General features: G+C 36.5%; 52 protein-coding genes (2 of these 52 running past the window's edge). 21 read left to right on the top strand and 31 right to left on the bottom strand.

Translation table 11 applies throughout. From position 1 onward, the window contains the following. Together OZP12_RS01515 and OZP12_RS01510 are read right to left on the bottom strand one after the other, a co-directional pair. Nucleotides 1-1,197, bottom strand: the 5' portion of a protein-coding gene (locus OZP12_RS01515) for a SulP family inorganic anion transporter (RefSeq protein ID WP_281227293.1). 474 nt of this gene lie to the left of the window's left edge; only the first 1,197 of its 1,671 coding nucleotides appear in the window; it begins with the start codon at nt 1,195-1,197; its stop codon lies off the left edge, out of view. A gap of 104 nt (nt 1,198-1,301) precedes the next feature. Continuing rightward, entirely contained in the window at nt 1,302-2,273 is a 972-nt protein-coding gene (locus OZP12_RS01510; RefSeq protein WP_281227292.1) for a polyphosphate kinase 2 family protein, read from the bottom strand. Nucleotides 2,274-2,559: 286 nt separating this feature from the next. On the opposite strand from OZP12_RS01510, the gene OZP12_RS01505 reads away from it, so the two are divergent. From OZP12_RS01505 to OZP12_RS01495, 3 genes are read left to right on the top strand one after another with little or no spacing between them, the layout of a single operon-like run. Continuing rightward, on the top strand, nt 2,560-3,708 hold the full coding sequence (locus OZP12_RS01505) for an efflux RND transporter periplasmic adaptor subunit (protein ID WP_281227291.1): 1,149 nt from the start codon (nt 2,560-2,562) through the stop codon (nt 3,706-3,708). 33 nt (nt 3,709-3,741) lie between these two features. Further along, nucleotides 3,742-6,915 (top strand): efflux RND transporter permease subunit, encoded by a 3,174-nt coding sequence (locus OZP12_RS01500; protein ID WP_281227290.1) that lies wholly within the window; start codon nt 3,742-3,744, stop codon nt 6,913-6,915. Then, nucleotides 6,905-8,272, top strand: a complete 1,368-nt coding sequence (locus tag OZP12_RS01495; RefSeq protein ID WP_281227289.1) for an efflux transporter outer membrane subunit — start codon at nt 6,905-6,907, stop codon at nt 8,270-8,272. Before OZP12_RS01500 ends, OZP12_RS01495 begins: the two co-directional genes overlap by 11 nt. Before the next feature lie 72 nt (nt 8,273-8,344). Here the strand turns inward: OZP12_RS01495 and OZP12_RS01490 are convergent, their stop codons facing one another. The 3 genes from OZP12_RS01490 to OZP12_RS01480 form a co-directional block, all read right to left on the bottom strand. After that, nucleotides 8,345-8,755 carry a BrxA/BrxB family bacilliredoxin gene (locus tag OZP12_RS01490; protein WP_281227288.1) on the bottom strand — a complete coding sequence of 137 codons (411 nt, stop codon included), beginning with the start codon at nt 8,753-8,755 and terminating at the stop codon, nt 8,345-8,347. Nucleotides 8,756-8,885: 130 nt separating this feature from the next. Further along, complete coding sequence (locus OZP12_RS01485; protein ID WP_281227287.1) at nt 8,886-9,350, bottom strand: thioredoxin family protein; 465 nt, start codon at nt 9,348-9,350, stop codon at nt 8,886-8,888. Nucleotides 9,351-9,450: 100 nt separating this feature from the next. Next, nucleotides 9,451-11,727 carry a TonB-dependent receptor gene (locus OZP12_RS01480; RefSeq protein WP_281227286.1) on the bottom strand — a complete coding sequence of 759 codons (2,277 nt, stop codon included), beginning with the start codon at nt 11,725-11,727 and terminating at the stop codon, nt 9,451-9,453. Nucleotides 11,728-11,819: 92 nt separating this feature from the next. Here OZP12_RS01480 and OZP12_RS01475 point away from each other — a divergent pair, with 92 nt between their 5' ends. The 3 genes from OZP12_RS01475 (at nt 11,820) to OZP12_RS01465 (ending at nt 15,726) form a co-directional block, all read left to right on the top strand. Further along, nucleotides 11,820-13,697, top strand: coding sequence for an Nramp family divalent metal transporter (locus OZP12_RS01475; RefSeq protein ID WP_281227285.1), 1,878 nt, complete (start codon nt 11,820-11,822; stop codon nt 13,695-13,697). Nucleotides 13,698-13,786: 89 nt separating this feature from the next. Next, nucleotides 13,787-14,440 (top strand): metal-dependent transcriptional regulator, encoded by a 654-nt coding sequence (locus OZP12_RS01470; protein ID WP_281227284.1) that lies wholly within the window; start codon nt 13,787-13,789, stop codon nt 14,438-14,440. Between the two features lie 194 nt (nt 14,441-14,634). Beyond that, a complete protein-coding gene (locus tag OZP12_RS01465) occupies nt 14,635-15,726 on the top strand; it encodes a hypothetical protein (RefSeq protein WP_281227283.1) in 1,092 nt (363 codons plus the stop codon). Nucleotides 15,727-16,014: 288 nt separating this feature from the next. Here the strand turns inward: OZP12_RS01465 and OZP12_RS01460 are convergent, their stop codons facing one another. From OZP12_RS01460 to OZP12_RS01435, 6 genes are all read right to left on the bottom strand, one after another. Next, nucleotides 16,015-16,509, bottom strand: coding sequence for a YybH family protein (locus OZP12_RS01460; RefSeq protein ID WP_281227282.1), 495 nt, complete (start codon nt 16,507-16,509; stop codon nt 16,015-16,017). A gap of 345 nt (nt 16,510-16,854) precedes the next feature. Further along, nucleotides 16,855-16,977, bottom strand: a complete 123-nt coding sequence (locus tag OZP12_RS01455; RefSeq protein ID WP_281227281.1) for a FeoB-associated Cys-rich membrane protein — start codon at nt 16,975-16,977, stop codon at nt 16,855-16,857. Between the two features lie 6 nt (nt 16,978-16,983). Beyond that, the gene (gene feoB, locus OZP12_RS01450; protein ID WP_281227280.1) at nt 16,984-19,083 is read right to left on the bottom strand and encodes a ferrous iron transport protein B; all 2,100 of its coding nucleotides are present in this window, start codon (nt 19,081-19,083) and stop codon (nt 16,984-16,986) included. 2 nt (nt 19,084-19,085) lie between these two features. Next, a complete protein-coding gene (locus tag OZP12_RS01445; protein WP_281227279.1) occupies nt 19,086-19,322 on the bottom strand; it encodes a FeoA family protein in 237 nt (78 codons plus the stop codon). A gap of 71 nt (nt 19,323-19,393) precedes the next feature. Next, nucleotides 19,394-20,071, bottom strand: a complete 678-nt coding sequence (locus tag OZP12_RS01440; protein ID WP_281227278.1) for an SCO family protein — start codon at nt 20,069-20,071, stop codon at nt 19,394-19,396. Between the two features lie 110 nt (nt 20,072-20,181). Then, nucleotides 20,182-21,129, bottom strand: coding sequence for a DMT family transporter (locus OZP12_RS01435; protein ID WP_281227277.1), 948 nt, complete (start codon nt 21,127-21,129; stop codon nt 20,182-20,184). Nucleotides 21,130-21,527: 398 nt separating this feature from the next. Between OZP12_RS01435 and OZP12_RS01430 the strand changes: the two genes are divergently transcribed. After that, entirely contained in the window at nt 21,528-23,864 is a 2,337-nt protein-coding gene (locus tag OZP12_RS01430) for a CHASE domain-containing protein (RefSeq protein WP_281227276.1), read from the top strand. A gap of 7 nt (nt 23,865-23,871) precedes the next feature. Here the strand turns inward: OZP12_RS01430 and OZP12_RS01425 are convergent, their stop codons facing one another. From OZP12_RS01425 to OZP12_RS01415, 3 genes are read right to left on the bottom strand one after another with little or no spacing between them, the layout of a single operon-like run. After that, entirely contained in the window at nt 23,872-24,735 is an 864-nt protein-coding gene (locus tag OZP12_RS01425) for an SDR family oxidoreductase (RefSeq protein ID WP_281227275.1), read from the bottom strand. Nucleotides 24,736-24,749: 14 nt separating this feature from the next. After that, entirely contained in the window at nt 24,750-25,199 is a 450-nt protein-coding gene (locus OZP12_RS01420; protein ID WP_281227274.1) for a GNAT family N-acetyltransferase, read from the bottom strand. Then, complete coding sequence (locus tag OZP12_RS01415; protein WP_281227273.1) at nt 25,196-26,086, bottom strand: LysR family transcriptional regulator; 891 nt, start codon at nt 26,084-26,086, stop codon at nt 25,196-25,198. The genes OZP12_RS01420 and OZP12_RS01415 overlap by 4 nt, the downstream gene beginning before the upstream one ends. Before the next feature lie 146 nt (nt 26,087-26,232). Between OZP12_RS01415 and OZP12_RS01410 the strand changes: the two genes are divergently transcribed. Next, entirely contained in the window at nt 26,233-26,628 is a 396-nt protein-coding gene (locus OZP12_RS01410; protein WP_281227272.1) for a rhodanese-like domain-containing protein, read from the top strand. Nucleotides 26,629-26,689: 61 nt separating this feature from the next. On the opposite strand, the gene OZP12_RS01405 is transcribed toward OZP12_RS01410, so the two are convergent. From OZP12_RS01405 to OZP12_RS01355, 11 genes are all read right to left on the bottom strand, one after another. Further along, on the bottom strand, nt 26,690-29,083 hold the full coding sequence (locus OZP12_RS01405) for a M20/M25/M40 family metallo-hydrolase (protein WP_281227271.1): 2,394 nt from the start codon (nt 29,081-29,083) through the stop codon (nt 26,690-26,692). Between the two features lie 22 nt (nt 29,084-29,105). Further along, nucleotides 29,106-29,459, bottom strand: coding sequence for a hypothetical protein (locus OZP12_RS01400; protein WP_281227270.1), 354 nt, complete (start codon nt 29,457-29,459; stop codon nt 29,106-29,108). 333 nt (nt 29,460-29,792) lie between these two features. Next, nucleotides 29,793-30,437, bottom strand: coding sequence for a hypothetical protein (locus OZP12_RS01395; protein WP_281227269.1), 645 nt, complete (start codon nt 30,435-30,437; stop codon nt 29,793-29,795). 140 nt (nt 30,438-30,577) lie between these two features. Beyond that, a complete protein-coding gene (locus OZP12_RS01390; protein WP_281227268.1) occupies nt 30,578-30,967 on the bottom strand; it encodes a hypothetical protein in 390 nt (129 codons plus the stop codon). A gap of 36 nt (nt 30,968-31,003) precedes the next feature. After that, nucleotides 31,004-31,765, bottom strand: a complete 762-nt coding sequence (locus OZP12_RS01385; protein ID WP_281227267.1) for a class I SAM-dependent methyltransferase — start codon at nt 31,763-31,765, stop codon at nt 31,004-31,006. Nucleotides 31,766-31,975: 210 nt separating this feature from the next. After that, entirely contained in the window at nt 31,976-32,476 is a 501-nt protein-coding gene (locus OZP12_RS01380) for an SRPBCC family protein (protein WP_281227266.1), read from the bottom strand. Then, nucleotides 32,473-32,793 (bottom strand): ArsR/SmtB family transcription factor, encoded by a 321-nt coding sequence (locus tag OZP12_RS01375; RefSeq protein ID WP_281227265.1) that lies wholly within the window; start codon nt 32,791-32,793, stop codon nt 32,473-32,475. The genes OZP12_RS01380 and OZP12_RS01375 overlap by 4 nt, the downstream gene beginning before the upstream one ends. 111 nt (nt 32,794-32,904) lie before the next feature. Further along, nucleotides 32,905-33,234, bottom strand: a complete 330-nt coding sequence (locus OZP12_RS01370; protein ID WP_281227264.1) for a HepT-like ribonuclease domain-containing protein — start codon at nt 33,232-33,234, stop codon at nt 32,905-32,907. 12 nt (nt 33,235-33,246) lie between these two features. Beyond that, a complete protein-coding gene (locus tag OZP12_RS01365; protein ID WP_281227263.1) occupies nt 33,247-33,546 on the bottom strand; it encodes a nucleotidyltransferase family protein in 300 nt (99 codons plus the stop codon). Nucleotides 33,547-33,587: 41 nt separating this feature from the next. Next, on the bottom strand, nt 33,588-33,983 hold the full coding sequence (locus OZP12_RS01360; RefSeq protein ID WP_281227262.1) for a VOC family protein: 396 nt from the start codon (nt 33,981-33,983) through the stop codon (nt 33,588-33,590). 52 nt (nt 33,984-34,035) lie between these two features. Further along, nucleotides 34,036-34,389, bottom strand: coding sequence for a hypothetical protein (locus OZP12_RS01355; RefSeq protein WP_281227261.1), 354 nt, complete (start codon nt 34,387-34,389; stop codon nt 34,036-34,038). A 235-nt stretch (nt 34,390-34,624) separates the two neighbouring features. On the opposite strand from OZP12_RS01355, the gene OZP12_RS01350 reads away from it, so the two are divergent. After that, nucleotides 34,625-34,948, top strand: a complete 324-nt coding sequence (locus OZP12_RS01350; RefSeq protein ID WP_281227260.1) for a single-stranded DNA-binding protein — start codon at nt 34,625-34,627, stop codon at nt 34,946-34,948. Between the two features lie 646 nt (nt 34,949-35,594). Here the strand turns inward: OZP12_RS01350 and OZP12_RS01345 are convergent. Next, nucleotides 35,595-36,110: a ferritin gene (locus OZP12_RS01345; protein ID WP_281227259.1), complete on the bottom strand. Its 516-nt coding sequence runs from the start codon at nt 36,108-36,110 to the stop codon at nt 35,595-35,597. A gap of 223 nt (nt 36,111-36,333) precedes the next feature. Here OZP12_RS01345 and serS point away from each other — a divergent pair, with 223 nt between their 5' ends. The 6 genes from serS to proC all read left to right on the top strand — a co-directional run bounded on the left by serS (nt 36,334) and on the right by proC (nt 42,970). Further along, entirely contained in the window at nt 36,334-37,605 is a 1,272-nt protein-coding gene (gene serS / locus OZP12_RS01340) for a serine--tRNA ligase (protein ID WP_281227258.1), read from the top strand. Nucleotides 37,606-37,677: 72 nt separating this feature from the next. Then, nucleotides 37,678-39,456 carry a tetratricopeptide repeat protein gene (locus OZP12_RS01335; protein WP_281227257.1) on the top strand — a complete coding sequence of 593 codons (1,779 nt, stop codon included), beginning with the start codon at nt 37,678-37,680 and terminating at the stop codon, nt 39,454-39,456. Nucleotides 39,457-39,559: 103 nt separating this feature from the next. Next, nucleotides 39,560-39,871, top strand: coding sequence for a DUF4286 family protein (locus OZP12_RS01330; RefSeq protein WP_281227256.1), 312 nt, complete (start codon nt 39,560-39,562; stop codon nt 39,869-39,871). Nucleotides 39,872-39,977: 106 nt separating this feature from the next. After that, nucleotides 39,978-40,757 carry a 16S rRNA (adenine(1518)-N(6)/adenine(1519)-N(6))-dimethyltransferase RsmA gene (gene rsmA, locus OZP12_RS01325; protein ID WP_281227255.1) on the top strand — a complete coding sequence of 260 codons (780 nt, stop codon included), beginning with the start codon at nt 39,978-39,980 and terminating at the stop codon, nt 40,755-40,757. Continuing rightward, nucleotides 40,747-42,153 carry a magnesium transporter gene (gene mgtE, locus OZP12_RS01320; protein ID WP_281227254.1) on the top strand — a complete coding sequence of 469 codons (1,407 nt, stop codon included), beginning with the start codon at nt 40,747-40,749 and terminating at the stop codon, nt 42,151-42,153. Before rsmA ends, mgtE begins: the two co-directional genes overlap by 11 nt. A 40-nt stretch (nt 42,154-42,193) precedes the next feature. Further along, entirely contained in the window at nt 42,194-42,970 is a 777-nt protein-coding gene (gene proC, locus OZP12_RS01315) for a pyrroline-5-carboxylate reductase (RefSeq protein ID WP_281227253.1), read from the top strand. A gap of 175 nt (nt 42,971-43,145) precedes the next feature. Here the strand turns inward: proC and OZP12_RS01310 are convergent, their stop codons facing one another. Further along, nucleotides 43,146-44,090, bottom strand: a complete 945-nt coding sequence (locus tag OZP12_RS01310; protein ID WP_281227252.1) for a polysaccharide deacetylase family protein — start codon at nt 44,088-44,090, stop codon at nt 43,146-43,148. A gap of 13 nt (nt 44,091-44,103) precedes the next feature. Further along, nucleotides 44,104-44,496: a DoxX family protein gene (locus OZP12_RS01305; RefSeq protein ID WP_281227251.1), complete on the bottom strand. Its 393-nt coding sequence runs from the start codon at nt 44,494-44,496 to the stop codon at nt 44,104-44,106. A gap of 95 nt (nt 44,497-44,591) precedes the next feature. Between OZP12_RS01305 and OZP12_RS01300 the strand changes: the two genes are divergently transcribed. After that, nucleotides 44,592-45,419, top strand: coding sequence for an AraC family transcriptional regulator (locus OZP12_RS01300; RefSeq protein ID WP_281227250.1), 828 nt, complete (start codon nt 44,592-44,594; stop codon nt 45,417-45,419). A 189-nt stretch (nt 45,420-45,608) separates the two neighbouring features. Here the strand turns inward: OZP12_RS01300 and OZP12_RS01295 are convergent, their stop codons facing one another. The 3 genes from OZP12_RS01295 to OZP12_RS01285 all read right to left on the bottom strand — a co-directional run bounded on the left by OZP12_RS01295 (nt 45,609) and on the right by OZP12_RS01285 (nt 47,706). After that, nucleotides 45,609-46,118 (bottom strand): acyl-CoA thioesterase, encoded by a 510-nt coding sequence (locus OZP12_RS01295; RefSeq protein WP_281227249.1) that lies wholly within the window; start codon nt 46,116-46,118, stop codon nt 45,609-45,611. Between the two features lie 68 nt (nt 46,119-46,186). Beyond that, nucleotides 46,187-46,570, bottom strand: a complete 384-nt coding sequence (locus OZP12_RS01290; RefSeq protein ID WP_281227248.1) for a DoxX family protein — start codon at nt 46,568-46,570, stop codon at nt 46,187-46,189. A gap of 5 nt (nt 46,571-46,575) precedes the next feature. Further along, a complete protein-coding gene (locus OZP12_RS01285; RefSeq protein WP_281227247.1) occupies nt 46,576-47,706 on the bottom strand; it encodes a DNA polymerase III subunit in 1,131 nt (376 codons plus the stop codon). Between the two features lie 403 nt (nt 47,707-48,109). Here OZP12_RS01285 and OZP12_RS01280 point away from each other — a divergent pair, with 403 nt between their 5' ends. The 5 genes from OZP12_RS01280 to OZP12_RS01260 form a co-directional block, all read left to right on the top strand. After that, nucleotides 48,110-48,556: a hypothetical protein gene (locus OZP12_RS01280; RefSeq protein WP_281227246.1), complete on the top strand. Its 447-nt coding sequence runs from the start codon at nt 48,110-48,112 to the stop codon at nt 48,554-48,556. Nucleotides 48,557-48,669: 113 nt separating this feature from the next. Next, complete coding sequence (locus OZP12_RS01275) at nt 48,670-49,956, top strand: hypothetical protein (protein ID WP_281227245.1); 1,287 nt, start codon at nt 48,670-48,672, stop codon at nt 49,954-49,956. A gap of 232 nt (nt 49,957-50,188) precedes the next feature. After that, nucleotides 50,189-51,694: a T9SS type B sorting domain-containing protein gene (locus OZP12_RS01270; RefSeq protein ID WP_281227244.1), complete on the top strand. Its 1,506-nt coding sequence runs from the start codon at nt 50,189-50,191 to the stop codon at nt 51,692-51,694. Between the two features lies 1 nt (nt 51,695). After that, a complete protein-coding gene (locus OZP12_RS01265; protein ID WP_281227243.1) occupies nt 51,696-55,274 on the top strand; it encodes a PorP/SprF family type IX secretion system membrane protein in 3,579 nt (1,192 codons plus the stop codon). 277 nt (nt 55,275-55,551) lie between these two features. Beyond that, on the top strand, nt 55,552-57,671 hold the beginning of the coding sequence (locus tag OZP12_RS01260; RefSeq protein WP_281227242.1) for a T9SS type B sorting domain-containing protein. It continues 19,732 nt past the right edge of the window; only the first 2,120 of its 21,852 coding nucleotides appear in the window; its start codon is at nt 55,552-55,554; its stop codon lies off the right edge, out of view.

The raw sequence follows: 57,671 nt of genomic DNA, 5'->3' as shown, positions 1-57,671 counted from the left end.
ACCTGTCAATATTCCCCAAATAAGTACGCCCACAAGCGCGATCATGGCAACGCCAAATTCTTGTTTGTTTATTTTATACAAGTGTTTGAGTTCTTTTATATCAAAAAGCCCTCTTATTGCTACCAGAACGATGGATGCCAAAATCACTGTCGGTAAATTTTGAAGAAATCCGGTTAAAAACAATAGACAAATCGCAATTGCGCCCGAAGCAAAAACCAATGACATGGGGGTTTTGGCTCCAGCCGTATCATTCACTGCAGACTGTGACAATCCACCTGCAACGGGATAGCCTTGTCCAATTGCAACGGCGGCATTGGCAACTCCAAGAGCCAATAATTCTTGACGTGGATCTATCACGTATCCGTTTTTTTGTGCCAAAGTCCTTGCTGCCGAAACACTTTCGATATAAGATAACAGAAAACAGGCCATGGCGAGGGGTAATACACCATCAACATCCTTAATCCGAAGTGAGGGTAAATGAAATTCAGGTAAACCTGTTGGTATTGTTCCTACGGTACTGAATCCATCATGTCCCAAAGGTGTAATCGAAATGAGTATTATTGATAAAACGACTATCAAAATAGCAACAGGACGTCCGGGAGCCACTTTTTCGCCAACAATTAATATGATTATGGCAGTAATACCAAAAATAAAAACTGCAGTATTCATGTCAGGAAGCTGTTGAAAAATAGTCATGATGCGTTCCAGAAAATTGTCGCCTCCGCCTTTTATGCCAAATAATTTGGGCAATTGTGTCAAACCAATCGTTAGACAGGCTCCTGCTTTGAATCCGACCAAAACAGTTTCGCTGATAAAATTGATGATACCGCTCAAACGCAATAGATAAGCGAGGATAGCCATTCCTGCAAATACCAAAGCAGTGAGCGAGGCAATGTCGGCCCAGCGTTGAGCATCGCCGTTGGCTAAATTGGCAATAGTGGTACCTACCAACAAAGAAATTGCCGATGTTGGTCCAATGGCGAGTTGCCTGCTTGTTCCCAATAAAGCATAAAAGATTCCGCCAATGAGGTAACCATAAATTCCGTATTGCGGAGGTAGTCCTGCAAGTGTGGCATAGGCCAAAGAGACCGGAATACCGTAAGCGGCCAGTGTAATACCGGCTGTAAAGTCGCTTTTGAGGGTTTTTGTTTTGTATTTTTTAATCCAGTCGGCTGAGGGTAAAAGTTTAGGAGCCATAATAGTGATTAGCTTTTTTAAAGTAATCAGTAATTAGTGATTAGCTTCTTTTGAAATATTTCTAAATAAGCTAATTACCAATTACTAGTCACTAATTACTAAAATTAATCTTTTTCGTCAAGCAAAGCTTGTTTAACGGCTTGTAATTCCGCGATTTTTTCGGCGCTCACTTTTGGGTATTCTAAATCCATTTCTTCCAATGCCGTGATAATTGCCGATGCTATTGCAATACGGGCATAGGATTTATTATCGGCAGGAATCACGTACCAAGGGGATTTTTTGGTCGAGGTGTTTTTAATTAAATCCTGATAGGCATCCATGTAGTCGTCCCAGTAGCCTCTTTCTTTGGCGTCGGCGGCACTGAATTTCCAGTTTTTGTCCGGATCGTCAACACGTTCTATGAAACGTTTCTTTTGTTCTTTTTTGGAAACATTAAGGAAAAATTTGAGAACTATGGTTCCGTTTCGGTTCAGGTATTTTTCGAAGTTTCGAATATCCTGAAAACGCTCTTCCCAAATGTCTTTGGTAATCAGTTTTTGGGGAATCTTCTGTCCTTTCAGAATTTGCTCATGTACGCGCACTACCAGTACTTCTTCATAATAGGAACGGTTGAATATTCCGATGCGTCCCCGTTCTGGCAAATGTTTTTGGCATCGCCATAAAAAATCATGGTCCAAATCTTCGGAACTCGGTGCCTTGAAAGAAGAAACTTGGCATCCTTGTGGATTTACCCCAGACATCACATGTTTGATGGTCCCATCTTTGCCAGCAGCATCCATAGCCTGAAAAATAAGCAGCAGTGACCATTTGTCTTGGGCGTATAATACATCTTGCATGGCAGCCAAGGCATCGACACCCATTTGTAGGGTTTGGTTTACCAATGGTTTTCCTTCTTCGCCCAAATTGAAACTCGCTTTGGTTTCGCAATCTTTAAGCTTGAAATCGTCTCCATCACCAACACAATATTGTTTTGAAAATTTTTTGGCTCTTTGTATCAGTTCTTTTTTGCTTAAAGTAGTAAGGTCAATTAGTTTTTCCTCAAATTCATTGAGCTCTTTTTTATTTGACTTAGACATAATCTTGAAGTTTGGTGTTAGTAAATAGTGATGCAGGTTAAAAACAATTAAGGCTTTCTTACAATTGAGTGATTTTAGAATCCAACCTACTAATTTAGCAAAAAAACAAAAGCAGTATTTTTTTATTAAAAAAATAATTGAAGAATTTGTTGGGTAAACTAAAAATAATCGTAAATAGTTGATTTTTTTGGTAGTTGCAGTGAATTATTCGTTTGTTTTTTGTAATTTCCTACCATTTAAAAGTTTAAATCAGTATTTTATTTCTATTAACTTTAATAATAATTTTATGAATACGTTGAAAAAGATTAAAATATTATTTTTCGTTTTAGTCCTCCCCCCATTTTTTTTCTCTTGTAAGAAGGAAGTAGCACCGGAAGCCAAGCCATTGGAGATTTCGGTAGTAAAAGTCCTCCAGCAGGATGTACGTCTTGAATCGGAATTTACCGGACAGACTTTTGGACAGTCGGATATTGAGATTAACCCTAGGGTTGACGGGGTTATCGAAAGCCTCAATTTCAAGGAAGGTAGTTTGGTAACCAAAGGACAATTATTATATACGATTGATCCGTTGCCGTTTCAGGAAAAAGTACATGAATCGGAGGCAAATTTGGCAGAAATGCAGGCTAGATTAGCCAAAACCAAATCAGATTACGACATGATGGTGCCATTGGCTAAGATGAATGCTGTCAGCCAGAGAGAATTAATTGCAGCAAAATCGGCGTACAGCGCAGCTACCGCTTCCATAAAGGCGGCTACTGCCAATTTAGAAAATTCAAAAATAGAATTAGGTTATTGCAGAGTTGTTGCCCCAATTTCGGGATTGATCGGAATATCAAAAGTTAGGGTAGGGGATTATGTTCGTCCAGGTGCTGCTTCTGTTTTAAATACAGTTTCGGATTTAGGCGATGTTAGGGTTCGTTTTACAATAAGTGAACAGGAGTATCTTCGTATTTTCAGGGAAATAACCAAGAAAGATTCTAACCTAAAAGGCGAGGGAAAATCAATTTCCTTGATATTGTCTGACGGATCTGAATATTCGGAAAAAGGGAAAATCAGTTTTGCAGACAGACAAATAGATCCTTCAACAGGTGCCGTGACTTTGGAGGCCGCATTTGCCAATCCTGACCGATTAATCAGACCGGGACAATTTGTGAAGGTTCATGTTGTAACCGATGTACGTAAATCTGCATTGGTTATCCCAAAACGTTCGGTTATCGAAATGCAAGGGTTTTATCAGGTTTATGTCTTAGGCAATGACAATAAAGTAGATATTAAAATGATACAAATTGGTCCGTCATACAAAGATTCTTATATAGTTACTGATGGATTAACAGCTAATGATAAAGTGGCTCTTGGTGGAACTTCCCTGTTGAAAAGCGGAAATGTAGTAACTCCAAAAATTACCGATTGGACCCCAGGAAAAGCAGAAAATTAATCAGAGCTAACTAAATAATTTAGAAATATTATTATGGGAGAATTTTTCGTTAGAAGACCAATTGTGGCTATGGTAATCAGTATCATCATTGTGATACTTGGGTTACTAGCACTACAAAAAACACCAGTATCTCAGTATCCGGATATCAATCCGCCGGTTGTAAAAATTACTACCTCATTTACAGGAGCTAATGCTTTAAACGTTGAGCAAGCTGTTGCCACTCCAATTGAGCAAAAGGTTAACGGTGTTGAGCAAATGCTTTACATAAAATCTACAAATACATCTGATGGGGCTTGTACAATTGAAGTGACTTTTGATGTAGGAACCAATTTGGATAACGCCAACATGCTTACCCAAAACCGTCAGGCGCAGTCGGCTCCGTTTATGCCTTCGAGTGTAAAACAACAAGGTGTGGTGGTTAAAAAATCATTATCGTTCCCGATGATGTTGTTTACGCTGACTTCCACAAATCCTAAATACGATTCGAAATTCCTGAATAACTACGCCAACATCAACATTGTGGATCAATTGGCACGTATTAAAGGGGTTGGAGAGGTTTCTCTTTTCGGGGGAAGTGATTATTCCATGAGGGTTTGGCTGAAAGCCGATATGATGAGCAAACTTGGTATTACTGTTGATGATGTAAAAAATGCCTTGAATGCACAAAACATGATTAGTCCCGGAGGGAAATTTGGCGCTGAGCCTACTCCACCAGGAACCGATTTTACTTATGGAGTTACGCTTCAAGACCGTTTGGTTACCGAAAAAGAGTTTGGTAACATTGTGGTTAAAAGTAAGTCAGATGGTGCACAAGTATTGTTAAGCGACATCGCCAGAATCGAATTAGGGACTGAGAATTATAGTTCAAATGCCCGTAGAAACGGTAATGCTACAGCAGCAATTACAGTATTCCAAATGCCGGGAAGTAACGCTTTGGAAGTGGCCACTCTTGCCAAAGAGGCTATGAAAAAAATGTCCGAAAAGTTTCCAAAGGATGTTGTTTATCAGGAATCATTGGATACAACGCTTGCAATTACAGCGGGTGTTAATGATATCGTTCACACGCTTTTTGAAGCGGTTATATTGGTAATCTTGGTGGTATTTATTTTCCTCCAAAATTGGCGTGCGACTTTGATTCCATTGATTACGGTGCCAGTATCCTTAATCGGAACCATTGCGGTTTTTCCAATGTTGGGCTTTTCGATAAATACTCTGTCTTTATTGGGATTGGTACTTGCAATTGGTATTGTTGTGGATGACGCGATTGTGGTGGTAGAAGCCGTAATACATCATATTGAGCATGGTAAATCTCCAAAAGATGCAACTATTCAGGCGATGAAGGAAGTTTCGGGACCGGTAATTGCCATTGCGCTTATTTTGATTGCGGTGTTTGTTCCTGTTGCGATGACACCGGGTATCACGGGTCGTTTTTATCAACAATTTGCGATAACCATTGCGGTCTCGGTGGCGTTTTCGGCATTTAGTGCTTTGTCTTTGAGTCCTGCGCTCTGTGCGATGATATTAAAGCCTACAAAACCTGTCGATCAGCAAACAGGATGGTTAGCCAAGTTTTTTGCGGGTTTCAACAGAATTTTCGAAAAAGTAACAGAAAAGTATTTAGGAGGAGCTACATTTTTTGCCAAAAAAGCATTGCGTATTGTTGCTTTATTGGCTGTAATTATTGTCGCAATTGTTTTCTTAGGCAAGAAAATCCCATTAGGTTTTATACCTGAAGAAGACCAAGGTTATATATTGATTAATATTGCTTTACCTCCTGCGTCATCCCTTCAGCGAACAGATGAGGTTTCGAAGAAAGTGGATAGTTTCTTGAAAGAAGAGAAAGCGATACTATCTTATACGACGATTAACGGATTTAGTATGCTTACCAACTCGTATCAGCCTAATAACGCGTTTATTTTCATCTCTTTAAAACCATGGGAAGAAAGAGCAGAAACGGCAAAACAATTAGTAGATCGGTTAAACAAAAAATTATCTACTCAAATTACAAACGCAACTGCTTTTGCCTTTGGACCTCCAGCGATTCAGGGTTTGGGTGCTTCTGCCGGATTTAGTTTGATGTTACAGGATCGTGGAGGTAATCCACCACAATATCTTGCACAACAAACTCAGGCGTTTATTGCAGCAGCTCAGAAACGTCCAGAGATTAAAAGGATTTATACGACTTTCAACGCCGGTACTCCTCAAATAAAATTGGATATAGACAATCAAAAAGCGATGAAATTGGGCGTTCCTGTTTCAAAAGTTACCGAAGTATTAGGCGCTTTTTTGGGAGGTACTTATGTGAATGACTTCAACCGTTTTGGACGTCAGTACAAAGTGTATTTGCAAGGAGAAGCGGTGGACAGATTAAGCCCTGAAAATCTGAACAATATTTATGTAAGGAATAACGAAGGTAGCATGCTTCCTGTATCAACCCTTGTAACTGCTACAAAAGTGGCAGGACCGGATTTTACAAACCGTTTGAATTTGTTTAGATCGGCTGAGATTGGCGGAAGCCCTAACGACGGTTACAGTAGTGCGCAAGCCTTGGCTGCTTTGGAAGAAGTTGCCAAAGAAACCCTTCCTGCCGATATGAGTTACGATTATATCAACCTTTCCTATCAGGAGAAACATTCTCCGGGTGGGGGAACTGTGTTTTTCATGGCATTGGTATTTGTGTTTTTAATTCTTGCTGCACAATACGAAAGTTGGAAACTACCTTTTAGTGTATTGCTTGGAGCACCTTTTGCCGTATTTGGGGCATTTTTAGGACTCGCTTTGGCAAGATTTGGAAGTGATGCTTATGTAAACAACGTGTTTGCACAAATTGGATTGGTACTGTTAATCGGATTGGTAGCCAAGAATGCGATTCTTATCGTAGAGTTTGCCAAAGAAGAATATGAAAAAGGAAAGCCGCTGTACGAATCGGCGATGGTTGCGGCTAAGCTCCGTTTCCGACCTATTTTAATGACTGCTTTTGCTTTTATCCTTGGAGTGGTTCCGTTATTAACTGCTACAGGTGCAGGTTCACAAGCCCGTATTGTAATGGGTATGGCTGTGTTTGCAGGTATGTTGATTGCTACAGTGCTTGGAGTATTAATTGTACCAGGTTTATTTGTTATGATTGAAAATATCGGAAAAAAGAAAGATGAGGTTGTAGCAACTGAAAGTATTACGGACTCAAAAACTACAGATCATGAAGAATAAGTTTAAAATAATTGTTGTTGTTGTAGTTCTTGCAGTGCTTCCTGTAGGTTGTTTAGTTGGACCTAAATACCAAAAACCGGAAGATCAAAGTGCTGCTAATTATCGTAATGGAACTGCAAATGCAGATACGTTGGCCTCCGTTGTCAATATCAAATGGTTTGATCTCTTTAATGATGAGGTTCTAAAGGGACTAATCAAAAAAGGGTTGGAAAATAACTATGACATGAAAATTGCTTTGGCGCGTATTGAACGTACGAGAGCTGAATTAGGCTACAGTAAAGCCGATTTATTGCCTGCAGTAGGATATAGTGCAACGGTAAATAGTAATAAGAAATCCTTTTTACCTTCGAATGCATCGGCTACACTATCTTGGGAGTTGGATTTTTGGGGTAAAATACGCCATGAAAACAGAGCGCTTCAAAATGAATTGCTAGCTAGTGAAGAAGGACGAAAAGTAATTCTTTCAAATTTGGTAAGCGATATTGCTGTTGCTTATTTTGAGCTTCGTGATTTTGACAATCAGTTGTTGATTACCAAACAAACTTTGGAAGCCAGACAAAAAGCCTATGAAATAATCAATGCAAGATTCAAACAAGGGTATGTTTCTGAGGTGGATAAAGTTCAAATTGAGCAACAGGTGGCAATCGCCGAAGCTGCTATTCCTGCTATTCAGCGATTGATTACCGATCGTGAAAACAAAATCTCGATATTGATCGGACAGGCTCCAGGTCCAATTGAGAGAGGAAAAACAGTTTCGGAATTACAGGTCGCAAACAATATTCCTGTTTCGATCCCTTCAATTGTATTAAAAAATAGGCCGGACGTACAACAGGCTGAGCGAACTTATATTGCCTCCAACGAAAGAATTGGGGTCGCACAAGCAATGCGTTTTCCATCTTTTAATATTGCTGCATTAGCGGGTTTCGCAAACAGTGAAATAAGCCATCTGTTTGATAGTTCTTCTTATCTGCAAAATGCAAGCGCATCAGTTGCAGGGCCAATTTTTAATTTTGGTAAAAATAAAAGAAGAGTAGAAGTTTACAGACAAATTGCCGAAGAATCGAAACTTTCGTATCAAAAAACCTGTCTAGTTGCTGTTGCTGAAGTGGAACAAGCTTTGCAAAACGTAAGGACTTACAAAGAAGAATGGACTGCTAGAAATAAACAGGTAATAGCGGCCAGAAAAAACTATGAATTATCCGAAGCGAGATATTATAATGGCTATGTTTCGTATTTGGAAGTAATTCAGGTTCAGCAGGCATTATTTGATTCTGAATTGAGTCTTTCTGAGTTAACACAAAACCAATTGAGTTCGATGATAGTATTGTACAGAGCTCTTGGGGGCGGTTGGAATTAGAAAATTAACCAATAGATATAAAAAAACCATTCACCGCGGTGAATGGTTTTTTTGTTTAAAATCTTTTAATGCTTAGCAAAATTCGTTGAAAGCGTCTTTAAGGTTTTCAGCGATAGTTTCAGCCGGACGTCCTTCAATGTGGTGACGCTCTAACATGTGAACCAATTCACCATTTTTGAACAACGCAATGCTTGGAGAAGATGGAGGAAAAGGAAACATGTGTTCTCTTGCTGCGTTTACAGCCTCTTTATCAACTCCTGCAAAAACGGTGATCAATTGATCTGGCTTTTTGGCGCCTTCCAAACTCATCACTGCTCCCGGACGGGCATTTCTTGCGGCACAACCACAAACAGAATTTACTACCACAAATGTCGTACCTTCTGATTTAATTGCATTATTAACTTCTTCAGCACTATGTAAATCTTGAAAACCTGCAGTTGTCAATTCAGCCTGCATTGGTTTTACCATTTCTTCTGGATACATATTTTTTATTTTAAGTTTAACCTTTTGAACTGCAAAGTTACAAAGTTTAGACGCAAGAACTTAATTTGAATTATAAAGTTTTGTTATAGTTTGATTGTTGTTTTAGTAAATTTTTTAACTGCCAATTAAATTACCGTGCATTTTCCAAAATAAGAATTAATTGTTTACTGTTTATGAAAGAATGTTTTTGAAAAACAATTGAATAATCAGCTAGTAAAATTGTAATTGTTGGATAAATGACTTTGGAATCGATAGTTGCCAACGCGGTTGCTAGTTCGTGGATTCCTGTGTTTTGACCGTTTGGTTTGAATGTGAATGTGTGATTATTGAAACGAATGGCTGATTTGGTTTCGGCATCCAATGGAACAAAGTAAAAATTTGCGTTTAATAGCCGAATGATTTCAGGATCTTTGAAAGTGGAATTTTCCATCATTTTACAGTAATTGCACCAAGAAGTATGCACAAAAACCACAAATGGTTTTGGATTTTCTTTGGACAGTTTTTCGGCTTCCTCAAAAGTATAGGTTTTTAATTGGGCAAAAACAGAGGATGTTGCCCAAAAGAAAATTGCTGTTATGTAAATCCACTTTTTCATTTAAAATAAGTTTTATTTTCAGCCATAGATTCACAGATTTTAGTTTAAAATAATCATTAAATTCTGTGAATCTGAGGCGAAAAACTTGTATTGCTATTCTTTAAAATAAATTATATCGAAGCCCAAAGAACCCTCTGATTCCTTGATTGGCGCCATAAACATAAGTGGTGTCGAAAGTCAAACCATAAGGATTGTCGGGGGTTACCAACACCTTTCCGTTGGCGTCGTATTGAACATTTTTGTCAAATGGGTCTTCAGTTCTCGAAATCAGGAATGGATTGTTTTGCTTAGGGGTAAAGTTGAGCAGGTTTTTTATTCCGGCGTAGAGCTCAAAGTTTTTCCAACCGGTATAGGTGAATTGGATGTTTTGGATGCTGTACCAAGGGGAGTTCGGGTTTCTTGGGTCGGTTTCGCTTAGCAAAGGCAATTTCATTGGACTGTAGCAATTTCCGGTGTAATCTATGCCTAGATCAATCGAATTGATTTTGTACGAAACACTCCAAGTAGCCGTGAATTTTTCGGTCAAAAAGGGTCTTGTTTTGATACCGTTTTCGACATTGGAAACATCCATATAGGTGGCACCTAAAATAAACTTTAGACCGTTGGTGAAATTAATGTCGGTATTGCAACTGATTCCTTGGCTCAGGGCGTAACCATTGATATTGTTGTAAATGATTTTGTTTGGGTCGGTTTCGTAATCCGATACAATTTTATTACTGAAACGGGTGTAAAATGCCGTGGTTTCAATGCCTAAAAAGGTGCCGTTGTTAAGAAAAATTTTCTTGATATAATTCAAATTGGCATTGACAGATTTTTCGGGGTCTAGATTTTCGGCAATAATCACTTCACGAGAACCAGTTAGCGCGGCATGATCTTCCGTAAATAAATTGACAACCCTAAATCCGGTTCCAGTATTGAATCGGAGAATATTGTTGTCATTGAATTTTACTTTGTAGGCAAATCGTGGCGTGAAAATATTTCCGTGAATGGAATTGTAGTCGTATCGTATGCCAAGTAAAATCTTGTGTTTTTCTTTGAAAGAGATTTCGTCTTGTGCAAAAATCCCCGGAAGCCATGTTTTTTCAGGATTGTTTTCGTTTACAAATGCTGTTGCGGTGGTGTTGTCATCGTAGTAGGTATAACGCGAAGCGATTCCGGTCAAGAGATCGTTGTTTTGGATTTTTTTGTCCCAAGTAAGCTGAATAAAAGCAATTTTTTGATTGGCGATATAAGAGGTTGTTCCGTAGCGGCTGTCCTGAAAATGCATTGTTCCCGAGAAAGAGAGCATTAATTTTTCGGTTGTAGGTAATTGATAATTTCCTAATAATTCCCCTCTTTTGGTGTAAATGCTTTCCCCGTAAATTTCATCTCCACCGCGGTATTTTTTCTCCCAACGAGTATCACCTCCCCATCGATCTTCGTACATTCCTCGGACAGCCACCGTAAATAATCGGTTTTGAGGTCGGTTAAAATTCCATTTATTGAAAACCGAAATTCTGTTTTGTGCCGTAACATCAGTAAATCCGTCATGGTCGTTGTCAATGGTTTGTCCATAGTTGTAATAATTTAATCCTACTATCGAAGTTGCTCTGCCTTTGATATTGAATTTCCCACCCAAATCGACATTGGTTTCGAGCCAAGAGGTTGTAAGCACATCGGCAGAAAAAATGGGGGCGTTGTTTGGATTTTTTGTGATGATGTTGATTAAACCACCCACGGCTTCACTTCCATACAAAGAAGAGGCAGGACCTTTCACAATTTCGATTCGCTCCACCAATGAATTCGGAATTCCCGATAATCCATAAACGGTAGATAAACTGCTTACAATCGGCATTCCGTCAATCATTACAGAAGTATAAGGGCCTTCAAGCCCGTTAATGTGAATGTCCCCGGTGTTACAGACACCACAATTGAGTTGAGGTCTGACTCCGTTTACGTTTTGTAAAGCTTCATAAATACTTGGCGTTGGGTTTTTTTTGAAGAAAACAGGCGAATAGACTTCAACCGGAACGGCACTTTCAAGTCGTTTTACCGCTTTTAAAGTTCCGGAAACCACCACTTCGTTAAGTTCGTTATCATCTGATATGAGTTCAAAGTTGAGTTGCGTTTGTGCCGATGACTGTATTGAGATGTTTTTTCGTTGGGTTTTATAACCTACTGAAGTCACCTGAATTTTATAGTTGCTTTTAGTAATATTTTGAAAGCTGTAACTGCCGTTGCTGTCCGTTTGAGTGGTGAAATTGGTTCCAACTATTTCTACCGTTGCATTTTCAATTGGGTTGGATTTATGCTTTATTGTTCCGCTTACAACTGTGGTTTCCTGTGCGAATGTAATTGAAGTTATTAATGTTATAATTATCAAAAATAAATGTTTCATGATTATAAATAAAATTTTAGACAAAGCTAAAAAAATAATTCAAGCAGCGTAAATAAATTTTATATATTTGCCTTAGTAATTCAAATTCAGTCATGAGCAAATCATTAGAAGAAGTCCATCAATCTGTCCATACTCAAGATAAATCCACCATTTTTAGAAGAATAATTGCCTTTTTTGGCCCAGCCTATTTAGTAAGTGTTGGCTACATGGATCCCGGAAATTGGGCGACGGATATTGCCGGTGGAAGCCAGTTTGGATATTCTTTGTTGTGGGTTTTGTTGATGAGTAATTTGATGGCTTTGCTGTTGCAAAGTTTGAGCGCAAGACTTGGAATCGTTACCCAACGTGATTTGGCGCAAGCTTCAAGAGAGACGTATTCAAGACCGATAAATTACATTTTATACTTTTTGGCTGAGATTGCCATAGCTGCCTGTGACCTTGCCGAAGTTTTGGGAATGGCAATCGGAATCAACTTATTATTTAATATTCCGCTTATCGAAGGGGTTTTGATTACGGTTTTGGACACTTTTTTACTGCTCTTTTTAATCAATAAAGGCATCCGAAAGATGGAAGCTTTTATCATTGTATTGGTTGCAATCATTGGTTTTTCTTTTGTTTTTGAAATGATTTTTGCGCAACCGGAATTGGACAAAGTGTTTTATGGTTTAGTTCCGTCAATACCAAATGAAACAGCATTATACATTGCGATTGGAATTATTGGGGCTACGGTAATGCCACATAATTTGTACCTGCATTCGTCTTTGGTACAAACCCGAAACTTTGACCGAACTCCAAAGGGAATCAAGCAAGCTTTGAAATATAATTTCTTGGATTCGACTATTGCTTTAAATTTGGCCTTTTTTGTAAATGCTGCGATTTTGATTTTGGCGGCAGCTACATTTTATAGAAATGGAATGTTTGAAGTGGCCGAAATTCAGGATGCACATCGGTTTTTACAACCGCTTTTGGGAACCAAATGGGCACCAATTTTATTTGCCGTTGCCTTAATTGCTGCGGGACAGAGTTCAACGGTTACCGGAACATTGGCCGGACAAATCGTGATGGAAGGTTATTTGAATTTAAGGATTCAGCCTTGGGTTCGAAGAATATTAACCCGATTGATTGCAATTGTTCCTGCTGTTATTGTGATTTTAATTTATGGCGAAAGCGTAACCGGTAAATTGCTGATTTTAAGCCAGGTTATTTTGAGTTTACAATTGGGGTTTGCGATTATTCCTTTGATTCATTTTGTGAGTGACAAAGTTAAAATGAAAGGCTTCCATATTTCAAGAACGACCCAAATTACAGCATGGATTATTGCTACTATTATTGTTTCATTGAACGCAAAATTGGTTTATAACGAAATTAACGGTTGGCTTGAAACTTCTGAAAACCCAATATTACTGTGGCTTACCGTGGTTCCTTTGGCGCTTTTTTTCTTGGGATTGTTGCTTTATATTATTTTCAATCCTTTTATTGCCAAAGCAAAACATGATATCGAGAACCATTCGCCACATCATTTGAAACTGCAATTTTCTAAATCGGGGAGTTATGACAAAAAAAATATTGCCGTTTCCGTAGATTTTTCTACGGCTGATGAAGTAGCGTTAAACAGTGCTTTTGAATTGGGTGGAATGGATGCCGAATATACTTTGATCCATGTGGTAGAAACTGTTGGAGCTATGGTTTACGGAGAAGATATTGATGACCACGAGACATTAATTGATAGAAGGTTATTGAAAGAATATGAGGAAATGCTTTCGCAAAAAGGTTTTCGTGTAAAAACCGAATTGGGATTTGGGGAGCCAATAAAGATAATACCCGAAATAATCAATGCCGAAAATTTTGATACTTTGGTTATGGGAACCCACGGACATACAGGTTTAAAAGACTTGATTTTTGGCACAACCGTAGATAAATTGCGTCATAAAATTTCGATACCTTTGCTGATTGTAAAAAAAGAAAAATAGTATTAAGTACTAAGAATTAAGTATTAAGATTTTGGGTTGATGATTAAAAATCAGCAATCAAAAATCAGCAATCAAAAATCTAAAATCGAATGACTTTCTCTGAAGAAAATTACCTAAAAGCGATATACCATCTTACCGCCAACTTAGATAGCGAAGTAAGCACCAATGCTATTGCCGAAATGATGGAAACGAAAGCTTCCTCAGTAACCGACATGCTTAAAAAGTTGGCCGAAAAAGATTTGGTGAACTATAAAAAATACCAAGGAGTTTCTTTAACCGAAAACGGAAAGCTTGCCGCCAAAATGATTGTGAGAAAGCATCGCTTATGGGAAGTTTTTTTGGTGGATAAACTTGATTTTTCGTGGGATGAAGTTCATGATGTTGCCGAACAATTGGAACACATCAAATCCGAAAAATTGATTAATAAGTTGGACGATTTTCTTGGTAATCCTACCGAAGACCCACACGGAGATCCAATTCCGGATGCGCAGGGTCGAATAATTGCGATTGAAAAACAATTGTTGTCCGAATTACATGCCAATCAATTGGGGATATGCGTTGGGGTAAAGGATAATTCTCCTGATTTCCTAAAATACCTTGACAAACAACAAATCAGATTAGGTACCAAAATTGAAGTGGTGTCCAAAGAAGCATTCGATTTATCCTTAAAAATAAAAGTAAACGAAACCGAATTTGCAATCTCAAATAAAATTGCAAGTAATCTGTTTGTAAAAATGCTTTAGCCCGAAAAGAACTTTCGTTTTGAATGGGGAACTTATATTGAAACTCAATTGTGATTTAGTTTTGCTAAAGGGCGTTATATGAGGCATTTCCCATTTGGCACAAATTTTGATTTATCTCGTATATATTGCGATCAAGACATAATTTATTAAGTTTTGTTTTCTATATTTACATTACAAATTAAAATAAAAGTATTATGAAAGTACGTTTTTATTCATTTCTATTAATAGTAATGAGCTTGATTGGAGCTACTGCTTTTGCTCAAACAGATAAAGATAAGGATACTGAAGAATTAGGTTTGCCTGGAGACAATTTGGATCTTTATGCGGTTTTGGATCTTTTTCAAAAATCTAAGACTATAGAAGACTTTGAAAAATCATTGAATGATGAAAAAACAAAAGTCAATAATTTGGATTTAAATGATGATAAAAAAGTTGATTTTATCAAAGTGGAGACCAAAAAAGATGGAGATAATTTTACATTTATCCTTAGAGATCCAATAAGCAAAAAAGAAACCCAAGACGTTGCTGTAATCATGGTTACAAAAGACAAAAACAAAAAGGTTTCTATGCAAATTATTGGAGACAAAGATTTGTATGGCAAAGATTATATTATAGAGCCTAATACAACGGGACAAGGAGTTACTGCAAATCCCGGATATACAGGAAATAACCCTGTTACTGTAAATGTTCCGGCACAAACTACGACTGTAGTTGTGGAACAGGCACCAATCGTACAGTATGTATATTCACCGGCTTATGTGCCATATTACCCACCTTACTATTACGGGTATTACCCACCTTGGTTTGGGTTTGCCACTGTTATGGCAGTTGGTATTTATAGAAGTAACCATTATTATCATCATCATGGTGGATATTACGGTCACAGTAATGTTTATATTAATCATAATAGTTACAATAATTATAATAATAACAGCAGAAACACTTCAAACAGAGTTTCGCATAATAACATAAACAGCGGTAACAGAAACAATATAAACAACAGCAGAAACAATAACAATATTGGAAACACGTCAAGGGATGGCAATAGAAACAGTGCTTCAACTCGTGATGCCAGTAATAGAAACAGCGCTTCTACACGTGATGCGAGCAGAGGGTCTTCTTCATCCAGACCATCGACAAGCAATAATATGAGTTCTTCTCGTTCTAGCTCCGGTTCTAGTTTAAACAGAGCAAGTAACAGTGGAAGTTTCCGTTCCGGTGGCGGTGGCGGTGGTTACCGTGGTGGCGGTGGCGGATTTAGCGGCGGTGGAGGAAGAAGACGTTAAATGTGAAGTACTTTTCAAAGAAAATATACCCTGATGCAGTTGTGTCGGGGTTTTTTATTGGGCAAAATTGTTTCTAAAATGAATTACCTGTGGTAGAAATAAATGTTGTTTTAATTTGTGGTCGTAGCGGTAGAAACGCTGCCGTGCGTCTCTACTTCCGTGCGTCTGTGCGATGAATATGCGTGCGGTAATTTGAATAAAATATCCGGTATATAAAAATGAATAGCAATAAAAAAAGGTTCCCAAAACAATTTTTTGAGAACCTTTTTCAGTGCGGGGGTGTTATTTTTATTCGTTTGGCATATCCATGTCCGATGTGCTCATATCTCTTAAACAAACATATTTGCCGTTTCTTTTTACAAATAAACTCATATAGTTTCCGGAATTCACAACTGCATCTGTAGAGTCGGTTACTTTATAATATCCAATTTCCACTACCTGTTCGCCGTCTTTTGATACAAATACGTCTTCTGTTTTGAAATTGAGTTTCCGTCCTTTGGAAATAGTGTCCCTGTGGGTTTTCAAAAATTCAACTATTGCGGTTTTGCCTATTATCGGTTTGCTGTTTTGCGGATAGGTTATGGCGTCATCGGCATGATAACCGATGTCCTTGGTTACCCCCGAGTTGTATGTTTCGGCAAATTCATTTTCTTTGGCTTGAATTTCTTCTTTGATTTGGTTAGTATCAATAACTGCGGCAGCCGGTGCTTCCTCTTTTTTGCAGGAAATTAATAATAACAATGCGCCTGATACAACTAACCCTTTAATAAACTGCTTTTTCATATAATAGATTTTTAAAGTTTTTAATTTGTTGAGATGCTCATTCTGTCAAACAGTATGAATTTTTAAATATAGGTATTAAATAGCTGGAAATTAATGACATAAATTTAAGATAAAAAATAAAACGGAATGATTTTTTGTACGATAAATTGATTTATTTAACATCGTTTTGTCTAGGACTGACAGCGATTTGTATTTTTTTATGACAAAAAATAGCGAAGGAAGTTTGTATTGAAGAAGTTTTTAGCTACTGTGAATTTCCAATTTACTATTAGTAAGAGCTGAAACCTGTTAGGAAATTGAAAGAAGATTATTTTGAAAGAATTGCTTTTTGAAATTTAAATTCAATTAACTGCAGCCGCAATCGCCATTCCCGCAATTTTTATCCGATTTTTTTTTGAAGAAAAATTTTCGAATCAAAAATGCAAATGCTAATACAAGGATACTAAATGCAATTATTTCTTGAATCATAATGTGCTATTTTAGAATTTGAAAAGCAATTAAAGCTACGACATAAGCCAATGTACTCATGAAAACAAGCTGAGTTGCCGGCCATTTCCAAGAGTTGGTTTCTTTTTTTGTTATGGCAAGAGTACTGGCGCATTGCATGGCAAAGGCATAAAACATCAACAAAGAAATTCCAGTGCCAAAATTGAATATCTTTTGACCCGTTTCCGGATTAATTTCTTCTGCCATTTTGTTTTTTATGGTGTTTTCATTGTCGGTTCCGCCTACGCTGTAGATAGTTGCCAAGGTTCCTACAAATACTTCTCTCGCCGCAAACGAACTGATGATAGCGATACCTATTTTCCAGTCGTATCCCAATGGAGAAATTACCGGTTCTATAGTTTTTCCCATCAAACCAATGTATGAGTTTTCCAGTTTTTGCGAAGCAACAGCGTTTTGAAATTCCGTTGGGGATAGAGGATTCGTTTTATTATTCTCTAATATTATTTGTTCGGCGTTTTTGAATTGTTTTCCCGGTCCGTAAGAAGCCAAAAACCATAAAATGATAGATATTGCCAAAATGATTTTTCCGGCGCCAGAAACAAAAGCTTTTGTTTTTTCCACCACATTGATGGCAACGTTCTTGAACATTGGCAATTTATAGTTGGGCATTTCGACCACAAAGAATGTTTTTCCTTTTACTTTTAGAACAATATTCAAAATATAGGCTGAAAATATTGCCATTCCAAAACCGATGAGATAGAGCAACATCAGTGTTAATCCCTGAAGGTTTAATATTCCCAGTACATAAGTGTTGGGAATGACCAATCCGATTATAATGGCATAAACGGGAAGTCGGGCTGAACAGGTTGTAAACGGAGTTACGAGAATTGTGATTAAACGCTCTTTCCAGTTTTCGATATTTCGTGTCGCCATAATGGCCGGAATGGCGCAGGCTGTACCGGAAATCAAGGGAACCACACTTTTACCCGACAATCCAAAACGGCGCATGATTTTGTCCATCAGGAAAACCACACGACTCATATAACCGCTTTCTTCCAGTATCGAAATGAATAAAAATAAAAAGGCAATTTGGGGGATGAAAATCAAAATACCGCCAATTCCGGGGATTATTCCCTGCGAAATCAAATCGGTCAACATGCCCTTAGGCAAATGTTCAGCTGCCAGCGTGCTCAGTGTTGCAAAGGTGCTGTCTATGAAATCCATCGGAATTTTTGACCATTGGAAAATAGACTGAAAAATCACAAACAAAATAACAAAGAATATTACGTAACCCCATATTTTGTGTGTAAGGACGCGGTCAAGTTTGCTTCTAAAATCCTTGGCCACACTAGAGTCAATTTTCAAACCTCCCTTTAGGACTTCATTGATGAATTGATATCTTTTAATGGTTTCTTTTTGCTGTAAGCGTTTTAAATCCGAATGGGATTTTGTGAAAGTGCTACGAATTTCGTTTCGCTCTAAGTTCAAAAAGTTAACATCCTGTGTTATAACCAACCATAATTTATAGAGTAATTGGTTAGGGAATGCCTGACGGAGACTGTTGAAATATTCCGTGTCAATCACCGAAGCATTCAAGCAAGGTTCCGAAGAAATGGTTTTGTAACTGATGATGAGGTTTTTCAGTTCTTCAATTCCGTATCCTTTTCTCGAACTGATCAGTGCGATTTTGGTTTTCAGATGTTCTTCAAGGTAAGGAATGTCAAGACTGATTCCTTTTTGTTCCATTCTGTCAGCCATGTTAATGACCAAAATAGTTGGAATTTCAAGGTCTTTAATTTGCGTATAAAGAAGTAAATTTCGTTTCAGGTTCTCGACATCGGTAACCACGAGGGCTACGTCCGGATAGAGACGGTCGTTTTTGTTTAGCAAAAGTTCTATAACGACGCTTTCATCAATGGAGCTTGCGTTTAGGCTATAGGTTCCCGGTAAATCAAGGATGTTGGCTTTGATATTGTTGGGCAGTTTGCAAAAACCCATTTTTTTCTCAACAGTAATTCCGGGATAGTTCCCCACTTGTTGGTTCAGCCCTGTAAGTTGATTAAAGACCGAAGTTTTCCCTACATTCGGATTCCCAATTAAAGCAACGTTGATATTTTTTAAACTCATTTTTATTTGTTGTTAATGAGTTCTATTTCAATTTGTTTGGCGGTCTCGATGCGGATGGCAAGATGAGAACCATTAATGTTCAAATATAAAGGATCTCCAAAAGGAGCTATTTGAAGTAATTCGACCTCGTTGCCAGGTAAACAGCCCATTTCCAGAAGTTTTAATGGAATTATATCGATATCAAAATCCAATATGATGGCCTTTTGACCTTTTTTGAGAGAATGAATCGTTGTTTGCAAAGCTTATTTAGATTGAATTAAGATTGCAAAAATACATCTTTTATTATAAATATACCTGATTATTATCAGATTTACTCATTTTTTTCATTCTCGCAAAGCCAGTTAATATCTTCGATCAATCGTTGGATGTCTTCTTTCTTTGTTCCGTCATAAAAACCTCGCACTCTTCGTTTTTGATCTACCAAAATAAAATTTTCGGTATGCACCATGTCGTATAATTGTTCTGGTTTTCCAAGTTTTACGGCCAAATAGGATTTTCTGGCCATAGTGTAGATTTCTTTTTTGTCACCGGTTACTAGATTCCACTTACCGTCTATAACTCCGTATTTTTTGGCATACGCTTTTAATGCAGGCACACTGTCGGTTTCCGGAAAAACGGTGTGGGAAAGCAACATTACTTTTGGATTGTTTTTTATCGCTTTTTGAACATCAACTAGATTGGTTGTCATTTTAGGGCAAATCGAACCGCAGGTTGTAAAGAAAAAGTCGGCTACATAAACTTTGCCTTCATAATCTTTTTGTGTGACGGTTTTTCCGTTTTGGTTCACAAAAGAGAAATCGGCAATAGTGTGGTATTTGCTCACGTATTGCACCGTGCTGTCCACCAATTCGGGGTTTACATCAGCAGGATTATAAATCGGCAGTGTTTTAGCGGGTTTCAATGCTCCGTAAAACAGGTAAATCGTTATGGCAGAAAAAATCAGTAAGCCAATAATGTAGGTTCGGTATCTTTTTAAAATAGATAACATAAAAATAATTTGGTGCAAAAATAGGATTTAATTGTTTAATATATCGGTTTATTGTTTAAATCGGGCATATAGATAGCACGGGCTGAAAAACTTAAATCGAAACTTTACTTTTACTGTTTTGGAATCTGAATAGTATTTCCTTTCTTTTTGTGCATTGCATAATTAATGATGTAAAGACCAATTAAGGTTATGCTTCCGCCAAAGACAATTTCCATACTCAGCGGTTCATTAAATATAAAAGCTCCCAAAAGAATAGCGACTATTGGGTTCATGTAGGCATAAAGGCTACTCAATTCCGTTGGGAGTTTTTGCAGTGCATAAACAAAGGCAGCAAATGTCAATATCGATCCGAAGACAACCAAATAAACAATTGACCACCAGGAATTGGTAGGGATTTCAGAGATTGGGATGCTAGTTCCCGTAACGCCCATTATCGCATAAATACAAATACTTGAAATGAACATTTGTAATCCTACACTAAAATAGGGATTAAAACTAGCGGCTTTTTTCTTGGTATATAAAGCACCAAAAGACCAGGTAATTGTCGAAGTTACCGAGATGAAGATTCCAAATCGGAAATCAGGTTGTAGAAAATCGGGAAGGTGTTCTGAAAAGATGAAGCACACCCCTCCAAAACAGATTAAAATTCCATAAACTGCCATGCGGGTAATTCGTTCACCACTAAACGTTTTGATTAGTAAAATCCACAGCGGAACCATTGCTGCAATGATCGAACCCAGACCACTGCTGATGTATTTTACGCCCCAGGTACTAAGGCCGTTGCTTAAAAGAAAATTGAGAAAACTAAGAATAATGATCGTGTTCCATTGTTTTCCTTTGGGCCAAGGTGTTTTTTTCAGAATAAAGAAACATAAATAAAGAAATCCCGCGATAAACTGTCTGGTTGCAGCGAGTTGCAATCCCGGCATCTGTCTTACCCCTTCTTTGGATGCTATCCAAGTGGTTCCCCAAAAAAAACCTACCCAACATAAAGCCAAAATGGGCAACCCAATAGCATTAATTCTTGATTTAAAAGCGGTTTGTATTTTTGTTCTCAATGCTAAAAATTATTTTGATAAAGGCATAGCCTATTTTTTTCGGCTTTAAATACTAAGACAAGTTTTTCTTAAGAAGGTTTAGTGTGGTCAAAAGGAGGTGAAGGTAAGACTAAATTGACTGCTTTTTGTCTAAATTATCCCTATTGTTTTAAGAGTGTTTCCCTAAAGTATTCATGTGGAGGTGACTAATGCTTAAAATCTATTCTAAATTGTTTAAAGACAAAAATGTACTTAATATCAAATTATTAATATAAAAACAGAATTTTATTTGCTAATTTTATTGTTTACAGGAAAGGATTGATGATTTTTTTATACAAATGAACATTACAGTCAAAAGAAAAAAAGCAACTTTTCCATAAATTACTTTAATTTCAGAAGAGATAATGGGCATACCAAATTTGAGACATAAAAAAAACCGTTCGACAAAAAACCTCAGTCCTTTGTGGAAGTCTTCGGTAATCTTATTTATTGGGCTTATAATAACTTGTGGTGTTTCTCATAATGTTAATAAAGAAGAAGAATATGAGTCCGAAAAAGAATTTGAAGTAGCTTGTAATGAAATCAAAAAAGAAATTTCCCTCCGAATTGATCTGCACTCGCAGTTTTTGATTAATGCATCTTCTTTTTTTGAGGCATCTGAATTTGTCAGTCGAAAAGAGTGGGAACAATTCAACAAATTTTCAATAGTGAATGAAAATTTTAAAGGAGTTCAGGGTTTTGGATATGTCGAAATAATCAAAAAAGAACAGTTAACGAAACACATTCAAGATGTTCGGAAAGAAGGTTTTTCGCAATACACCATCTACCCTTCGGGTTCTAGAACTATTTATACTTCCACTGTTTATCTTGAGCCCTATAATTACAGGAACAGTAGGGCCCTAGGTTTTGATATGTTTACTGAACCGGTCAGACGCAAAGCAATGGAACAGGCGCGCGACTTTAACACGCCCGTTCTGTCGGGTAAAGTGGTGCTTCGGCAGGAAACCAAAAAAGATATTCAGGCTGGAACTATAATCTATGTTCCTGTCTATAAAAATGGACCGATAAATACAATTGCTGAGCGACGTTCGGCAATCGTGGGGTGGGTTTTTTGTCCTTTTCGAATGGATGATTTAATGAGAAGTGTTTTGGCTAAATCGAATTTAGAAGAAGGCGAAGATATTCGTGTAAAGATTTACGACGATGGGACAATAGCGCAAAAATCACTTTTATTTGACAGTCATAAAAACAGAATAAAAAGCAGTAGAAATTCAAATATTAAAACTAGAAGACTATCTATTTTTTTCGATCACAAAAAATGGACATTGGTATTTTCGGAACCAATGAGAAGTCCGTTTTTGTTTTCGGAGAAAGCAATGATGATAGCAATTGGTGGTTTCATAATCTGTTTGCTGTTATTTGCATTATCCTACTCCTTACTGATTACCAAACTGCGGGCAAAAACTATTGCGGCGCGGTTAAGTTTGGACTTGTCCAACAAAAACAAGGAGTACGAAAGGATGAATGATTCACTTGAAAAAAATTACAAAAAGTTAATTTCTTCCAAAGAAAAACTAAAAGAAACAAACGTAGAATTAGAGAAAGCCAAAATAAAAGCAGAAGAAAGCGACCGACTAAAATCGGCTTTTCTCGCCAATATGAGCCATGAAATAAGAACTCCCATGAATGGAATAATGGGTTTTGCCGAATTACTGAAAAAAGCCAATCTAAACAGTGAGGAACAAAAGAACTATATTGATATTATTGAAAAAAGTGGTGCCCGTTTGCTAAACATTATCAATGACATCGTCGATATTTCAAAAATTGAGGCGGGGCAGATGAATGCCGTTTTTTCGGAAACAAATATAGATGAACAATTGCAGTACATACAAACCTTTTTTAATCCTGAAGCTGAAGAAAAGGGAGTACAGCTCCTATTGAAAAAACCTTCGGCCGAGGATGAAATAATAATAAGTACAGATCGGGAAAAGCTTTTTGCCATTCTTATCAACCTTGTCAAAAATGCCATCAAGTTTACTACCAAAGGAACAATAGAATTTGGGTATGAAAAGAAGGATGGCCATATTGAGTTCTTTGTGAAAGATACAGGAATAGGAATCCCGAAAGAGAGTCAGGATGCTATATTTGAGCGTTTTATCCAAGCTCATTTCAATGATAAAATGGCAAGACAAGGTGCGGGCTTGGGTTTGTCCATTGCAAAAGCCTATGTGGAATTACTCGGCGGTAAAATTTGGGTGGAAAGTGAACCCGAAAAAGGTTCCATCTTTTACTTTACATTTCCCTGTATAGCCAAATTCGAAGAAAATAGTTTTGTGCCAATCAATGTGTTGGCCAATCCGTTTGATAGCGAGATCGCAAAGTTAAAAATCCTTGTTGCCGAGGACGACAAAATATCGAGAATGCTTATTACAAAAGTTTTAAACTCATATAGTAGAGAAATATTAATGGTACAAACGGGTTTGGAAGCAGTTGAAATTTACCGAAACAACCCAGATATCGATTTAATTTTAATGGATATGCAAATGCCTCAAATGAATGGATATGAAGCTACAAAGGAAATAAGGAAATTCAACGAAAAAGTAATTATTTTGGCACAAACTGCTTTTGCTTTGGAAGGAGATAAAGAAAAAACAATAGAGGCTGGTTGCAACGGGTACATTTCTAAACCAATCAAAAAAGACGAATTATCAAAATTATTGCAGCTTTATTTTGGTAAACTGCAAAAGCTGAATTAGTATTGCTTTATAAATTTGCTTTTATAAACTTATAACCCAAAACCCTTTCCGTTTTGTCACCCAAAATCAGCCTGTTCACAGAAGGTTTGGAATGGGCAAAGCGAGGGATTGGCAATCCTAATTCGGTTGCTTTTTGCGAATAATAAGCTTCCCTCGTAGGATGAAAAGGACTAACGCCGTTGTAGATTTCGTTCCAAGAATCAGCGGTTATTATTTTTAGGATGATGCCAATGCAATCTTCTAGATGTATAAAATTAATAGGCGTTTCGGGATTTTCGAGGTTTTCTTTTCCGGCCAAAAATTTAATCGGATTTCGGTCTTCGCCAATGAGTCCTCCAAAACGCAGAATGGTAGTTTTGAAATCGGAATTGCTTTGCAGCAGTTTTTCAACTTCCAATAACTGTTTTCCGCTTTCGGTATCGGGTTTTGGAAGGGTTTCTTCGGTGATTGTTCCATTGACTTCGCCATAAACAGAAGTGGAACTCACAAAAAGCACATTCTTCACAGCCGATTTTTCAAGATGTGGAATCAGGGTTTTTATTTTTTCGACAAATATCATCCTGAGCAAAGATGAAGGGTCATCCGCAACAGTTGTATCATTGTTTTTTCTATTCAATTTGGGAGGGATGTCGATAACCAAAGTCTCGCTTCCGTTGAGGAAATTTTCGATAGTATTTCCAATTTCGGCTCTCTCTCCGCTAGAGAGGGTTGGGGTGAGGTTTAACAAAAAAGGTTCAATCCCCGCTGATTTTAATACTGAAAGTTTGCTTTCGGACGTGGTCGAACCTTTCACGGAAAATCCATTTGCCAATAAGGCTTTCGCCAAAGGTAAACCCAGCCAGCCACAACCCAATATGCTTATTTGTTTCATTTTTATTTTTTTAATTATAAATCTATAAAAAACCGCACTTTGTCTTTTCCTATCCCGCCAATGCGACGGTAAAATTTAATCGCCCTTTTGTTGAATTCAGGTGTTTGCCATTGAATATTGATGCAGTTTTTGTCCGTTGCAATTTGTTTCAATTTTTCGATCAGAGCTTCACCAATGCCAAAACCACGGGCATCTTCCTCGAGATACAGACAATCCATGTACATAAAAGTGGCGGCGTCCCAAGTTGAAAAATCAAAGGTATAACTCGCATAGCCAACGATTGTTCCGCTGATTTCCGCAATTAGACAGAATAATTTTGGGCTTTCTCCAAACAAAGCGTTTTTGAGTTTCTCTTCTTTTCCAACCGGATTAAAAGAGGCTCTTTCGTATTCGGCGTGTTTTAGGCACAAATCAACTAGTCTGATTATATCTTCTGGGTGGCAATCCCGTATCAGGTAGTTCATTGCAGATTGATTTCGTTAAGTAAAAAACCAATGAATTGGTTGAAATAATCCGGATATTGTTTTTCGGATCTAATGGCGATGAAATGTTTTCTTTTCAGACCGTTTTTGCCAATTTTTACGGCTTTGACATCGCCGTTTTTTAAATAAGGCTGCAACGCCCATTTGGCCATCGACATCACGCCCATATCGGCTTTGACCATTTCGATGGAGGCTTCGGTGAGGGGCAGGGGCGTTATTTTTTTTGGTGTAACTTGGGCTGGAGCCAAAACCATTTGATGGACAGTAACGGTTTCCAACGGAAGGGAATGAATAATTAAATGTTCATTGGCAAAATCTTCGGCAACCACATATTTTTTATTGGTCCAAGGGTGGTTTTCGGAAACAGCCATCATCACTTCGTCCTGAAAGAGTTCAATATATTTTATTCTATCATCTTTGATTTGGTCACTTACAATTCCGATGTCAATCACATTATCCAATAGTTTTTGTAACGGATAATGGGTGGCTTCAGTGATAATTTTCAATTCGATGTTTGGATATAAATGGTGGAATTGTTTTAAAACGGAAGGCAACCAATGGTAACTGGAAAAACATTCGGTGCTGATACGGATTTCGCCAAATTCCCCGAAAACCATCTCTTTAATTTGAAGCTCCGTTTCCGAAAGTTTGTCGAGGATTTCATTTGCAATTCCATAAACTTTCTCGCCGGCTTTGGTAGGAATCAGTTTTTTGTTGGTTCTCAAAAACAGTTTGGTACCCAATTGATATTCGGCTTCTTTCAGTTGGTGGCTCAAGGCAGATTGTGTTAAATGCAGTTTATCAATCGCCTTTGTGATGCTTCCTTCTTCGATAATTGCCTTAATCAATTTGAGATGTCTGATTTCCATTTTTGAAAATTATTTTAACAAAGGAACAAAATTTCTGCTTGGATTGGTATGAAAATAATTAATGCGATCGATGAATTCTTTTCGTTTTTATTTGAAAATCAGTTGCCCTAATTTTGGAATCATTAACCAATCTAAAAACTACATAAATGGAAGAGCAAATAAAATTTTATGAAAATAAACTGGCGTTTGAAATGGATCCATCCGATTTGTTTGATGCTTTGGATAACGGAGAAAAGGTAATCGCTCTCGATGCCCGAAAAGCATTCGGGTTTGAGGCAGAGCATATCCCGAATGCGATTAACATTCCGCATCGCGAAATGAACCCTGAAACCACTGCCCATTTGGATAAAGACATTTTGTATGTGACTTATTGTGACGGAATCGGCTGTAATGCTTCTACCAAAGGCGCGCTGAATATGGCTAGACTAGGATTCAAAGTAAAAGAATTAATCGGCGGAATCGAATGGTGGAAATTTGATGGCTACGCTACAGAGGGAAGCAACGGAAATAAAGAAGGATTGAAGTTTGAGTGCGCTTGTTGATGGTATTTAAATTTTAGACGCGACAGGTTTTTAAAACCTGTCGCGTCTCGATTGAATTATTTTACTTCACCTTTAAACTGTCTTTCACTACGTTTAAACTATCCGCGACTACCGGTTTTGGAACTATTGGATTTACTATTGGAGCAGCAACTTTCGGACTTGGTTTTATTTTTTCGGTAATAACAACCGCATCATTAAGTATAAAAGGAGTTGGCATCATCCAGTCTTCTCTTGGCGTCATTGAAAACAGGGGATTTGACATTAAATCAAACGAACTTTCCATTAGATTCATGTCGAAAGTGGTCGCTTTGTTTATCGTAAATTGCAATACCAAAGGTTCGTTGTCAACTACATAATAGCTCAATATTTTTTTACCATTTCTTTCCAATTCGTTTCCTTCCTTACCCAAAGTAGAAACGCCGTTAGCTTTAAAATTGTAAATGTTCATAGCTTCATTGGCAAAAATATCATAGCGATTCACCTTGCGATTTGGAGTAATTTGTATTTTCAAATAGCGTTTAAAACCTACCACACTGTCAGTAAGGAATGAAATAGTTGGTTTTGCAATGTTTTTGATTGGTGCTTCGGTGGCATAGGTAAACTCCGAATTGTATTTGCTGAACAACTTCAAATTATTGAAATTTTTTGCGCCTTTTGGGTTTTCACCCAAATAGCCTTTTGTCCAGGAATCCAGATTGGTGTCATAAGTTAACCAATGCGCCTTATTGGTATCAGCATTATACAAATAAACCAAACTATTGGATTTTGCTTCGTCTGAATTATAACCCGAATGGAATTGCGCTTTTGCAAAAAAGAGAATAGCAATTAATAAGAACAAGATGGACCAGCTTCTTTTTTTGGCGAAAGCCCCAAAAACAGGTAGCAATAATGCAAAAGTCAGAACAGTCAAAATTGCACTACCAAACAATATTTTCAATCCCAAACCTACCGGAAACATTTCGATAAATGGAGCGACAATTAACAAAGCCGGAATGGCACAGATTAGGTTTACAATCCAATTGGACTTTTGACTAAAAACAAAAACAGCAAAGGCAATCAAACCGAAATAAACCGGAATAATCAGGAACCCGGCACCGCGTAAGCTATTGGCAAGGAAACCATTTAAAACAATCCAAAAAATCAGTGGAACGACATAATGGTTCATTGTTACTTTTGGCTTGGAGGCAACATTATAAAAGAAAAAAGAGACCGAAAGGCTGAGCAATACAAATGCTGCAATATAATCGTGTCCGTTGTAGGTAAAACCATTGAGCAAGTCATTGTATTGTGGGTTTAAGAGCAATAATGCTTTCCAACCATAATAAGTGATTAGTCCGCTAACAACCAGAGAACCCAAGAACGGGAAAAAACCTTTCATGATTTCTCCTAGTTTCACCATTCTTTTGGCTTTGGCGAGAAATACCAAAACAATTAAAAGACCAGCGGCAATCAAGGTCATCGGCATCACCCAGTCAAAAGGATAGCTGATAAATGCAAACGGAATCGTAAAATAAACATCGTCTGTAGTTGCATGCGTAACGTTCAAATCGGTATTCGAGAAATAATTTAGTAAAGGCATCAAATAGGAGCCTTGGTGTTTCAGTGAATTTTTGTCCAAATGTGCTACATCGTCCTGTTGTGTATGGTAATTAAAATGCCCGTCGATAAAAGCAAAGTTGAAACCTTGAATGTCGCATTGTTCTCTAAAAACGGTTAAATCAGTATCATTTGGTAACATTTTGTAAATGCTGTACATCAGGGAATTTGAAACCGCATAATGTACACCGGCCTTAGAAAATGCTGAAACTAAACCTGAGTTTCCTTTGTTGGTTTCCATCAGCATATAACTTGGTCCCGATGAACCGCGGGCTTCAAAATTCAAGACCAGTCCCACTTCTTTTGCCCATTGGTGTTCGGTTACAAAAAGCGCGGCACCATTCAAGCCCAGTTCCTCAGCATCGGTAAACAGAATAATAATATCGTTTTGATGTTTGGTTTTTGCATTCAAAAAAGCGCGAATGCCTTCCAATATTGTCGCCACACCCGAGGCATCGTCGCTAGCGCCACGCGAAAAAGAATGTGGTGCGCTGTCATAATGAGAGAGCAGGAGCAAAGCTTTGCCCTCTTTAGAGCCTTTTATGCGGCACATTATGTTTTTGGATTTCACCAAATTTCCCCAATCTGTTAGTGTATAACCTTCCTGAACGGTTGCAGTTAACCCAATTTTTTTGAGTTCCCTAATAATGTATCCGCCTACCACTTCGTGGTTTTGGGTTCCTACATAATGAGGTTGTTTGGCAATCGCATGGACATGTTCTAAAGCCCTTTTAGTCGAAAACTCCGTTATTTTATTGTCCTCATCGCGTGACCAAGTTGGTATTAGGAAAGTAAACAACAATCCCAAAATCGCGAAGATGATGACAACGCTTATAAGGGAGGAATAATTCTTTTTCATAATTGGGGATCTTTTCGTGGTATTAAATATCTTTTTTAACTAGCATATAATAATCATTGTCCAAAACCATATAGCCCTGGTCATATAGGAAATAGTAGGTATTCCCCGATTTGGTATTCAAAATATTGGTGAAAAACTCAAAATCAAAACCCTTGCTCATCAACTTCATTCGGGTTGTTTTGGACTTTCCGTCTGGATTCACATTTAGCTCCGACAAAATTCGGTAATTTTTGCGCAATTTGTTATTGATATTACGCATATAATTAGTGCTGTCCTTATTTATTTTGTTGTTATAGGCATTTCTACAGCCGTCACTACAAAACTTTTTGTCTTCACGCCCCACAAAAGGCTCTCCACATTCAATGCAGTTCTTCATCTATTTATAACAATTAATATTTGAAATTATTTTATTTTTCAGGAGCGAATGATTTGCTTCGCCTGTTCTCTTCGTTCGGGTGGGCTTCATTTGCCGGCATGGGTTTCCGCTTTCCACTGTATCTTTTCCTTTTTAAAGAAAAAAAGGAAAAGGATGCCGTTTCAATCGGGGCTAATTAGGAATTATGGTTTTTTCATTTGTTTGATTTTACAGAACTTTGCTTGATTTTCTATAATGACTTTTATGCTAAACCATGAGGAGAGAAATAGTATATTTTACCGGTTGTTAAATTCATTTGTAAGATGAAATAATATTCGCCTCCATCATTTACATCTATGATATGGTTTTTCCAAGATTCCTTAATGAAGATTTTTTTGATATACCTTGTAGCCAAACTTCTTTTTCATTATTCGCATTTATAATGAAGATACATTGTTTAAAATAATCAGATTGAGATTTGTGTTTTCTAAATTTAGTAATGTTTAAACTTATTTGTTTTTGAATTATTGATTCAAGTTTTTCAAAATCATGTAGAGATATTTTTGTTGCTTTTACAGGATAATCAAAATAATTTTTTAGCGACTCAGTATAGGTAAAAACTGTGAAATCTTTCGGTATTTTAAACTGATAACTATTCTTTATTGATAAATTATTCTTCAATATTTTAATTTTTGCATTTAGTGGAAGCAATTCAATTTGATCTCCTGCGAGAATTATTTTTGTTGACAGTTTTTTGATTTTTAGATATATTGTGTCATTAAATAGTTTATATTTTCCTGAAATAATTGACCCTTTTCCAAAACTTTTATTGTTAGGAACAGATGTAAAAGAAAATGAAGAGTCATTTTTTAATGTTAATGTCTCTTTTCCACCAAAAAAATTATCTAGTGATACATTTTGAGCAATAAGACATTCTTTCTCTTGAGTACAACTAAAAGTTGATATAAATGTTACTAGCAGTAAAATATAGTATTTCAAAGTTTATTGATTTAAATTACTTTAACAACGTAAATATATTCGATTTTGGCTACAAAATGACTCTTTTTTGTTGAAAGGGTTAAAAAAGAAACCTCTTTCATAAGTATGTGAAAGAGGTTTTTTTTCTGATTAAACAGGTTTTAATTCCATTCTATATTTAGTTTTTCCAATTCTGTATTCAATTCTTTTAGAGAGTTCTCATCAATAAACTGGGTATTAATAGTTAGTGCGGCTTTATCTGTTTTCAAGATGTAATCTCCGGCAAATTTTTTAATTTGTTTTATCTCGGTAAGTCTTATTCTATTAGGAAACAGCTTATTTATTGAAATCATTCCATTTTCTATAGTTAGGTATTGATTCTTTTTTTCGTAGGAATAAATTCCAAGATATAAAAATGATAACATTAAGAAACCCCAATCAAACCATGAGAATTTTTCTTGGTTAAAAATCTTTAGTAAACTTAGAACTAGCCAAAATATTCCAAATGTTAGATTATAATTTAGTCGTCTTTTCTTGTATAGAATTTTCATCGTTACTTTAATTGATTTTTTACTGTTAAAAGAGTTTTACTTTTCTCCCACAAATATTGAAATAGGATAGGAATAGTGTGTTTCACCATCGATAATACGTGAGTTTACGCCAAGTTCATTCGTTGTTATATCTCTTGCGAAAAGTTGTCTGATTTTCTCTTCGTCGCCTTCTTCGGGAAAGGAGGCTTTAAGCTGTTTTTCGAGCTCTATGTGTACTTCGTAATTTGTCGTCTTTAGGTTTTTTAGATTGAATTTTTGAAGAAGATCGTCAAATTGCTCAAATGTTAACGCTTTTGTGTGCGAACTGTCTCTTAGCTTTTCCATTGCGTTAAAAGCATCTATTTTATCGGCAGGGAGAGCCAAATCGGCAATTAATATGCGTCCGCCGGGTTTGCACACACGATACATTTCCGAAAGTACTTTTTCGGGATCTAAGAAATGATGAAAACTATATCGAGTGATTACAAGTGAAAAAGAATCGGTTTCAAAAGGGAGATTCGTTACATCACCCAATGTCCAGGTTATATTGTTCAATTCAAGAGAATTCTGCCTGATTTTGGCCTGAGCCAGCATTTGTTCGGTTATGTCAATCCCAACCGCTTCTTTAGCTGTTTTGGCAAATTCGCAAAGTACGAGACCCGGTCCGCAGGCAATATCCAAAACATTGTCAGCATTGGTCAGTCCCGCCATTTCAATCAGCATTTGAATAGCGTCCAAATGCCCAGGCAGTTTTGTAAACGGAATGGCTTGTTTCGAAAATTGGTCAACGATGTTTTGGTTATGCTCTTTTGTGTCCATAGCAGCTAAAGATTGAGAAGTTATTTGTTGTAATTTCAGTGTTAGATCGTTAAAAAGCTTGAAGCTTTAACGGAAACGTAAATATATTGGATTTTGGCTACAAAATGAATTCTTTTATTGCAAAAGCTAAAAAGTAAATAAAAACAAACCCCGCTTAATCCCTGATTTTAATTAGGAGAGCGAGGTTGTGTTTTAGCTTTTGGATCGAAATCATTTTTTTGACAATGTTTCCAATAATTTTTCTAAGTTGTCAATAGACATTGTAAATCCTTCTTTGAAGCCCATTTCAATCATTCTTTCCATACGTTCGAGAGATTCATTGTAAATAGAAATACTGACTATTGTCTTCCCGTTTTCTTCGCTGAAATTGTAATCCCATTCGGAACCAGGTAATTGAGGATTTTCGTCTTTGTCCGCAAAAGCGTTGTGCATTTTAAAATTGGTCTTCGGACTAATAGAAATATATTCCTGAATAGACCAATGTTCTTGTCCTTCCGGGCTAACCATTGCATAAAAGCGTTTTCCGCCAACTTTGAAATCCATGTATTTTGTTTTGGATGTCCAAGGTTTTGGAGCGACCCATTGATCCAGAAGTTCTTTTGTGGTAAAAGCATCCCATACCAGCGAAAGTTCGGCATCAAATTCTCGGTGTATGATTACCGTTTTGGTTGTTTTGTCAACGGTAAAATCAAATAGCAAATTGTTGTTCATTTTTTATTCTTTTTAATTGTTGATAATACGTCATCGAGTTGGTCAAATCGGATCTCCCAAATTTTTCGATATTGTTCTAACCACTCGTCTATTTCTTTCATTTTGTTGATTTCAAGCGAATAATAGATTTCTCTTCCTTGCTGCACTTGTTTTACTAAATCACATTCCGTTAGAATTCGTAAGTGTTTTGAAATCGCTTGTCGGGTTGTGTTGAAGTTTTCAGCAATTGCATTGGGCGTCATTGCCTGCAATGCGATTAATGCGATAATAGCTCTTCTTGTCGGATCGGCTATGGCTTGAAAAATGTCTCTTCTCATAAATATCTTTTAATTACGAAACCAATCAGTTGCAAATATATATGCAGCTTTTCGGTTTCGCAAATATTTTAAAACTTTTTTGTTTTAATGATTTGATGTTGAGTGTTTTGTTTATTCTTTTGGTCTAATTAATTCTGCAACTTCAAATTTTAATTTAGGAAGGTGATTAATTAGAATAGACCAAATGTTTTCATCCGAAATGTTATCATAAGCATGAATTACTTGGTTTCTTAATCCAATAATTGCCTTTGCATTGGAAATTCTTTCGGTGAATGAAGTATCACGAGTAATGATTCTGTTGACGGCTTCGCCAATAATTTCCAGATTTCTTTCAACTGCTCTTTTGAGCATTAAGTTATTTTTATACTTTGAAAAGTCTTTTTCTTCATTGCTGAAAAAACTATCAATTTCATCAATTGATAGTTTAATATCAAAAAGCATTTTAGAATTCTTTCATCCATAAATTAGCTCTTTTGATTTATTGATTGAGTTGATTAATATTGGATTTTTAAGGGTTTGTTCTTCAACCAAGTCAACTTCACGTCCAAACAAAGCTTCTAATTTTTCCTTGAAATTAATGTAATTATCAAAATATTTTGATAGTTCGATGGTTTTGAATTTTACGAGTAGGTCGATGTCACTTTTTCTGTTGAAGTTAGAATTTAAAGCGGAACCAAATAGATACATTTTTTCCACATTGTAAATCACACAAAGTTTTTTTAAATCTTCTATGTTTCTATCAACTATTCTCATAATAGCAAATTTAAGCAAAAAAGTTCTTTTTTCTGAAAAGATTACATCCCCGGCCAATAGAGAAAATTGAATTTATGCCCATCAGGATCGGCAAAACCAAAAGTATAGCCTACCTCAAAGTTTTCAGGATTAGAAAAAATTGTTCCTCCGACTTGTTTCACTTTTTCAAACCAACGGTCAACATCCTCTCTGCTTTCGGCTGATAGGGAAAAGATAATCTCATTTTCGTTTTTTGTATTGGTTATTTTACCTTTTAAAGCAGATTCAAATCGTTTGGTTGCGAAGAAGTTAATCACAAAATTGTTCTCTGCAAAAACCATACTTACCAATTCTTCTGTTCGTTGACAGTTTTCTTTGAAACCCAAATCAGTATAAAACTTCGCGGTTTTTTCTAGATCACTTGAAGACAGATTAGCCCATATCATTTTGGTTTTCATAATTTTAATTTTTGAAAAGATTGTTAACTAAGGTAGTGAAATTATTATGGATTTAATTTGAAAATATTAGCATTGAATAACGAATTAGAAAAAATGCATAAACTATTAGTAACGTAACTAAATATGTTTTGATAAAGCGTTTTCTATAAGATTGTTTTTTGTTCACGAAAATGTTAATTGCTGCTGATAAAAGTGCCAGAACAAATGGTATGGCGAGTGTAATGCCTAACAATACATTTGCTATCAATTCAGTACTATTTGCTTCACTATAGGATCCATCTAAATTATGAGCACCGTTTTTTCCAGCAAGATTGATTAGACAAATTGAATTTAATACAAGTAAAATAATGAAAACAAGAAATAGTTTTTTGTTAGTTATGTTATTCAATTTTTGATTTTGCTCCATGTTTTAAAAAGATAAGAATTAAGATTTAGGAAATAGGATTCTGATAATGTCAAATATATTTAAAATCACTGTAATTTTCATTTACAAACGTTTACAAATACTTACAACCGAAAGTAAACAGTTACCAACCGAATAACTTTTGCCGGCTGTTGCATCTTTGCCATGTCAACAACAATAATAATTGTAAATGACAATATTAATAAAAGTATACGCTAACATTTAAATTTTACACGCCATGCAAAACAGAGTACAATTAATCGGAAACACAGGGAATGATCCAATCATCAAATCTTTAGAAAGCGGAAAAAAAGTCGCTAATTTGACTATTGCTACAAAGGACTATTACAAAAACGACAAAGGGGAGCGAGTAGAACAAACCGAATGGCACACAGTTGTGGCTTGGGGAAAAACCGCCGAAATCATCGAGAAATTCGTAACCAAAGGAAAACAAATAGGTATCGAAGGAAAATTGACACACAGAAGTTATGAGGACAAGAATGGTGAAAAACGTTATATCACTGAAGTGGTAGCCAGTGAAATTATGTTGTTAGGGAAGTAGCCTTTTGATTCCAGAGTCAACGTCAGTTCGAGTTGATTTTCAGAAAATGCGAATAGCTTTTTCTGAAAATAGTATTGGGAACACTTGAGCTAACGACATTTTCGATACAATTTGGAAAGCTATTGCATTTCAAATTTTCTAGAACTGATGTAAGATTTAAGTTTTTTTGAAGCAATTAAAAAAAAGAGTTCCGCATTTACGGAACTCTTTTTCAATTACTATTAAAATTAACTATTGCGACGGTTCATTATAAACCAACAGGGATTTTATAATTATTAAACAGTTTTCATCGCAGAAAACTAAGCCGATTTTTTTAGCAAATCAAACATAGGGCAACGGCTGCAACGTTTCTTTTCGCCTTTCTTGTATTTTTCACAACAACTAGACTTGCAGTTTTCGGCCACTTTTATTTTTTTAAGGAGTTCTTTCTTTTTATCCTTTTTTTTACTTTTCTCTTTTTCTTTCTTGATCACCTTCTAAAGAATTAAAACCAAGGCAAATATACACTATTTTTATCTATTCTAAATAAACTTTAACACTTTTGGAGTAAAAAAAATCCCCAAAACGCATTTCAGGCATTTTGGGGATATTATTTATTCCGTAGAGACGCACTGCAGTGCGCCTGTACTTTAGAGTATTTGTTGGTTTATTTCGCTGGAGCTGCCGCACTGGCAATCGCCATCTGTTGGATATCACGGTCAAAAAGATACAATCCGCCTTTGTCATCACCAATAAGATTGATTTTATCCAATATGTTTTTAGCAGTTGCTTCTTCTTCAATTTGCTCGGCTACATACCATTGCAAGAAATTATGGGTTGCATAATCTTTTTCTTCAAAAGTGATGTGAACTAATTCATTAATCGATTGTGAAACAAAAATCTCATGTTTATAGAGCTCTTCAAACATTCCTTTGAAAGTTTCGTAAGTTGTTTTCGGAGCTTTCAAGTCGGTAACCTGAGCATGTCCTCCACGTTCGTTCACATATTTGATTAATTTAAGCATATGCAAACGCTCCTCATCTGATTGAGCGTACATAAATTGAGCGATTCCTTCTAGCCCGTTCACCTCTGACCAACAAGCCATCGATAGATAAATTTGAGAGGATTCTGCTTCTATACGAATTTGTTTGTTCAGCGCGATTTCGATATTTTTTGATAACATGATTTCTAGTTTTTAGTAAAATTAGAAAAAAAATAGGTTAATGTTTTTTTTTTATGTCAAAAAAGAAACAATCGCATTCAATTTTCGAATCGCAAATTCGCTCGGATTTTGTAATTAGTGTAATTTGTGGCTAACTTTTTTTAAATCCGAATTTCGTTGACACGTTCTTAACAAACATTTCCCTAAATTTGCTGTCATTATTTTTAGTTATAAAAAACCGACTATGTTACAAATCGCATTTATTAGAGAGAATCAAGAGAAAGTAATCAAAGCTTTGGCCAAAAGAAATATGGATGCCACAGCGATTGTTGAAGAAGTGGTACAACTGGATGAAAAACGTCGTGCTACACAAGCAGAGTTAGACAACACTTTATCCGAATCTAATAAATTGTCCAAAGACATTGGTGATTTGATGAAAGCCGGCGAAAAGTCGAAAGCGGCTATTCTTAAAGAAAAAACGGTTTTGTTGAAGGAAAAAAGCAAAACATTGGGCGAAACTGCTGTTGTTTTGGCAAATGAATTGACTGAGAAACTATATACGTTACCAAACCTTCCTGCCGATATTGTTCCGGAAGGGAAAACACCCGAAGACAACTTAAACGTCTTTGAAGAGGGTGAAATTCCGGTATTGCACGAAGGTGCGCAACCACACTGGGAATTGGTAAAAAAATATGATATCATCGATTTTGAATTGGGTGTAAAAATTACCGGTGCCGGATTTCCTGTTTACAAAGGAAAAGGAGCTCGTTTACAACGTGCTTTAATTAATTATTTCTTGGACAAAAATGTGGAGTCTGGTTACAATGAAGTTCAGGTTCCGCATTTGGTAAATGAAGCTTCGGCTTATGGAACGGGACAATTGCCGGACAAAGAAGGCCAAATGTATCACGATGCTGCAGATGATTTGTATTTGATTCCAACCGCTGAGGTTCCGGTAACCAATATTTTTAGAGATGTTATCTTGGCCGAAAATGATTTTCCTGTTAAATATACTGGATATACACCATGTTTTCGTCGTGAAGCAGGTTCTTACGGAGCGCATGTTCGTGGGTTGAACCGTTTACACCAATTTGACAAAGTGGAAATCGTAAGAGTGGAGCACCCTGAAAAGTCGTATGCGGCACTTGACGAAATGGTAGAGCATGTGAAAGGAATTTTACAGGAATTGAAATTACCATACCGTATTTTGCGTCTTTGCGGAGGCGATATGGGGTTTGCATCGGCTTTGACTTATGATTTTGAAGTGTATTCTACAGCACAAGAACGTTGGTTGGAAATTTCATCAGTATCTAATTTTGAGACTTTCCAGGCAAATCGTTTGAAATTGCGTTTCAAAGACAAAGATGGGAAAAACCAATTGGCACACACGCTTAACGGAAGTTCATTGGCTTTGCCAAGAGTTCTTGCCGGAATTTTAGAAAATTACCAAACACCAGAAGGTATCGTAATCCCTGAAGTATTGCGTCCTTACTGTGGGTTTGATATTATAGATTAATTTAGTTTTCAGTTTCCAGTCACAGTTTCGATAGCTGTGACTGTTTACTGCGACTGCGACTAAAAAAAGGAAATGAAAAACCTGTTCCTCTATATTGTCCTATTTTGCTCAATGTCGATTTTCGCTCAAAACGAACAATTGGCGCAGTATTACTATGACAAAGGGGATTTTGAGAAAGCTTTGGTCAGTTACCAGGAATTATCAGATGGGTTACCTTCAAATCCTTTTTATTTTCAGCGAAAAATAGACTGTATGCAGCAATTGCTTCAATTTGAATCTGCCGAAAAAGAGATTCAAGAGCGGTTGAATAAGTACAAACAAGCTCCTCTTTTGGTCGAATTGGGGTATAATTTTCAATTGCAGAAAAATGATACCAAAGCCAAAAAGTATTACGATGATGCGATTGAAAGAATTCGCAAAAATCCAAATGAAGTTTACGGCGTTGCCAATTCTTTTGAAAAAAAAGTATTGCTCGAATATGCTTTAAAATCATATGAAACGGCCAGTCAATTGGTTCCAACACTTGATTTTAAATACCAAACGGCTTTGTTGTACGGGCAATTGGGGAATATGGATCAAATGATAGCCAATTTTTTGGACGAAGCGGTTTTAAATCCCCAAGCTTCGGTGATGATTCAAAATCAATTGGCGCGGTTTATGTCAACCGATGGCGATTCTAATTTCAATGACAGCTTACGAAAAGCATTGATTCTTAGGGTTCAAAAAAGTCAGGATGTATTTTGGAATCAGTTCTTGAGTTGGTTTTATATGCAACAAAAAGAATTTGGGAAAGCTTTCGTTCAGGAAAAAGCAATTTATAAACGCAATCCGGAATCTCTTTCGAATATTATCAGTTTAGGGCAAATGGCAATTGAAGAAAGCGACAATGAGGTAGCTACCGAAGTAATGGATTATGTCTTGGCAAACACTACCGATGTTGAATTGATTGTTCAGGCCAATACCTATTTGTTGCAAATGAAAATGGATAAGGCACAAGAGAAAGATTTCGCAGCTATCAATGCTCAATTTGAACTTTTGCTAAAACAATACGGTATTACGCCAGTTACCTTATCTTTGCAGCTGAAACAGGCTTATTTTGTGAGTTTCTTAATGAAGAATCCTACCGAAGGTAAAGCGATTATAAAGCGGGCAATGGATTTGCAGCTGACTCCTTTTGACCAGGCTCGATGCAAAATGGAGCTGGCCGATATTTTACTTTCTGAAGAAAAGTTTAATCAGGCGTTGCTTTATTATTCTCAGATTCAGGAAAATTTGCAAAACAGTGAGTTGTCGCATGAGGCAAGTTTGAAGTCGGCAAAAACAAGTTATTTTAAGACCGATTTCGAATGGGCTCTGAAGCAGTTCAAAGAATTAAAATCTGCCAATACACAGTTAATTGCCAACGATGCTTTAGAGTATTTTTTATTGATTAATGATAATACTGTGGCCGATTCGAGTCAAACTGCTTTGAAGGAGTTTGCCAAAGGTGATTATCTTTTGTACCAAAACCGAAATCAGGAAGCAATAGTGCAGTTTCAAAAGATTTTGAAAAGCTTTAAAGGGCAAGAGATCGAAGCGGTGACTTTGTTACGATTAGGAAGAGTTTATGAAAAGTTAAACGATTATAATTTGGCTTTGGCGCAATATCAAGATATAATCGACCATCACAGTGATGGAATTTATATTGATGAAGCCTTATATTTTTCGGCAGAAATTTACAATAAGCAATTAAAGCAACCCGACAAAGCCAAGGCATTGTATGAGAAAATTATTTTCGGGCATCAGGACAGTATTTATTTTGTCGATGCCAGAAGAAAATTCAGGGAATTGAGGGGAGACACTAATTTATGATCCCCCTAACCCCCGAAGGGGGAATTTGTAGGAATTGAAAAATTAATTAAAAACCTATTTACCCCTAATAGGAGTTCCCCCTTTGGGGGTTAGGGGGATAAAAATGATAATATACAACGTTACCACAAACATACACGAAAGCGTTCATGATCAATGGATGATTTGGATGCAGCACAAACACATCCCGGAAATGCTGGCTTGCGGAAAATTTTCTTCGGCGCGCATGGTTCGTGTTTTGGTTGAGGAAGAAATGGGTGGTGTTACTTATTCGGTTCAATATGAAACTGACAGTAAAGAAACATTAGTGAGATATTATGAGGAAGACGCTCCAAAATTAAGGGAAGAAGGCGTGAAATTGTTTGGCGATAAAATGCTAACTTTTAGAACCGAATTGGAAGTGATTTCAGAGCATTAAAATAAAAATCCTTTGATTTAAAATTAAATTTTTCCTATGCGCTTTCGCGCCTTTGCGAGAAATAACCCTAAATATAGCGAGAAGCACATTGCCTCGCAATGATAATATGGAAAAAGTAAAAGCAAAAAAACACCTCGGACAGCATTTTTTAAAAGACGAAAGCATTGCCAAAGACATCGCCGATACTTTGAGTCTTGTTGGTTATGAGGATGTGTTAGAGATAGGGCCGGGAATGGGAGTTTTGACAAAATACATGTTGGACAAACCCATCAATACTTACGTTATTGAAATTGATGACGAGTCGGTTGCCTATTTGGATGCGAATTATCCAAAACTGAAAGATAAAATTATTTCCAAGGACTTTTTGAAATATGATATTAATGAAGTTTTCAAAGGGAAACAATTCGCGATAATTGGTAATTTTCCATATAATATTTCGACGCAAATTGTTTTCAAAGTTTTAGAATACAAAGCGCAAATTCCTGAGTTTGCTGGAATGTTCCAAAAAGAAGTAGCTGAACGTATTTGCGAAAAGAAAGGAACCAAAGCGTATGGGATTTTATCGGTTCTGGCTCAGGCTTTTTACGACGTTGAATATTTGTTTACTGTGGATGAAAATGTGTTCAATCCACCGCCAAAGGTGAAATCAGGAGTAATGAGGATGCGCCGGAAGGAAGATTTTAGTTTGCCATGTAGTGAGAGATTGTTTTTTAATGTTGTGAAAACGGCTTTTCAACAACGACGAAAGACATTGCGAAACAGTTTAAAAACCTTAAATTTGTCCGATAATTTAAAAGAAGACAAACTTTTTAATCTTCGCCCCGAACAATTAGATTACACAGAATTTATTGCATTGACCCAAAAAATAGAAGCCGATGGAGTTTAAAATTAGCAAAGAGCTTATCAAAGAAATAGCTCAACTCATCCAAGCGAAAAACAATCACGAGTTGGAAGTTTTGTTAAACGACATACATCACGCTGATTTTGCTGAAATTCTTGACGAGGTCGATATCGATGAAGCGACTTATATTTTTAAGGTATTAGATAGTGAAAAGACTGCTGAAATCCTTCTTGAATTAGAAGATGATTTAAGGGAAAACATATTAAAGCGACTATCGGCAAAAGAGATTGCTGAGGAGATTGATGAGCTTGATACTAATGACGCTGCAGATATTATTGGGGAGCTTTCTAAAGAGAAGAAAGCCGAAGTAATATCCGAATTACAGGATGTTGAGCATGCAAAGAGCATTGTCGATTTGCTCCGTTATGATGAGGATACCGCTGGGGGAATCATGCACAAGGAGTTGGTAAAAGTGAATGAAAACTGGAACGTTCTTACTTGCGTAAAAGAAATGAGGATTCAAGCCGAAAATGTTTCAAGGGTTCACTCCATTTATGTAGTCGATGATGATGATCGTTTGAAAGGAAGATTGTCATTGAAAGATTTGTTAAGTACCTCTACAAGAACGCCTATCAGTGAAGTTTATATCAAAAAACTGCATTTTGTTGGTGTTGATACGCCTGATGTTGATGTGGCCAGAATCATGGAAAAGTACGATTTGGAAGCTATTCCGGTTGTAGATGAATTGGGGCGTTTGGTTGGTAGAATTACGATTGATGATGTCATCGATGTTATCAAAGATGAAATTGAAAAAAGAGACACCGAAGATATTCAGAAATTTGGGGGATTGGAAGCATTGGATTTGCCTTATGTACAAACCCGACTTTTCGAAATGGTTAAAAAAAGGGCGACTTGGCTCGTGGTGCTTTTTTTTGGAGAATTATTCACGGCTTCGGCGATGGGTTTTTTTGAAGGTGAAATTGACAAAGCGATAGTTCTCACTTTATTTATCCCGTTAATTATTTCCAGTGGAGGAAATTCTGGTTCACAAGCTGCAACTTTGATTATACGGGCAATGGCTTTAAATGAACTTACTTTGCGCGACTGGTGGTATGTCATGAAAAAAGAGATAGCTTCGGGTTTTTTATTAGGCTCAATTCTTGGAATTGTGGGGTTTATACGAATCTTGATTTGGCAAACATTAGATTTTCATGACTATGGAGAGCATTGGTTTTTTGTAGCGATGACCGTTGCAGTATCTTTGGTTTTTATAGTTCTATGGGGAACACTTTCAGGATCTATGATTCCGTTTGTATTAAAAAAATTAAAATTAGATCCAGCTACATCATCTGCGCCATTTGTAGCTACCTTGGTCGATGTGACAGGATTGATTATTTATTTTTCGATAGCTTTGCTTTTCTTGAAAGGAAAGTTGTTATAAAGTCTATTAAAGTTAACCAAAAACAAAACATAATACAAAAATGAAAGTACACATTATAGGAGGAGGAAACCTTGGAGCATCTGTCGCAATTGGAATCGCAAAGTTTACGACTGGCAATCAAGTAACGGTGACTAGAAGAAATTTAGCTCCAATCTCACATTTAGAGGATTTGGGCGTAACCATAACTACTGACAATAAGTACAATATACAAGATGCAGATGTCATTATACTGACTATTAAACCATATCAGGTTGATACTGTTTTGGCTGAGATTTTACCTGTGATTTCAAACAAAGTAATCGCTTCGGCGGTAAGTGGTTTGTCGATTGAAAATTTACAAAACAAAATAGGAGACAATCACAGTGCTGTGCGAATCATGCCAAATATTGCAGCGCAATTTGGAGCTTCGGCAACTTGTATCGCCTTTAATGAAAAGAATAAAGCCAATGCTCAGGAGACTGTTACTCTTTTTCAGGGACTTGGAACAGCCCCAATTATTGATGAAAAATTAATGGATGCTGCAACGGTACTTGCTGCTAGTGGAACTGCTTTTGCTTTACGTTACATCCGTGCTTCGATGCAGGCGGGAATCGAAATTGGTTTTGATTGGCAAACTGCACTGGCAATTTCGGCACAAACGGTAAAAGGAGCAGCCGAAATGTTACTTGAAGAAAAAGGACATCCGGAGCAATTAATCGACCGTGTAACAACGCCTAAAGGTTGTACTATTGCTGGATTGAACGAAATGGAATTACATGGATTTAGTTCGTCTTTAATCAAAGGAATCAAAACTTCACTTAAGCAAATTCAAGGATAATAAAAGAGGATAAGTTCCCGTTTCAAAAGATTTTGAAACGGGATTTTTGCTTTTTCCTATAACTACACCAATGTGATGCACCGGACTTAAATGTTCAATAGTTTGAGCTCAAATTTTGTTTGTAGAGGTATTTGCATGCTGCAAATTTGATATTGATAAAATTCATTTCTATTGTCTATTCCCTGATGCTGGTTTTATCCTGAAGGGTTAATTCGGCAATCTCATCTTTTCTTTTAAAAGTGACCCCTTTGTGCTGTTGGAAGTAACGTATTAAATCATGGGTTGCCTTAACCATTTGTGGTGTGCCACCAATGCGGTCGTGAAAACTGAGAGACATCTGTCTCCGTCTGAATTCGCTTTCAGTGTACAATTGGTCAAATTCCATTTTTACTTGGTTGAAAAACTGGTCGGCAGAGAAATTTTTTCCTTCAATTAAAAGAATATCATTGTTGCGTAAAGTGTACGGGACAACCGCAAAGTCTTTGTTTTTAACCTGAATAATAAAAGGTTCGTCCCGACTCAAATCGTCAATATGGTATTTGAAGCCTAATTCAGATAGTATTTTTAATGTATTTTCCCCCCTTCGGAGCCAGTTTGCGTTATATCCCACAGGTGTTGTGCCGGTTGTTTTTTTGATGGAATCAACGCCGTCTTGAATGAATTTTTTTTCGGTTTCATATGAGAGGTTGTATTGCGGGCTCCAACTCATGCCATGTGCTGCTGCTTCATGTCCTCTTTCGACTATTTCTTTTGCCAATTGAGGATTGTTTAATACTGCAGTGCCTACCATGTGGGAGGTAACTTTGATACCCAAGGCGTCCCAATTGTCCAGCATTCTGGGGATTCCTTCTTTGTATCCGTATTCGTACCAGGTTCTAGCGGGCAAATCTTTGTATCCTTTTTCTAGGTTTTTAGGAAAAGGGCTCTCGGCATTATCTGGTTGGCCACCTGATTCAAATTGCATGGAAACGGAAACAACCAATCGGGAACCGTCTGCCCATTTTGATTGGGTTTTCATTGTTTGGTCAGTATTTTGGTAAAGTAATAAATCGGTACCGGGCATTAAGCTTGCAGCGCTGGCCATTCCAATCTGTTTGATAAATGTTCTTCGTGTGTTCATGAGGATATGGTTTTTATTTTCCAAGTAAACTATCCAATGACCAGATGTTGCTATCTATGAATTGTAATAAAATAGCACAAAAAATAAGATGTAGTAACTGTGACGGAATTGCTTCCCAATTTTCGATCATGGATGTGCCAAAAAGTAAGGCAAGCATCATTATGCCTCCCAATAGAAGCGCCGGTTTTGTAAACAACCCCGTGAACAATAGCAGTCCTATGGTCAATTCGGCTATTGGTAAGAAGTAGCTGAAAGGGACGACGACTATTTTTGGGAGCATTGATTTTTCAAAAATGCCAATCATCCATTGGCTGAAAGTTTGTAATTTTGGCAATCGGACTAGTCCGTGGCCGAACATGCTAATGGCAATTCCTAGTCGGAGCAATAAAAAAACGGTTGTGTTCATGACTATTTGTTTTAATTGTTTGTAATGAAGCAAAGTTCAGCAGATAATTATTTCTCTTTCGGTATAATTATTGGATTAATCGGTATATTTATAAGATGAAAATCAAAAATCTTTATACTCCTTTCGAAATCAGTTTGCTTGAAGCTGACAATTATATAGTTCAGCAGCATAAGAACACTTATTTTGAAATGGTTTATATTCTGGAAGGGAAAGGAATACAAATAATTAATAGCCATAGTTTGGACTATAGTCCCAATAAATTGTTTTTGCTTTTTCCGCAAGACACACATGGTTTTGAGATAAAAGAGACTACACGTTTTTTCTTTCTTCGGTTTAATGAAAGTTATCTGAAAACGCAATCAAAAGAATGGCTGCAAAAGTTGGAATATATTTTTCATAATCACGATCATCTGCCTGGTTGTATTCTAAAGAATGTTGATGACAAACAGTTAATACGGGCATTGGTGGAAGCTTTACTGAGAGAGCAAAATAGAGAAGGTGTGTATCAGGCAGAAGTATTGCAACAGCTCTTAAACACAATAATTACTATTGCAGCCCGGAATATCGCCTTGATTCATACAGCAGAAAATTATCGTCCCATACAGACTTTGTCTGTTTTGGGTTATGTTCATCAGCATATTTATTCGCCTGAGACTCTTAAAATTGAAAAATTTGCGGCATATTTTAATATCTCTCCAAATTATATGAGTGAATATTTTAAAAGACAGACGGGTGAAAGTTTGCAGCAATACGTCAATAATTATAAGGTGCTGTTGATTGAAAACCGCTTGTTGTCCACTTCGTACCGCTTAAGTGAAATTGCCGCCGAATTTGGTCTGACGGATGTAAGCCATCTTAATAAGTTTTTTAAAAAGCATAAAGGAATTAGTCCATCCGAGTTTAGAAAAAATCAAAATAAATAAGTCATTCGCTATCGGACTATTTTATTTCAATCTCATTAGGTTTAATCCCTCTTGAAGCTATGTTTTGATTTTTACAGCATATTTACTGTAAAAAATCGAATTTGTTGTTAGTGCCTCTTGGCTCCGGCGAGATTGTTTATATCTTTAAGTAAAAATAGGATTTGTTGTTGTGCAGGATAATTTTGTCTTTTATGCAAATAAAGCTTTAAGTTCGGTGGCGTCGTGGGGATTCATTTTACCAGCCAAAACCAAACTTAATTGTTTTCTTCTCAAAGCAGCATCATAGCGTTGTTTTTCCAATTCTGTTTCTGGTATTAGTGGTGGAACATCCACAGGTCTGCCAGTGTCGTCTACGGCCACAAATGTATAAATCGCTTCATTGGCTTTCGTTCGGTTTCCTGATTGGCGGTCTTCAACCCATACATCTAGGTAAATTTCCATTGAACTTTTAAAAGCTCTGGAAACTTTGGCTTCGATAATAACTACACTTCCCAATGGAATCGATTTGTTAAAAGCCACGTGATTAACTGATGCGGTTACACCAATTCGACGGGAATGCCTTCCGGCAGCGATACTCGCGGCGCGATCCATTCTAGCCAATAATTCCCCTCCAAATAAGTTATTCAAAGGATTGGTTTCGCTCGGTAAAACCAAATCGGTTAATACTGTTAAGGATTCAGAAGGGTGTTTAGCAACCATATTATTAGTTTAATCTTGTTTAAGGTTTAAAGGTTTAAAGTTTTGTGATTGTCATTGATATTGGCCTTTTAATTCAGCCAATATACAGCCATAACCGATGGGATAAAATAGAGTACAATCGTTCTTGCACCGTCATAATCTTTGGCCAAGCGTTGTCCAAACAGTAACATGATCAGTGTAATGCAGGAAAAAATACCTCCATATAAACCGTATATTCTGCCACTGTTTACTCCTAGTTCTATTGCGCCTACCGAGCACAAAATACCCGAAATCAATTCTAAAATCAATACATTGACCAAGGCTAATGGAACTTGATTGCGTAAAGGAGTTTCAGAGAAATGCTCTTTTAACCAATCGATATTGTCTTTCCAGTGGAATAATTTATCCTGAGATGACTGTAAAAATGTGATAGCTAAAAAAACAAGTATCAAAATTGAGGCAATATTGTTCATGGGGTTTATTTTTTATGTATTAAACGAGTAAGTTTTATCGAAAGGTCAGTTAAAATTATTTTGGCATTACCATTGCGTTCTATATGGTACATTGCATCAGATAATTCTTTGAATATTTCGTTAATGTTATTTCCGTTTACAAAAGGGGCAAAGTTTTCTAATTTGAATTTTTCGACTTTTGGCTCAATGTAAACAAGGCTTTTGGTTTCATAATTTAATAATAACGCTTGACGGAACATTTCGATACAGAACTGAAGGAATTTTTTTTGCGTTTCCCTTCCTAAGGCAGCTATTTGTTCACTCCATTGGATCAAATCCTGGATGGCAGCAGCATTTCCTTTGGCTTTGAAAGCAGCGCGAACCCAAGTAACAAACCATTGTTCAAATGGGAGTCCATCATAATCATCGGTAAGTAATTGTAGCGCTTTATTGTAATTTCCTTGAGCTTGATGTGCTATTTTTAATGCTCGATTAAGTTCAATATTTTTACTTTTAACTAGACCATTGGCAATGATCTGTTCGCTTAATCCACTGAATTTTGTAACCTGACAGCGTGATCGAATCGTTTGAATAATATCCTCTTCATTTTCAGAAATGAGAATGAAAACAGTCTTTTCAGGCGGTTCTTCCAGAAGTTTGAGCAGTTTGTTGGATGCTGCGATATTCATTTTATCGGCCATCCAAATGATCATTATTTTGTATCCTCCTTCGTATGATTTTAGCGAAAGTGATTTTAAGATTTCCTGTGCATCATCTACTCGGATTTCACCTTGTTTGTTCTGAACTCCTAATTTGGCATACCAATCAAATAATCCACCGTATGGATTTTCCAAAACAAATTCTCTCCAATCAGCAATAAAATCAATGCTTTTTGGTTTTACTTTAACTTCATCAGTAGTAACAGTAGGGTAGATAAAATGTAAGTCTGGATGTGATAATTTTTGAAATTTAAGGCTGCAGGATTCGTTAGATCCTCCATTGCAAAGAATATGATGAGTATATGCAATTGCCATGGCTAATGTGCCACTTCCTTCTGGACCAACAAATAATTGAGCATGTGGAATTCTGCCTAAATTAGCACTTTGAATTAAGTGGTTTTTTATGTATTCCTGACCTAAAATTTTTGTAAATTCCATGTAGCAAAGATAGAAGAAAATGATAGTTTCAAAAATTTTCTATTAGAAAGTTTGGTTTTGCGGTAAGTACAGAATTTTAATTTCAGAGTAGGAATTTGTATAATGCGAGCTTTTTTTTCAACCAACAATAGTTAATAACTTCTGTATTATTTTTTTATTTTTCCATTAAAGAGCTTTATTCTTATCTCAATGAATAGGTAAAAACTTACGTATGTTGTTAAATTCTAATTTTGTGTTAATTTTTTTAAATGCAGTTTATATCGATAAAATGCGGGGTTTGCTCCGTATAAAGAGGTTTTTTCTTTCATTTTTGAATAAAATGCTGCTTTAATTTTTTTATTCGACTTGCAAATTCAATTTAATTGCATATTTTTGTTTTATTAATTAATTCAAAGACCAAGATATGAAAGGGAAAATTATATTTTTCAGTATTGTAATGTTAGCATTAACTTCTAAGGGATTTGCACAAGCAAAACCAAACATGCCAAAAAGTATAGTTAGCACTAGTGCTGCAATACGTACTTACTATGATGACAAGACGCTTAAAGCGATGTCGAAAGGGGAATTGGTTGAATTGTATATTGAGCGTATGAAAGTAATGGTTAAAATTTTACCTCATATTGCTTTGGCTACTAAGCCTGGTGTTACAATGACTGATTTAGGAATTCCTGACGATGCGGATAACAGAAAAGCATTAGATTTAGAAACAGAAGCAACCCAAACTTATTTAGATATTACAGTAAGTTTCTTAAGAAAAATGCTTCCTTATGCAGATAAGAATCAACTGGTGACTATGGTGTTGTTCTATGAGCAAACATTAAAATCATTGCATGAAGTTGAGGCACAATAAAAGTTTTTTAGTTGAGATTATTTAATAATCTCAACTAAAGTTTGAATATTCACTCTTTATGAGGTAGTATACTCTTAACCTACGGAGTTATAATAATTTAATACCCCAAATCTATGAAAAACATATTACTTATATGTGTTTTCCTTGCGACTGTTTGCAACTCAAATGCACAACAAGAGAAAGGGATTATTGGATCAAGCAATTGGTTGAATAACTGGACTGAATTTAAACCGGGCAAAGTTGATTATGGTGAAGCAACGCAAATTTTGGCTGGGAATATTACCACAAATACTAAGCTGGTAAAGAAAGATACTTACATTCTGCAAGGTAATGTATACGTAACTAACAACGCTGTTCTTACGATTGAACCTGGGACAGTTATTATTGGTGACGGAGATTCAAAGGGGACTTTAATTATTACTAAAGGTGCTCAAATAATTGCTGAAGGAATGGAGACCGATCCTATCGTTTTTACTTCAAACAAATCTACAAGAAAAGCTGGTGACTGGGGAGGAATCATTGTTTTAGGTGATGCCCCGATCAATAAGTTTGGAAGTTATTCTTCAGTAAATTTCGATTTAGACCCAAGCTTAACTACTTATGGAGGTCAAAACCCAGCAAGTTCTTCTGGAGTTATGAAATTCGTAAGAATTGAATTTGCAGGTAAAAAGGTTAGAGGATCTTCAGAAGGTTTCAATGCTCTTTTATTGGGAGGTATTGGTAATAAAACTATCTTAGAAAACATAATGGTGAGCTATGCTGCAGGTGATTCTTTTGAAGTTCTTGGCGGTGAGCCTGTAATGAACAAAATGGTTTCTTATAAATGTAGTGGAATAGATTTCAAATTTGCTTTTGGTGCTCAGGCCAAGATCGATAATTCATTAGCTGTTAGATCTTCTTATTTGACAGGAAGCAGCGGATCACGTTGTTTGGATATTACTTCATATGTAAAGAAAGAAGAGGTTGACTTTACCAAAAAGCCAACACTTGTTACAGCAACCAATTTGACTTTTGCAAATGACAGTGATAATATTGACCAAGATATCAAAGCAGGTTTGGTAAAAGAAGGAGTATTTGTTGGTGAAAATTCTTCCCTAGTTTTAAGAAAAAGTGTAATATCTGGATTTAGTCCAGCAGTTGTATTTGATCGTAACATTGAAATCAATGACAAAAATCTTAAGAAAATCAGAATCGAAGAAATGTATTTCAATTTTTGCAATGGCAATATTTTCTCTGAAGGATCGACTGAAAATGAAGAGTTAGAGAGTTACTATGGTGAAAGCGCATTCTTTAATTTGTATTCTAAAACAACAAATATCGAAACGTTTAATGATTTTGCAAATCCAAGAAGACCTGATTTCAGATTAGCACTTTCAAAATTTACTGCAGCCGCTAAATAGGATTTATAATAGTCTTTATAATAAAATGAAAGTTAGACCTAAACGTTATCAAGGAGGTTTGGCTTTCATTTTATTACTTAATGGCGTTAAAGAAATTAAATTTTTAACAATCTGTTTCAACAATGTTAACTCGACAACCTGTTATGAACTTCAATGATAATTTGCTACTCGAGCGATAGCTGAAAGACAAAATGATCAGCTATAACTTCTTGAATAGCTTAAATATCAACATATGAATAGAAAAACTCCTCTCTTTTCTTCTTTCGATAAATTTGTGTTTTTTTGGATGTTATTGTTACTTCCGTCAGCAATTTCATTATTTGGACAAACTATTTTACCTCAAAAACTGGGTTATTCTCAGATTTGCGCTAATATTCCGAATGTCGATTATCCTAATGGATATAATAGGTATGAAGTTCCTTTTAAAATATCTGGTTTTGCAGCCAATGAAACTTTCGTAGTTTTACTTTCAAGTGATAATTTTGCTTCAAGTATAAAGCCTAAAATAATATCAAATGGGGTCAATACTCCTCCGGATACTTCTACAGATAAGACACTTACTTTTGAAGTACCAGCCGACTTAGTAGGCTCGAATACCTATAAGTTACGTGTCCAGAGTTCAACTGGAACTACAAGTCAGGATTTTAAATCAAGTGATTTGCAATCTTCTTTTCCCATTTATTTTTTAGCATATTCTGGGTCTTTTTATGTTAACAATAAGAGTAATACCTTAAGTTTTTGCATTGGGGGAAGTGTTACGCTTGCAATTGATAATTCAACGCCTTCAGTTCCTAATTCTTCTCCTTTACAATATCCACAGTTAAAGTATAAATGGTATAAAAATGGTGTAGTTGTCCCAAATGAATCCAAAAGCAGTTTGTCTGTCAATCAGGGCGGTGAATATTATGTAGAGGTGGACTATGGACCTTGCACAGATGTGAATACACGTTCACAAACCGTAACTGTTTCTAGCGGATCAGGCTCTGGAGCAGTAATTACTTCAAGTTTAGGGAATCCCTTTTGTCCTAGTTCTGGGGGCACTACCTTGTCTGCCTCTGCCGGTAATTCTTATGTATGGAGAAAGGATAATGTTGTTATTAATGGCGCTATTTCTCAAACCTATCAAACTAGTTCAGCTGGAGTTTATACTTGTGATGTTGATTTCGGAGGATGTAAATCAACAGGGACGATTGATCTAAAAGTGCTTACAACTAATAGCAGCATCTCAGGCGTTGAAGTTGGAAAGATTAATCGTATTACAGAGGGAGTGACAATCAATGTCTCAATAACAACGAATGCTTCTTCACCTACTTATCAATGGTTTTTGAATGGGGCATTAATAGCTGGAGCTGATAAAAATAATTTTGATATTACTGCTCAAGGAAATTATAGTGGTGAAGTGACTCAAAATTCAGGATGCGTTGTGACAGATAAATTTCCTTTTACAGTTTCTTATAAAGTAAATGCGAATGTGCCAAAAATTTCAAATATTGTATCTCCAAATGGTGATGGTATTAATGATACATGGATAATCCCAGATAAGTATATAGAGGGAACAAAAACGCATATAGTAATTTTAAATTCATTAGGTGAAATAGTTTATCAAACAGATAATTACGATAACTTTAATGGATGGCCACAAGAGGCTATTGAATTCAATTTTAACCCTGTTTATTATTATATAATTACCCCAACTGGAGAATCTCCTCAAAAGGGCTCGATAACTCTTCTGAAATAGTATGAAAAAATTTTTACTAAGTGTTTTCATTTTTTGTTGTTCAATTCAGGTTTTTTATGCCCAACAAGAAAATGGTATTGTTTCATTTGTAATTCCTCCAGGAAACTCTTTGAAATTTAATTCATTTGTTATCAATCCTACTTTTAGTTTTGTCAGACAACAAGCGGCCTATATAACCTTGTTTAATAAAACGCAATGGGCAGGATTTGATAATGCGCCGACAACTTATATGCTGAATTATTCCGGACGTTTTAGAGAGAATGAAGGAGTTGCTTTAGGAGTATTCAAGCAATCACAAGGAGTACTTGAAACTACAGGTTTGCTTGCCAATTTTGCTCATAATATTTTATTGGAAGAAGAAAGTAATTTAACTTTTGGGATTAATGTAAGTGCTTATAAAAGTGGTATAAATAATGGTAAAATCATTTCAAATTATTCCGATCCTTCTTTACAAAATATTCCTTCAAATACATTAATGACAGTCAGTCCTGGAATCAATTATGGAACAGCATTTTTTGATTTCGGTTTGGGCTTTAATAATCTAGTAACTTATAGCTTTAACTCTGGAATGTTAAAAGACGACCCAAATAAAGGCATAGAAGGTCATGTGATGTATACAGGTTATGTTGATTCTTATGGTTTTTTTGATAGAAGTAAATTTTCAGGTATCGTTAAGACGGAAATAAATAAAGAAAAAACAATTTTTTCAGGTTCAGCTATGTTTGCCGTTCCGAAAGGAATTTGGGCTCAAGCAGGATATCATTCGGTTTTGGGTTTGACTGCTGGTTTTGGACTTAATATTACCCCAAAAATTGCCCTTGAATATTCGTACGGAATGGGGTTGGGTGATATTTCAAATTTGGGAGCTTCCCATATTGTTGTTTTAGCCTATAAGATTAAAAGTAGAAATTTTGATTACGGAGATGACGAAGAAGAAGAAGGTGCTTTGATTGAGCCAGCTCCAATAAGACAAACACCTACAGCGAAGTCTAAAACGGATGCAAAAGCTACCGCAGATGCAAAGGTCGCTCAACAACAGAAAATAGCGGAAAATAGAGCGAAATTAGTGGCTGATGCAAAAGCTAAAGCTGATGCCGCTGCCTTAGCAGCAGCAAATAAAAAGCAAGAACAAGTAACAAAAGCTAAATTGACTGCTGATGCTAAAGCTAAAGCAGATGCAGAATCTTCAGCAAAACTTGCTGCCGAAAACAAAGTTAAAGCCGATGCTGAAGCTGCTGCAAAACTAGCTGCGGAGAAGAAAGCTAAAGCTGATGCCGAAGCTAAAACAAAAACTGCCGCAAAATTAGCTGCAGATAATAAAGCTAAAGCTGATGCAGCCGCTGTTGAAGAAGCCAAGAAAGCTAAGTTAGCTGCCGATGCAAAAATTAAAGCAGATGCTAATGCCGCTGATAAAGCGAAAGAAGATGCAAAAGCAAAAGCCAAAGCTGATGCCGCCGCCGCAAAATTAGCCGCTGATAAGGCCAAAGCAGATGCTGATGCTAAGGCTAAAGCCGATGCAGAATCTGCCGCAAAACTTGCTGCCGAAAACAAAGCCAAAGCCGATGCAGAAGCCGCTGCTAAACTAGCTGCTGAGAAAAAAGCTAAAGCTGATGCCGCCGCCGCTAAGTTAGCCGCGGATGCAAAAATTAAAGCAGATGCTGATGCGGCTGATAAAGCCAAAGAAGAAGAGAAAGTTAAAGCTAAAGCCGATGCCGCCGCCGCAAAATTAGCTGCTGATAAAGCTAAAGCCGATGCAGATGCCAAAGCAAAAGCTGATGCTGAAGCTGCTATCAAATTAGCTGCCGAAAATAAAGCCAAAGCTGATGCCGAAGCGACTGCTAAATTGGCTGCCGAGAAAAAAGCTAAAGCCGATGCTGCCGCTGCTAAGTTAGCCGCCGATGCAAAAATAAAAGCAGATGCTGATGCCGCTGATAAAGCGAAAGAGGAAGCTAAAGTTAAAGCTAAAGCTGATGCTGTCGCTGCTAAATTAGCAGCCGATAAAGCTAAAGCCGATGCTGATGCCAAAGCTAAAGCTGATGCCGCAGCCGCAAAGTTAGCTGCTGATAAGGCCAAAGCAGATGCTGATGCTGAAGCGACTGCAAAATTAGCTGCTGAGAAGAAAGCTAAAGCCGATGCCGAAGCTGCTGCGAAATTAGCTGCTGAGAACAAAGCCAAAGCTGATGCCGAAGCTGCTGCCAAATTAGCAGCGGAGAATAAAGCCAAAGCCGAAGCCGAAGCCGCTGCAAAATTAGCTGCTGAGAAGAAAGCTAAAGCCGATGCCGATGCTGCTGCGAAATTAGCTGCTGAGAACAAAGCCAAAGCTGATGCCGAAGCTGCTGCCAAATTAGCAGCGGAGAATAAAGCCAAAGCCGAAGCCGAAGCCGCTGCAAAATTAGCTGCTGAGAAGAAAGCTAAAGCCGATGCCGAAGCTGCTGCGAAATTAGCTGCTGAGAACAAAGCCAAAGCTGATGCCGAAGCTGCTGCCAAATTAGCAGCGGAGAATAAAGCCAAAGCTGATGCCGAAGCTGCTGCGAAATTAGCTGCTGAGAAGAAAGCTAAAGCCGATGCCGAAGCTGCTGCAAAATTAGCTGCAGACAATAAAGCCAAAGCAGACGCTGCTGCAGCAGCGCAAGCCGAGCAGGATAAAATAGAAGCTGCCGCCGCCGCTAAATTAGCAGTTGAGGCGCTTGCCAAGGCCAAAGCCGATGCAATGCCAAAAGATGAAGTTGGCAAGTCAATGGATAATTTAGCTAAGTCAATAGAAGATTCTAAACGTAAGCAACAACAATTGTTAACCCGTTTGGATGCTTCTGTGGCCAATAAGCAAAAAGCATTGAACGAGATGAGGGAAGAAAATGATTTAAGTGATAAAGGTATTGTTAAAACAACAGTAGAATTCAAAAGTACTTCTGCTGAAAATGCCGAACTGGAATCCATTAAGGCTCAAATTGCAGAGGTTAACAGAATGCAGGCAGAGTCTTTGGACGAGTTTAACCGACTTTACAACGAAAGACTTAAAAAGGCTCCTAAGAATGATTTGATTAATCAGAATTATTTAAAAACTATAGAGAATTTAAAAGCTGAACAGCTCAAAGCAGAACGTTCTAATGCAATTTTAACTAACAGGTTGGAGCAGATTAAAGTCGAAACTGAGATTGAGAAAAAACGTAGAATCAAGCGTGCCGTTTCTTTGAATGACCAGGATCGTACTTCGCAAGATTTAGCTACTTTAAAACGAATTAAAGAAACTACAAAAGTGAGTAGTACACCGTTAAAAGCAGAAGATTTTGATTTTGGTGAAAGTCAGTCCAATATGCAGATTATTAAAAATAATAAAATTGATAGCGGCTATTATGTGATATTGGCTGTTCATAATGATGTTCAAAAAAGAGATGCATTTGTTACAAAAACAGTTGCAGCTGGTCAGAAAAATGTTAATTTTTTCTATGATGCTGGATCCAGTAAATATTTTATTTACGAAGCCATGTTCGATAATTTAGATGAAGCAACACAGGCAATGTCAGAGAAAGGAAATAAGCCTTACAATGGAAAAATGGTAATTGTTAAAATTCAGAAGTAGCCTATTCTGAGATGAAGTTTATTTTAATTTAAAATAATTTGGTTTGCATTTTGTAATTGTTTCAAAATGTTTAATTTTATTTTTTAGAATTTATTTGTAATATAATTCATAAAATTTAGTTAAAGTATTGATATTGAGTATTTTGAATAATTTTTTAATAAAAAATCGATTTTAATTTTTTAAGTTTAAAAACAGTATTTACATATAACTCATGATCTTTATTTGTCCATTGCCCCAAATGAATAAATAGAGATGAGTAAAAAAACAATAATAAAACATGAAAAAACCTACTTTTTCTTCGTTTAGGCGTTCCTTATTGGCATTACTTAATGTCCTTTTCCTATCGGATTCATTTCGTACCGATTCTTTTTTTAAAGTATTTCAAAACTTTAAGAGCTTATCTTTTTATAAAGTAGGTATATCTGCGATACAGAATAAACTAACAGTAGGGTTTGTTTTTTTATTCTTTTTCAATAGCTTTATTATTTTCGGTCAAAATTTAAAGGCATTTACTCCTTCTCGTTTTGATACACGTTTAAAAGGGGATATGTTGCTAATCGGTAACAATATCTTAAATAGAAACGAAAGAAGAAATGAAAGACCTAATGATGCATATAATGGCAATGGATATAATTCAGATTTCAGCATGGAGTATATCAATGTTGATAGTGATGGTGGTAAAAATTTTAGTTCTAGTACCGCTAAATTAACTATTCCAAAACCAGCTTGTTATAAAGTAGTATATGCAGGTTTATATTGGGGAGCTATTTTACAACAAACAGATCGTTCCAATATTGAAAAAGTCAGATTAAAACTGCCAAACGCTACTTCTTATACCGATATCACAGGAACTATAGTTTATGATGCAAATGCTACTCCTATTGGTTCTGGTAATAATAAACCCTATGCTTGTTATGCTGATATTACGTCTTTAGTCAAAGGACTATCTGATGCTCAAGGGAACTATACAGTTGCGAATGTTATTTCTAGTACGGGTTCGAATGGTACTACCGGTCTTTCTGCAGGGTGGTCTATTTTTGTTGTTTATGAAGACCCAACTTTACCTGCTAAATATATTACTACTTTTGATGGCTTCAGCGGTATTGGTGGACCAACAACTTTAGATATTCCAATCTCTGGATTTAAAACAATTCCAACGGGTCCAGTAAGAGTTAAATTTGCTTTTTCTGCGTTAGAAGGAGATCAACAAATTAGCGGTGACTATTTGCAAATTAATGGAACAGCAGTGAGTGCCACAAATTCTGCAGGCACAGTAATCCGTGGGACAAACAATTTTTTTAACAGTAGTGTTACCTATATAGACCCTGCTACTGGTATAACTGAAAATTTTCAAAATCGAACACCAGCTAGCACTAATACCCTAGGGTACGATGCTGGGATTTTAAATATTGATAATCCTAATAACGGAATTATTGCTAATGATGCAACTTCTGCTAAAATAACATTAGGAAGTACACAAGATGTTTATTTTTATTATTTCAATGCATTTGCAGTTGACATAATTGAGCCAAAAATTGTACTTACCAAAGTTGTAAAAAATGATAAAAATCAAGATATCGGTAATCAAAATGTGACATTAGGTCAAATATTAAATTACGAAATTGAACTTCAAAATATAGGGAATGATAATGCCACTTCATTAACCATTCGAGATGTACTACCTGTAAATACAATTTTCAATTATCCTACAGATCCAAGTTCAGTAACTCTTCCTACAGGAATTACCGTTAAAAGTTATAATAGCTCGACTAGAGAAATTGTTTTTGATGTTAATAATAGTATTGTTGAAGTTGGTGATGGTAAATCAAAAATACTGTTAAAAGTTCAGGTAGTTCCATCTTGTAATATGTTGAGCGATGCATGTTCTAATAGTATCGATAATCAGGCTTTTGCTACTTATAAAGGGACTTTGAATACAAATTTTACGATTTCAGACGATCCTAGTATAAATACTAATACTGGATGTTTGTTGGTTCCTAAAGCAACCAATTTCCTTGTTGGAGTTGATGATTGTAAATTTACTAAAAATGAGGTATTGTGTGGAAATAGTGTTGTAATTACTGCTGCTAACGGATACAATAGTTATAAATGGTCTACGGCTCCTTTCGATAATACCGGAAATACAACTGGTACCATTTTGGGTAGCAACCAAACACTAACGGTAACCAATCCCGGAACATATTATGTTTATAATACTGCCATTGCTCCCTGTTTGTCTATTACCGAAGCGGTAACTGTTTCACGTTTTGGAGGTATCGTTACAAATCCTGTAATTCCATTTGCTGATCAGTGGGTAACTTGTCCTAACGATGGAAAACAATTACCAAATATCTTTTTGTGCGGTCTCAATGCTACTCGGGCAATAAATACTAATAT

The organism is Flavobacterium aquiphilum, assembly GCF_027111335.1.
In the GTDB taxonomy this organism is placed as follows: domain Bacteria; phylum Bacteroidota; class Bacteroidia; order Flavobacteriales; family Flavobacteriaceae; genus Flavobacterium; species Flavobacterium aquiphilum.
The sequence above is the reverse complement of the archived record's forward strand: the minus strand, read 5'-3'. Positions and strand labels throughout refer to the sequence as shown.

Coding starts and splice junctions, on each gene's coding strand:
- OZP12_RS01510 (WP_281227292.1), bottom strand. CDS start 2,273: ATGTCTAAGTCAAATAAAAAAGAGCTCAATGAATTTGAGGAAAAACTA.
- OZP12_RS01505 (WP_281227291.1), top strand. CDS start 2,560: ATGAATACGTTGAAAAAGATTAAAATATTATTTTTCGTTTTAGTCCTC.
- OZP12_RS01500 (WP_281227290.1), top strand. CDS start 3,742: ATGGGAGAATTTTTCGTTAGAAGACCAATTGTGGCTATGGTAATCAGT.
- OZP12_RS01495 (WP_281227289.1), top strand. CDS start 6,905: ATGAAGAATAAGTTTAAAATAATTGTTGTTGTTGTAGTTCTTGCAGTG.
- OZP12_RS01490 (WP_281227288.1), bottom strand. CDS start 8,755: ATGTATCCAGAAGAAATGGTAAAACCAATGCAGGCTGAATTGACAACT.
- OZP12_RS01485 (WP_281227287.1), bottom strand. CDS start 9,350: ATGAAAAAGTGGATTTACATAACAGCAATTTTCTTTTGGGCAACATCC.
- OZP12_RS01480 (WP_281227286.1), bottom strand. CDS start 11,727: ATGAAACATTTATTTTTGATAATTATAACATTAATAACTTCAATTACA.
- OZP12_RS01475 (WP_281227285.1), top strand. CDS start 11,820: ATGAGCAAATCATTAGAAGAAGTCCATCAATCTGTCCATACTCAAGAT.
- OZP12_RS01470 (WP_281227284.1), top strand. CDS start 13,787: ATGACTTTCTCTGAAGAAAATTACCTAAAAGCGATATACCATCTTACC.
- OZP12_RS01465 (WP_281227283.1), top strand. CDS start 14,635: ATGAAAGTACGTTTTTATTCATTTCTATTAATAGTAATGAGCTTGATT.
- OZP12_RS01460 (WP_281227282.1), bottom strand. CDS start 16,509: ATGAAAAAGCAGTTTATTAAAGGGTTAGTTGTATCAGGCGCATTGTTA.
- OZP12_RS01455 (WP_281227281.1), bottom strand. CDS start 16,977: ATGATTCAAGAAATAATTGCATTTAGTATCCTTGTATTAGCATTTGCA.
- feoB (WP_281227280.1), bottom strand. CDS start 19,083: ATGAGTTTAAAAAATATCAACGTTGCTTTAATTGGGAATCCGAATGTA.
- OZP12_RS01440 (WP_281227278.1), bottom strand. CDS start 20,071: ATGTTATCTATTTTAAAAAGATACCGAACCTACATTATTGGCTTACTG.
- OZP12_RS01425 (WP_281227275.1), bottom strand. CDS start 24,735: ATGAAACAAATAAGCATATTGGGTTGTGGCTGGCTGGGTTTACCTTTG.
- OZP12_RS01420 (WP_281227274.1), bottom strand. CDS start 25,199: ATGAACTACCTGATACGGGATTGCCACCCAGAAGATATAATCAGACTA.
- OZP12_RS01415 (WP_281227273.1), bottom strand. CDS start 26,086: ATGGAAATCAGACATCTCAAATTGATTAAGGCAATTATCGAAGAAGGA.
- OZP12_RS01410 (WP_281227272.1), top strand. CDS start 26,233: ATGGAAGAGCAAATAAAATTTTATGAAAATAAACTGGCGTTTGAAATG.
- OZP12_RS01405 (WP_281227271.1), bottom strand. CDS start 29,083: ATGAAAAAGAATTATTCCTCCCTTATAAGCGTTGTCATCATCTTCGCG.
- OZP12_RS01400 (WP_281227270.1), bottom strand. CDS start 29,459: ATGAAGAACTGCATTGAATGTGGAGAGCCTTTTGTGGGGCGTGAAGAC.
- OZP12_RS01390 (WP_281227268.1), bottom strand. CDS start 30,967: ATGAAAATTCTATACAAGAAAAGACGACTAAATTATAATCTAACATTT.
- OZP12_RS01385 (WP_281227267.1), bottom strand. CDS start 31,765: ATGGACACAAAAGAGCATAACCAAAACATCGTTGACCAATTTTCGAAA.
- OZP12_RS01380 (WP_281227266.1), bottom strand. CDS start 32,476: ATGAACAACAATTTGCTATTTGATTTTACCGTTGACAAAACAACCAAA.
- OZP12_RS01375 (WP_281227265.1), bottom strand. CDS start 32,793: ATGAGAAGAGACATTTTTCAAGCCATAGCCGATCCGACAAGAAGAGCT.
- OZP12_RS01370 (WP_281227264.1), bottom strand. CDS start 33,234: ATGCTTTTTGATATTAAACTATCAATTGATGAAATTGATAGTTTTTTC.
- OZP12_RS01365 (WP_281227263.1), bottom strand. CDS start 33,546: ATGAGAATAGTTGATAGAAACATAGAAGATTTAAAAAAACTTTGTGTG.
- OZP12_RS01360 (WP_281227262.1), bottom strand. CDS start 33,983: ATGAAAACCAAAATGATATGGGCTAATCTGTCTTCAAGTGATCTAGAA.
- OZP12_RS01355 (WP_281227261.1), bottom strand. CDS start 34,389: ATGGAGCAAAATCAAAAATTGAATAACATAACTAACAAAAAACTATTT.
- OZP12_RS01350 (WP_281227260.1), top strand. CDS start 34,625: ATGCAAAACAGAGTACAATTAATCGGAAACACAGGGAATGATCCAATC.
- OZP12_RS01345 (WP_281227259.1), bottom strand. CDS start 36,110: ATGTTATCAAAAAATATCGAAATCGCGCTGAACAAACAAATTCGTATA.
- serS (WP_281227258.1), top strand. CDS start 36,334: ATGTTACAAATCGCATTTATTAGAGAGAATCAAGAGAAAGTAATCAAA.
- OZP12_RS01335 (WP_281227257.1), top strand. CDS start 37,678: ATGAAAAACCTGTTCCTCTATATTGTCCTATTTTGCTCAATGTCGATT.
- OZP12_RS01330 (WP_281227256.1), top strand. CDS start 39,560: ATGATAATATACAACGTTACCACAAACATACACGAAAGCGTTCATGAT.
- rsmA (WP_281227255.1), top strand. CDS start 39,978: ATGGAAAAAGTAAAAGCAAAAAAACACCTCGGACAGCATTTTTTAAAA.
- mgtE (WP_281227254.1), top strand. CDS start 40,747: ATGGAGTTTAAAATTAGCAAAGAGCTTATCAAAGAAATAGCTCAACTC.
- proC (WP_281227253.1), top strand. CDS start 42,194: ATGAAAGTACACATTATAGGAGGAGGAAACCTTGGAGCATCTGTCGCA.
- OZP12_RS01310 (WP_281227252.1), bottom strand. CDS start 44,090: ATGAACACACGAAGAACATTTATCAAACAGATTGGAATGGCCAGCGCT.
- OZP12_RS01305 (WP_281227251.1), bottom strand. CDS start 44,496: ATGAACACAACCGTTTTTTTATTGCTCCGACTAGGAATTGCCATTAGC.
- OZP12_RS01300 (WP_281227250.1), top strand. CDS start 44,592: ATGAAAATCAAAAATCTTTATACTCCTTTCGAAATCAGTTTGCTTGAA.
- OZP12_RS01295 (WP_281227249.1), bottom strand. CDS start 46,118: ATGGTTGCTAAACACCCTTCTGAATCCTTAACAGTATTAACCGATTTG.
- OZP12_RS01290 (WP_281227248.1), bottom strand. CDS start 46,570: ATGAACAATATTGCCTCAATTTTGATACTTGTTTTTTTAGCTATCACA.
- OZP12_RS01285 (WP_281227247.1), bottom strand. CDS start 47,706: ATGGAATTTACAAAAATTTTAGGTCAGGAATACATAAAAAACCACTTA.
- OZP12_RS01280 (WP_281227246.1), top strand. CDS start 48,110: ATGAAAGGGAAAATTATATTTTTCAGTATTGTAATGTTAGCATTAACT.
- OZP12_RS01275 (WP_281227245.1), top strand. CDS start 48,670: ATGAAAAACATATTACTTATATGTGTTTTCCTTGCGACTGTTTGCAAC.
- OZP12_RS01270 (WP_281227244.1), top strand. CDS start 50,189: ATGAATAGAAAAACTCCTCTCTTTTCTTCTTTCGATAAATTTGTGTTT.
- OZP12_RS01265 (WP_281227243.1), top strand. CDS start 51,696: ATGAAAAAATTTTTACTAAGTGTTTTCATTTTTTGTTGTTCAATTCAG.